The organism is Plantactinospora solaniradicis, from assembly GCF_042658085.1.
GTDB lineage: Bacteria > Actinomycetota > Actinomycetes > Mycobacteriales > Micromonosporaceae > Plantactinospora > Plantactinospora solaniradicis.
This window is the reverse complement of the sequence record NZ_JBHSPR010000021.1, coordinates 1-55,683: the sequence shown is the minus strand read 5'-3', so window position 1 is coordinate 55,683 and position 55,683 is coordinate 1. Positions and strand designations below refer to the sequence as shown.

Genomic DNA, 55,683 nt, shown 5'->3' with positions numbered 1-55,683 from the left:
TACGCTGGCCCCGGCCGCATAAACTCCGTGTCCAAGATCCGGGGGTAAGCCCCCATCTCGCCCTGGATCCGCCGGCAGCCCCAGGTCGGATTCTCCTCGGCCAGCCGTAGTATCAGCCTGCGCACCTCCCCTCGAGTTGATGGGCGGCCCGGACGCCTCGGGTAGGTCCACCTCCGGGCGACCAGGTCGCGGTGCCACCGCAACAGCGTGGCCGGGGTGACGAAGAAACTCGCCCACCGCGGTCGGGGCAGCAGACGCGACAACACCGACAACACTGCCCGGTCCGTTGGCTCGAGATCCGGACGGCTGACCTGCCGAAGCAGGACCGCAACCTGGTGACGCAGCACAAGGATCTCGACCTCTTTGGACCGATCGCCGCGCAACGCAAGCACGATCAACTGCATGATCTGACACAGAAACAGGTACCCACGCGACAGGATCATGGACGTCAGCATGGCCATCAACACACGCCCGACGTCACACAAAACCGCACTTCACAGGCCATGACCGAGTTTCCGAACGGTACAAGGTCAAGGCCCTGGTGTACGTCGACGCGTACATCCCGGACCAGCACGACACCGTGTACTCGCTGACCTCGGCCGTGCCGGGCTCGGTCTTCGCGGCCGAACCGTCCACCGTCTTCGACCAGGTCGCGATCCCCGGCGCCGACGAGGGAGTTGCCAACTTCTACGTGAAGCCGTCGATCTTCGGCAAGGCGTTCGCCGACAAGACCATTCCTGCCAAGGACGTGGCGGTGCTGGCCGCCCGGCAGCGCCCCCTGGCGTCGAACGCCCTGTTCGAGGAGTCCGGCGAGCCGGCCTGGCGCACCATTCCCTCGTGGTCGGTAATTGGCAAGCAGGACGACGTCATCCCTGCCGCCGAGCAGATCGCCATGTCCGAGAGGGCCAAGGCACACACCATCGAGATCAACGCCCCCCACCTGTCAATGATCACCGACACGGGCGCGGTCACCAACCAGATCGAGGCCGCCGCCAAGGCGACCAACTGACACGACAACCGGCCGTGGCATCGCTCACCGCGATGCCACGGCCGGCCCTTTCTTTCTGTACCGGACCCCGAGGTGAACGGCGTACCGACCGGGTTTTCAGGTATCGCGGTCACCGTGGCCGCGCGGGGCCGGTTCGGCCCACACGGCCACGGCTGCTGCCGATGTCACGAGGTACCGTCAGACGGTCGCCCGGACCGCCTCCAGGATGACCTCGGTGACCTCGTCGGGATGCGAGATCAGTCCCAGGTGAGAGGCGTCGATCCGGGTAATCTTGGCCCCCGCTCGCTCCATCATCGCCTCCTGGCTGGCCGGCGGGATAACCCGATCCTCGGTACCGATCACTGCCCATGAGGGGATCGTCTTCCACGCCGGCTCGGTGGCCGGCTCAGTCAGGGCATTCGTGGCCAGGGCGCTTTGGGATACGGCGAGCACCGCCGCCTGCGGCCGAGGCAGATCGTTGGCGAAGCCGGTGATGAACACCTCCGGCAGGACGTACGCGTCGACCGCACCTTCCGGGGCACCAGGGAACGGCACGAGCTTGAAAACGCTCGTGGGATCGGTCAAGGCCGGCTCAAGCACCGAGCCGGAGCCGGCGGTGAGTTCTGCCACGGTCTCCCCTTCGTCTGGGGCGAAGGCGTCGACGAACACGAGTGCCTTGACGTTGCTGTTGCCGGTCGCGGCATCGCTTGCCACAAAGCCGCCGTACGAGTGGGCCGCGAGCACGATGGGACCCTCGATGGTGGACAGGAAGTCCTTCAGGTAGCCGCTGTCGATCGTCGGCCCTCGGTTGGGTTGCGGCGCAACCTGAACCTCGTAACCGCGTGCCTGGAGATTGCGGACCTCCCCACTCCAGCTCGAGCCGTCGGCCCAGGCGCCATGCACCAGGACGATGGTCGGCCTGGTGTCATGCACCTCGTTGGGGGTTGATCGCGGACCGCCGTCCGCGAACACCTGTGGGGTGGCTGAGCCGAGCACCGTAATGAACGTTGCGGCGACGAGCGTCGCGGCGATGATCTTCGGCCGACGTAGCGAGATACCGAGCATGTGTTTCTCCCTCGTTGGTCAGTGGTTTCCGAAGGCGCAGATGTGCGTGGCTGCCAACCGCGACCCGGCCCGAAGCCGCAACCGGTCGGAAGCGCCGCCGAGCGGCGCGTGGACCGATGGCGGCCGGGCTCCGTTGCCGCAGTGAATTGTTTGATCGCCCGAACCTCACGGTAGTCACGGTCAGCGGAAATCTCAGACAGGAAAGGAAAATCGCTCAGGTTTCACCTTGCCGGAGGACACACCACCAAACGGGCTTCCCTCAACCGACCGGTAGGCGCGACGTTCGGTCCACGGCGAGAAGGCCCGCGGGAAGCTTCATGATCACAAAGGTGTGGTCCGACACAATCGCACATCCGCCACTCGTCACCGTCAACGACTTCGAGCTGGTTCAGATCCAAGGGCGGCCAGGCCCCCACGCCCTGGATGCCAACCCTGGAACGCTGCCGCTACGTCGCCGAACGGACCGCGGTCAAAACCCGGTGGCGGCTCACCGTCGACACCGCCGAGAAGAACGCCCTGACCAGCTACGCCAACTCGTGCTCGAACGTCACCGTCACCGTCACCCACGCCTTCTGACGACACCCTCACAGGCACCCTGCTAGCGGACAGGCCGTGGGGTAGACCGATCTGAGCAAGAGCCCGAGCACGTCCACGACAACTAGGTAATCTCCACCCAGATTTCGCCCCACCGACCGGTGCCGGCCGCCCGCGGGCCCAGCGCCTTGTTCCTGCCGAGAAATACGTTCGTACTGGTCAGCAGGCATCTCGATCTTCGGAGCAGATCTTGGTCGGCTCCTCCCCTGTCCCCTCATTTATCGTCGTTGGTGACTACGCGATGATGCCGCTTCATGCTGTTGCGACTGGCGTACCTGGGTATCACCAACGCGTTCGCGTTGCTGCGGCTGCTGCCGGGCAGCGGCCGGGACAAGGACGCGGAGATCCTCGCCCTGCGCCACCAGCTCGCGGTGCTGCAACGCCGGCTCGACGGGCAGCGAGTCCGGTTCGATCCAGCCGACCGGGCCTGGCTGGCCGCGCTGTTGCACCGCCTTCCGAGACCCACCCTGCACAGCCTGCGGTTATTGGTGCGGCCCGACACGATCCTGCGCTGGCACCGTGACCTGCAGGCTCGCCAGCCACCACGCGGCCACGTCGCGGCCTCGCCGACGGGGCCGGCCACGCACCATCCGCTCGATCCGCGCACTGGTGCTGCGCCTGGTGGAGGAGAACCCGTCGTGGGGCTATCGGAGAGTACACGGGGAACTACTCACCCTCGGGGTCACGGTCGCCGCCTCCACGGTCTGGGAGATCCTGCGCGCCGCCGGGATCGACCCCGCCCCGGACCGGGTCGCCACCACCTGGGCGCAGTTCCTGCGCTCGCAGGCCGACGCGCTGGTGGCGGCGGACTTCATCGAGACCATCACGCTGACCGGCACCAGGTTGTACATCCTCGCCGTAATCGAGCACGCCAGCCGCCGTGTCCGTGTCCTCGGCGCGACCGCGCACCCGACCGCCGCGTGGGTGGCCCAGACCGCCCGCAACCTCGTCATGGACCTCGAGGACGCGGGATGCCAGGTGAGGTACTTCATCCGGGATCGGGACGGCAGGTACCCGGCCCTGTTCGACGCCGTCCTCGCCGACGCCGGGATCACGCTCGTGCGCAGCGGTGTCCGCGTTCCCCGGATGAATGTCGTGATGGAACGCTGGGTGCGGACATGCCGGCACGAGCTGCTCGACCGGACGCTGATCTTCAACCAGCGACATCTGCTGCACGCGCTACGCGAGTTCGAGATCTTCTACAACGGACACAGGCCGCATCAAGGCATCGCGAACGCCCGGCCACTCGCGCCGCTGCCCGAACCGATCACCGATCCGTACCGAATTGCCCATCTGAACATCCGCCGACGTGACCGCCTCGGCGGCATCCTCCACGAGTACGAGCATGCCGCCTGACCTGCGCGGACGGCATTTCGGCAGCTACACGGTCGACCTGCCGCAGCGTATGACCCTCATGCCCGGCCTGCCCACCCCGCTGACCGACCCGACCGCTTCCGCAGCGACCTGGGCGCCGGCTTGTCCAACCCCTCCGACGACGGCGGCTTCGACGAGTTCCGCGGATTCTGCCCCAACCGGCGCCGCAACTCCGCGTTTCTCCGCTACCAACGTCTCGATCCGCGCATCCCGCTCCGCAAGCGCCGCCTCCAACACCGCAAGCCGCTCAAGCAGTTCCACAATGGATCGATGGACAGGCACCCGCCCATCCTCATGACCAGAATCCCACGATCAAGCCGCCACTCCGACGAGAACCTGTGTCCTGCCCAACCAGACCGCCTTATCCGGGATCGGCGAAACCGTGGTGCCAGTCAGGCGCCGCACCGACGTCGATAAGCCAAGGACGTTACCCGTGGACGCAACAATCTACAGTTACCGTCATGGGCGTACACACTCTGCAGACTTTCGGGCCGGTACAGGCATGGGCGTCGCTTCGGACCGAGCTGTCGAACCGGCTAGCCGGTGACACACTGGCCGCCCTGGACAACGCGGTGGCCTTCGCGGCCGAACGCCACGGTGACCAGACCCGGCCGGCCGGCGAACCCTACCTTGAGCACCTGCTGGAGACGGTCGCGGTGCTAACCACCGGGGCAGCGATGACCGACACCGACCTGTTGGTCGCCGCCGTCCTGCACGACGTAGTCGAAGACACCGACACTGAGCTGGACGAGGTACGCGAGCGATTCGGAACCCGCGTCGCCGCACTCGTCGCCTGGGTAACCAAGCCGAACCCCGAACCCGGCCACGACCCAGCCACCGCGCGGGCCCGCTACCTCGCCCGACTGTCCAAAGCGCCCGACGACGCGATATATCTAAAGCTGGCCGACCGACTGAGCAACGTTCAGCGCCTCGACACCCACCCCCGACCAGCCAAACGCGCCTCGTACTACCGGGAAACGGTCACCACGATCCTACCGCTGGCCGACCGGCACCCATGGTTCGCGGCCTGGTACGCCAACTGGCGCCAAACCTTTGCACACCTCAACGACGCAGCCCGCCCGTGACCAGCGCACGACCGACGTTCGTGCCACGCACACGTGCAACCTGATCAGTTACCGAGGGCGAAGCCGACACCCTCACCGTGGCGCCCAAAAAAGCCGACCTGACACCCGTCGAACAGCAGTTCAACAAGGCCCACAACGGTCTGCGGGCCATCGGTGAACGCGCCAACGCCATGCTGAAGATGACCTTCAGGGCACTGCGCAACGTCTGCCTGAATCCATGGCGTATCGGGAAGATCGTCGCCGCGGCAGTCGTACTCCTACACATCTCGACCACGACCGCGCCAGATGATGACGTTCAGTCACCAAGCCGACGCGCATGTGGCGCTGATCGAGGTCGAGCTGAGACTGGGAGTCATCTTCTTGCGATCTGGGGAGCGGGCACTTCGGCAGTCGTCCCGGCCGGGCGACTCAGGCGCGTGCCGCGACCGGAGACCGCGGGACACCGCGTCCTTCCGGTCACGTCCCTGTCCGCCCGCACTCACCCGGGGTCGAACGCCGTGGCGAGCCGCCGCGCCTCGGTGACCAGCCGGCTCGAGCCACGACGCGCGGCCACCTCGGCCAGGCCCGGAACCTCGATCCGGGCCCCGGTCACGGTCGCCGTTTCGACGGCCAGGGTGAGCAGGTCCGGGGTGCCCCGGGGTGGCGTCGGTGCGGTCAGCAGCGCGGGCAGCGCGGCGGCGAGCAGTCGCCAGGTGGTGAGTGGGGCACCGGCCGCCGCCGCGTCCCGCAACGGTTCGACGGCCCGGGTCAGGACGAGCATCCCGGCCGCGCCGAGCGTACCGAGCTGCCGACCGACCGCTTCGGCGTCGAGGTCCCCGGCGGCGGCGAGGATCAGCAGGGCGTCGAGCGCGGCGGCCCGGTCGGACCGGTGCCGGGCCCCCAGCCCGTACGTCAGGGCGAGGTCCAGCGCGACGCCGCCGTGGCCGGCGCTCTCGGCGAGCAGCGGCAGCACCGCCGCGGCGCCCCGGGTCTCCTGGTCGGCGGCGCTGGCGATGTCGGGCAGGGCGTACGTGGCGACCAGGCCCCGGTAGCCCGGGAGCAACGCCGGCCAGAGTGTCGACCAGATGGCGCAGGGACTGTCGAACCGTGCCTGCCAGCCGGAGAGCAGCCGCAACGGATCCTCGAACCGCTCACCCTCCGGGCTCTCCGGAGGTTTGATCTCGACCACCGTGCGCCGCGTCGACCCACCGGGGATGCCGAAGAAGGACACCGCCCGGGAGTTGAAGAACACGGTGACCGGCCGGGCGAGGGGTTCCGGAACGCCGGGGGTACGCAGCCAGACGGCGAGCCGGTCGCCAGCCGGGGTACCCAGCGCCGCCGCCCGCGCGGCCGACGCCTCGTCGACAACGGGCGGTAGCCGCAGCAGGGCCTGGGTGAGGTCCCAGTGCCCCGGCTCCCGGTCACCGAGCGCGGCGACCCGCTCATACAGCACCCCGGGGTCGAGGGAGCCGTTGGCGGCGGTCGGCGCGGCGAGCAGGCCGACACCCGCCGGCGACCGGCCGAGCTGCGTGCCGAGTTCGGCGAGGCGCAGCCGGAGCAGCCAGTGCGGCGGCGCCACCCGCGGATCCGGCGGTCCCGCCTGGCGGAGTGCGGCGAGCAGGCCGGCCCAGCGGGCCCGCAGCGCGGCGGCGTCGGGGGCGTCGACCGCCGCCCGCAGCAACCCGGCCACCTGACCGTGCACACAGCACGGATCCCAGGGGTGCTCCAAGCTTCGGTCCGGGAGCCGGTCCACCACCGCTCTCAGGCTCCGGGCGAGTCGGGGCTGGTCAGCACCGACCAGCCGGGCCAGGCCGTCGAGCACCCGCTCCAACGGCAGTATGGCCGACTCGCCGCCGAGCAGGACGGCGGCCTCCTCGACCAACTCGTCCGGGTCGATGATCGGCGAAGGCGCGGCGGCCAGGACCGGCGGTGCCGGCAGCTCGTCGCCCCGGTGCTCAACCGCCGTCGGTGCCGGGGCCGGTGCCGCCCCGTGCTTGGTCGCCAGCGTCGCGGCCCGGTCCCGTAGGTCGGACGCGGGATGCCCGGCGCCCTCTCCGAGTACCGTGGCGATCTCCGCGGCGCGGTCCGGCCGTTGCCGGGCGAGCTGGTCGAGCCAGTTGAGTTGGGCACGGACCAGCCCTTTATCCGGCCGGGCCAGCACCGCCCGGGACGCGTCGAGCAGGGCCTCCACCTCGACCTCCGGCAGTCCGCGCAACGCCCGCTGCGCCATCGACGCCACCGGACCCGGGCCGTCGGCGAGCAGTCGCAGGTAGTCGGCGACGTGTTCGGCGCACTCGGCCGGGGTCGGCGCGAGCAGGTCGTGCAGGGCGACGAACGGGCGCAACGCGGCGGCCCGGTCGCCCCGGACCAACCGGTCGAAGCAGCTCCGCAGCAGCACCGTCCGGTCCAGCCGGCCCTCGGCGACGAGCCGGGCAAGCGCGGACGGCAGAGCGAGGCTCTCCCCGGCCTTGAAGTCGTCGAACGCCAGCCGGGTGCCGAGGCCGTCCACCTCGAACAGCCGGGGCAGCAGCGTGTCGAGGAACGGATCGGTGCGGAGCCGGTCGAGCAGCGGAACATCGCGCTCCCGTCGCGGCGGCCACGACAACATGCCGGCCCAGCCCGTGACGAACCGCTCGTCGGTGGGGGGCGCGGCCTGGTCCGCCACGAGCAGGTGGGCGATGAAACGCGTGGCGAACCACGGATCCGTCCGGGGCAGCCGGTCTGCCAGCCGGTGAGCAAGCTCGGGCAGCCAGTCGACGCCCCGGTGCCGCGCCATCCGGACCACCGGTGGCCCGTCCTCCTCGTCGAGCGAGACCGACTGCCGGCCGAGCAGCTCGGCCACCTTCGCCGCGCTCGGCAGAGCGCCGACCGCGGCGACGGCCAGCGCAGTCGCCTCCCGGCCGGCCCACCGGTTGTCCCGGAGCTTGCGGACGTACGCCACCAGTTCGATGCCGATCTGGCGCCGTCGCGACTCGTCGAGGCCGGTGAGCGCCACCGTGATCTCGTCGACCCCGCCCCTGTGGATGAGGTCGAACAGTTCCGTGGTCACGCCGGGACCTCCGCCCCGCCCACGAGCATCGAGACCGCGAGGGCGTGTTTGCAGGGACTGCGCTGCCCATGGTGTCCGGTCCACCAGGGGCAGGAGCAGCTGTGCTGACCGTCGGGGTGGATCCGGACCCGGTAGCTCTCGTCGCCGCCGCGTACCGTGGCCACCGCGCCGTCGATCTCCACCGCCTTCGCCTCGATTAGCGCCCGTGCCCCGACCAGCCGCGGATTGTCCCGCTCGGCACGGCCGGCGTCGTACGGCTGCACCCGGCGAAAGTAGGCCGCCTCCGACACGTCGTAGCCGACCCGACCGGCGGTGCCGAGCTGCGCCAGGGCGGCCCGGACCCGGCCCGAATCGATCCCGGTCGCGGTGGCGAGTCCGGCCACGTCGATGATCGGATCCCAGGAGAGGAGGGCACCGACCAGGTCAGCGTCGTCGACGACATGGTCGCTCGCGAGCGCGGTCAAGGTCGCGCCCTCGCCGGAGAACCCGCGGTACAGTTCCGGCGACAGCATGGGCGAGAGCCGCAGCTCATCGGTGTCCAGCTCCCGGGTGCCGGGCGTCGGCAGCGAATCGGCGGCGACGGGCGGGCCGTACACCCGGAGGGTCTTCGCGAAGCGGCGCATCCCGCGGAGCGCGGTGAGCCGACCGGCGCCGGCGAGACAGACCGCGCCGGGCGTCGGCCGGGTGGTCAGCCGCAGCGTACGGCCGGCCGGCACCGACCGGTCAGGGCCGGCCGGAAGCCGACGCAGGAAGACTGCGGCGTCAGCAGCGGTGATCTCGGCCCGCGGTGCGAAGTCGGCGGCGAGCACGTGCACCTCGGTGAAGCCGCGCAGCCCGCGTGGCGGCAGCGGAACCTTCTTCTCCGCCACGCTGTCGTCCATCGTGGAGACGGTGAGGTCGTCGGGGCCGGCCGACAGGCGCAGCGGGTCGACGCCGCCGCCCCGGGCCAGGGCCTGCCGCAGCGGCGGGTTGACGACGACATTGGTGGTGGTGCCATGCGCGACGATCTCGCCGTCGATCCCGGTCGACAGCACGTCGAGCCGGGCATAGACGCCGCAGGATCCGGAGAAGGACTCGAAACGCAACCGGTCGCGGCTGCCGGTCACCACCGGGTCCAAGCCGGGCGGGTCGACGGGCCGGTGGTGGCGGGTGCGGGCGCCCTCGGCGACCGCGAGCAGGCCACCAGCGGCGGCCCGGGGCGTGGTGAGGAAACCGGCGGAGAACCGAGGGTAAGCCAGCGGACCGCCACTGGTCTGCAGGGCGAGCCCGTCGGGACGCAGGACGGCAGACCCGAGATACCGGTACGTGGCAACGGCGGTCATGACGCCGGATGTTATCCGCCACGACCGACACGCGAGCACGGTCCCCGGCGCCACCGCCACCATCGCCGGTACCTGCCCGGTGCTGGACGAGATCCTGGCCCTGGTCTCCGGTCTGCCGCCCGGAAGTCGCGAAGACGGAGTTGCACCGGACCTACTGTTCCTGCGCGTCCCGGAGGCAGAAGGCTGGCAAGAATCGCCTGCCCCTCGATCTGCGACCGCGTGACCAGGCTGCTGAGGTGGCCCGGCTGGAGGAACTCGGTGCGCGGCGCGTGGACGTTGGGTAAGGTTCGGACGCCAGTTGGGTGGTGATGGCGGATCCGGACGGCAACGAATTCTGCCTGCTGCGGCCGCTTACGCCCGAGCAACTCGCCGCCGACTGATCGCGGCAAAACAGCTCCGTAACGACGCGGTGTGCGCTTCTTCGCCATCGACGTCGGATGCATCGACTACCTGACCGCAACCAACCAACTGCTCGCGGGCCAACGGCGCGCCGAAACCCGAGGCATCCGGTTCTGCCACAAATCCGCGCAAGTTGCGGGCACACCTGTCACTCCCAGTAGTCGTCAACCTGGCGGGCCGGATGCGGGGACGTCCACTCTTGCCGAAACGGGGCATCGCCTACAGCCTGGGACATCAGCGGGGTGTGCATCCGGCTCATTCAAGGTCAGAACACCGTAACGACGCGGAACCGCTCCAGCACAACCGGTGTGTCATCGTCCACGGTGAAGTCCGAGTCCCCCAGCCAGCCGCGATAGTCCGGTCCGTGCCAGTAGCCCTCGTGCCCGGCTCGCCAGGAGGCAACCGAGTTGTCTCCCTCGCCCTCGTCGCGGGCGTGGTCAACGTCGACATCGCCAAGCCGACTGACGCGCACGTTGGTCACCTCGATCACCGCGACCCGGCCCCCGAAGGAGTCCACCACGGCCGCTCGGGTGCCCACGGTCGGAAGCGGTTCGCCGTCGATCTCGTAGTCCTGGAGCAGCCCGGTAGTAGCGGTCTTGGTACCAGCGAGCACGGCGGCGACCAGCTTGTCGCGCAACGGGCCGGGAAAGGCGAACTCGAATGTGGGCAGTTCGGTAGTCACCGGGTGACGCTACCGTCTGCTCCAGTCAGGACGTCTGGCGTAGATCGTTGGACCTGCCGAACACCCGTCGCCCGTCGGGATGTCGTGCAGGCTGGAGACGACTTCGAGCAGGCTTGACATGACCACGATCTTAAGGTCCGTGGTCATGAGCCGAGGTGAGCGTGCGCTGTTCTGCCGCCGACCGTGTGCGCAGGCCGGGCTCTGCCCATCACTGTCCGTGGGCTCGGCTCCATTTGTAAACCGCGCCGCCGCGTGCACGGTCGTGCCGAGATCAGTGCATCAGGTCCTCCCTCACAGGACTTCCGTTGCACCCACCGAAACACAGTGACGTGGTCGACCTCGACACCACGCTCCACCAGAAGTTCTCCCACGTCTCGACAGGACTGAGATCCTCATCGATGAGCAGATCCTGCGACCGGTCCCGCATCAACATCGCCGGTGTGCCCTTCGGGCTCGCCGCCCACGCCACCCGCGCCGTCTCCCCCGGAACAGCCAACGGCGTGGGCCCTCCGGCGAGCGCCAGCCGTTCACCGCGTACGCGTGGACGCTATGTCCCTGGGCAGAGGCGGAAGCGCGCTCATCTCGGGTCAGGGCACGTATGCCGTGTGTTGCCTGCGGCGGAGGAGGCGGACAGCGACCTGATACACGGCGACGAACACCACCACCGGCACGAAGCCGATCGCTTGGAACAACCATGGGATCTCGTCGTTTTCCCACTCTGACCTGGTGTTAAGGACAAGTCCGGACACCACCATCGCGAGGAACGAACCAACTGTCAGGAAAATCGCCCATACAATCGCGGATTCCCGCGCCCAGGCGCGGTACTGGGCCGCCAGCACGGTGGCTTCAGCCGGCGGCGTCCAACCCCCGCCACGGGATCGCTCCCATATGTTTTTGATGGCTCGCACCTCGCGAGCTTGTGCCCCAACGCCCCCTGGCAAAGCGAACAGCCGGCCCTCGCGGTCGAGCAGCATCATCCTGGACGAAGCCGGGTTGTTCTCCATCTCGATGCTCAACACGTCGGACCACACCGTCCTGCGGGTCCGAAACAGCTGCCGTACTGCGATGTGATCCGGATAGACGATGGTCGCCGCCCGCCAGAACCAGATGATGGCGAGATACACCGTGCTGATCAGCACGAGCATTCCCGCCTTGAAAGTCAGGGGCAGGTCGTCCTCCGGCACGATCCAGCGCGCCAACGAGATGCCCGGCAACCCGAGAAAGAGGGTGATGAACACCAACGGTGCCAGTCGTAGCCGGTACTTGCGGATCACCCGACCGTCGGTCCCCGTCTCCACCTGCTCCTCCAGTCGGAGAGTCGCGATGCGCAGCTTCGACGGTGACCCGAAGTCTCGTGGCGGACGCGCCGCTCCGGTCCGGCCGCCGCCACCGGTACACCGACAACGAGCACCAGGAGCAGCGTACCGACGGCGAAGGTGAAAAACAGGCCCAGTAGCCCGGCCAAGGCGATCGGGACGTCCGTCATTCCGTAGAGCAACTCACCGAACCGCCGCCTGAACACCGCGCCCAGACGCCGCCCCCTAGACCTCACCCCGTACGGCCTCTTCCGGCGACCGGCCACCGTCTCCGGAACCGCCGGGCAGCAGATTATCTGGTCTGGTCCCGTCTGCGCGGTCGCGTCTGATCCTGCGGCCAACCGACTCCCGACCCCGACGCCGGCCGTAGCTGGCGGCGATTCCCACTCACCGCACGACCGACGGGGCCGATCCAGGTACGACGGCCGGCGCTGGCGGCCCGGGTACGACAGTTCTGGTTACCCACAGTTGGCTTGCTCTTCAGCGCTAATGGGCCGAGCGGTTCATCCGGCCAAACAGGATGAGATCATGATCTTCTACACCTCCTCCGTACCCAAACTTCGGCGGTTCGGAGCTGTCGCGGCCGTCGCGGCCGTCGTGACCGGCCTCGGCTTCGCCCCCGTGGCGCACGCCGCGCCCAGCGGTGCGACTCTGCCGCTGGGCGATGCCGGCCTCGCGGAGAGCCGGAGCAGCCAGACGTTGACCCGCGGCGTTACGTTGACCCGGATCGTCCGCGGAACCGACCCGGCTCCAGCCGACCAGATCAATACCACGACCCGTGGGCCGTGGGTCGTCAACGTGCTGACCATCGACCCGACGGCGACCCGCGGACACCTGGCGGCGACGTACGGTCCCGACCTGGCGAAGGTGGAGAAGACCACCGATCTGGTCCGTTCCGCCGGCGCTCTCGCGGGGGTCAACGCCTCCTTCTTCACCTTCACCGCAAGCGCGCAGTACCCGGGCGATCCGGTGGGCTTGGGCGTGTTCGGCGGAAAGCTGCTCAGTGAGCCGACCGGCGACCCGGCCGAGGCCAACCTGGTGGTGGATGCCAGAAGCAACAAGGTCCTGGTGGGCCAGTTGCGCTGGACCGGCACGGTCCAGAACACGCGGACGAAGGTCACGCTGCCGCTGGATTTCATCAACCACCCGCCGGTGGTTCCGGCCGGCTGCGACGGCCTTGCCCAGCCGACGCAGTGCACGCTGCCGGGTGACGTGGTGCGGTTCACCCCGGAGTTCGCCGAGGCCACGCCATCCGGGGCCGGCGTCGAGGTGGTCCTCGACGCGCGGGGCTGCGTGGTACGGACCTCGACGACCCGTGGCACGACGCTGAGTCAGGGCCAGACGTCCCTGCAGGCGACCGGCCGGGACAGTGTGGCGATGCTCGCCGTGGCGAAGGGGTGCGTCAAGCAAACCGACGCCCTGCTGGACGAGACGGGTAAAAAGCTCCGACTGCACGCGGGGTCGTTCGGGGTGAACGGCCGCTACCGGCTGCTCGCCGGCGGACGGATTGCGGTGCCGGCCGGTTCGGACAGCTTTTTCGCGCGCAATCCGCGTACCATCGCGGGCACGACCGCCGACGGCAAGATCGTACTTGCGACGATCGACGGCCGCATGACGACCAGCGTCGGCACCACGATGGACGAGACCGCCGCCGTCGCCGCCGCGCTCGGCCTGTTCGACGCCATCAACCTCGACGGTGGTGGCTCCACCGCGATGTCGGTCGAGGGCTCGCTGGTCAACCAGCCGAGTGGCGGCGCCGAGCGGGCCGTCGGCGACGCTCTCGTCTTCGTGGACAGCCGGTTCACCGGCCGCTGACCCCATCACGCCACGACCGTGTGGGTGCCGATTACTACGATCGAACGCGTGAGCTGCTGACTCTTCCCGACCACGCCCGGACCGTTTAATCCCTCGTTGATCCGAACATGGCGCTGACACTCGTCTACCTGATCTGTCGGCAACTCCTCGGCTGGATAGCTCTACTGAGCCGCAGCGCGAAGACAAGGAACGCCGAGATCCTGCTACTACGCCACGAGAACGCCGTCCTACGCCGCCAGGTCAAACGACCACGACACACCTGGGCCGACCGAGCACTCATCACCGCTCTGGCCCAACTACTACCCAAGGCCCGCCGGGCCCGACTGTTCATCACACCGACGACCCTGCTCCGCTGGCACCGAGCCCTGATCAAACGGCACTGGAGCCACCCGCGCCGCCAACCCGGACGGCCAAACACCCGCGCCGAGGTCCGCCGACTAGTACTCGACATGGCCAGAGACAACCCCACCTGGGGCTACCGGCGCATCCACGGCGAACTCGCCCAACTCGGACACAAGATAGCCGCGAGCATTGTCTGGCGGATCCTCGAGCAAGCACACACCGACCCAGCACCACAACGATCGGGGCCGACCTGGCGCCAGTTTCTCGCCGCTCAAGCCGAAACGATCCTGGCCACCGACTTCTGCCACGTCGACACCCTGCTGTTCACCAGACTCCACGTCCTGTTCGTCATCGAACTCCACACCCGCCGAGTGCACCTGCTCGGCATCACCACACGCCCCACCGGACGCTGGGTCACCCAACAAGCACGCAACCTACTCATGGACCTCGACGACCGGATCCCCACCGTCAAATTCCTGATCAGAGACCGGGACAGCAAATTCACCCAGACGTTCGACGCCGTCTTCGCCGGTGAAGACATCCAGGTCCTGCGGACGCCACCACAGGCACCCCGAGCCAACGCGTTCGCCGAACGGTGGATCGGCACCCTACGACGCGAACTACTCGGCCGCATGCTGATCATCAACCAGCGGCAGCTACAGGCCGCCCTGACGGAGTATGTCGATCACTACAACACCCACCGACCACACCGATCGCTGGGCCAGGCAGCACCGCTGAAACCGCTACCCACCACCACCCCAGCCGACAACATCCATACCCTCCGACGAGACCGACTCGGCGGACTCATCCACGAGTATTCCCAGGCCGCATGACGTGGCCGCAATTATCGGCACCCACAAGGGCGATGGTCTGTTCGACGACCCATCGTCGGGCGCCGAGGCCTGAGCCGTGAGCGGTGCCGCGTCGGGCGATGACTGGGGTGATGCCCTTGGCTCGTAACTCACGGCGGTACTTGTCGAAGTCGTAGCCGCGGTCGGCGTAGATCCGCTCGGGTCGTTGTCGCGGTCGGCCTCGGACGCCCTTGATCGGTGGGATCTTGTCGACCAGGGGCAGGAGTTGGGTGACGTCGTGGCGGTTGCCGCCGGTCAGTGTGACGGCGAGGGGAATGCCGCCCGCGTCGGTGATGACGTGGTGTTTCGAGCCTGGCTTGCGGCGGTCGACCGGGCTCGGACCGGTTTTGAGCCACCCTTGAGCGCCCGGATGTGCGTGCCGTCGATCACCGCCCGGGACATGTCCAGTTGGTCGGCGGCTCTCAGCTTGCCGAGCAGGACTTCGTGCAGGCGTTGCCACACGTCGGCGTCGTTCCAGTCCCGCAACCGGCGCCAGCAGGTCATCCCCGACCCAAACCCGAGTTCTTGTGGTAAGTACTCCCACGGGATCGCGGTGTAGAGCACGAACAGGATTCCGCACAGCACCTTGCGGTCGTCGAGGGGCTTGCGGCCGGGGAACCGTTGCCGGCGAGGCGGTCGAGGTGGCAGCAGCGGTTCGATCTCGGCCCACAAGTCGTCCGAGACGATCCACGGCGGTTGCTCACCCCTCCTCACGTTCAGACAGAACGACCTTCACGTCCCAGAGTTACGCCCAACATCATTTCGTTAGGAGTTGTTAGCCCGCCACTCGCCCGCCAGGGCCGTCTTCACCACGTCGACCGGCTGGCCCTGGTACCGGTCGAACAACGAGTCGAGAACCGGCTGCATCTGGCGGTTGAAACCGTCGACCGCCTGGCGACCGATCTGCTCCAGCGCGCTCGGGTTGAACTTGAACTTCGCCACTCAACATTCCTCTCACTGGCCGGGGCAATCGCCCCATAGAGAGCAACTCTGCACGTTCGGGGCACATTCCCGATCGCGGAAACGGTGCCAGCAGCGAAGGGCCTCAGGTCGCCAAAAAGACACGAGCGCGGCCCGATGGTACGTGGATACCGACCGAACGCGTCACTGACCTTACAGGATGGGACCGTATGCTTGAGTGTGCGGAGAGGCTGAGGCTCGGGGCGCCGTCCACACCATCCGGCGGGGTCGCGGCATCCTTCAGCCGGTTATCGTCTTCCTTGTCGTCTTCGGTGCACTCACCCTCAGGGATGATCGGCACGTCTTGCGATCGGGGTGGGTAGTCGAGCCCTTTGGACAGTGGCCGTCAAGATAGCAGGGTGACCAAGCTCTTGGACTGGATCGCCCACCGACTGATCCCATGGATGACAGCCAGCGCGGTTCTAGCTCTGACTTCCGTGGTGTGGATCCTTACTGTAGCGCCGGGCACGTCCATGACCATCAGCCGTATCAGCCGAGTGGCGGGGCCGGGTGCCATTGTGGATCCGTCGATCGCACCCGGCCCCGACGGCTTTCCAACCTCAGCAAACCGTCCTGAGGGCGTTGGCCGTGGACTGAAATGCCTTGCCTTGGAGTAGAAGACTAACAGGCTCGGACATACCAGACCTCGGTCCAGTTTGGGTTATTGGGAACGCTGCACCTAGCCGCACATGTCGGGTTTCCGATCTGCTCTCCATACTCGTCGTGGAACGTTGCCCGCGTGCCGGGCGTCTGATTGTTGTAATAGGAGCCCAGGCCGCGCCAGTTCAGGGGAACCAGGTTCAGTTCGCCGCACTTCCAATAGGCCCTCATGTCGTCACCACCGTACGGATCACCGGTGGCGCTCGTGCCGGTGTAGATGCAGAAGTACTCGTAGGGGCAATTGTTGAGGAGCCGTGAGCTGTCGGCGGCCCTTGCGAGACCGCGCGTCCGGGCTTCCCTGGACTCACCAAACCGGTTGTCCGCACGAGCCTGGAGAACAGAGCCCGCCTCCCGACTCAGCCCCACCGCCTGACCCCGCTCTCCGAAACCCCCGGCCCGCTCACCAGGCGCCGCGGCGGCGGGGGCCGTCCCGGTCACCATAGCCAGCACGAGAAAAGCCGTACAGGTTCCGATCCTGACACCAACAGTCTTCGCGTTCACGCTTCTTCCTCTCCGTCTGTCCGACCAACGTCCCGGGCCGCATCTGTTCGTTGCGGGATCCTTGTGACGGAGCACATCCGGCCACCTGCCTCATACCTCCCTCTCTCGCAGGTGTCGCCCGAGCTCTGAAGCTCCGTCCATCTCCCCGCTCGACCTGCAACCCCAGCTCGGCCCGGCATGCGTGAATGATCGTCCCGACATGCCGCCTCCGGGCGCCTTGGGTCGACGAGCCCGAGTGGATTTGGTCCTTTGTATCCGCTTCCGGGTTGTCTGGCCCCTGAACCCGGCCGTCAATCAATCAACGCCGGACAATGGGCACACGCCACCCGAATTGAGGTGCGGAGCGCGACGACTCGGCGGGCGATCGGCCGTGCGCGTGCGGTGCCGATCCGGCACTGTGGGGCGCGCTCACGATGGTCAGGTCGAAGTCAAATCAAGTGGTGGATCGTGGCCTTGGATTCGGCTTGGCACGTTAGGTGGGATTTGATCCTTCGAGGAAGTTGCGCCGCTCCTCTGGCGTAAGTTCCTGGGGGACTCGTTCTTTGGTCGTTGCCAGTACATCGTCGATGGATCCACACGCTGAACATTCGGTTGTCCGGACGGTTCCGTCCTGGTGTGTGGTGACGAGGCGGTGCCGAGCGCGCATGGATCAACCCCGCCCGGTGGTGCGGCACCATAGCGACGCCCATACGACGAGGCAGTCTCGTCACTGCCTCCGCACGCTCACCACAGCCGCTACACCAAACAACCTCATCTGCCGCAATCAGCGCGCGTCCGGAACTCCGCGGTCCGTCACCCCTGGTTTCGAACCGTTGGACCAGATGTGCCAGTCGCGGCCGTACGCCGACGTGCGCAGCGATGACCTCGCTGATCCAGCGCGACGACACGTGCAGGATCCGTACCGCATCATCGACGGCGATACGACGTGGCGCCGGTGCCCGACGGCGCGGTGGGCGATGTTCCTGGTCCGGACTGCAACACCGCCGTCGGCGCTCACGTGCGCCGCCGTTGGGACCGGGTGTTCCGGGTCAACCGCGACGGCAGCCGGTATCAGCCGGTGACACTGCCCGGCCACCCGGCCGACCTGGCGCAACTGGGCGCGATCACACCAGCGCACCAGGCGGCCGGCCGCCACCTGTGGTTTTCAGACCAGCGTCGCTACCTCGCGGACGACGGCTGAAGATGGTGGCGGGTGCCCGGCGCCGTAACCCGATCCGGTGCCGAGTGCCCGGGTCCGGGCGTTGCGGATGTGCCGACGATGCGGTGCGCCGCCACGAGTGCTCGCTCCCGGGCCGCACGCAACGACGTCACCGCCGTCGCGGCGGCGGGCGGCGTCGCACCCTCGGCGGCCCGCTGGGCGGTGGTGACGGCTTCCCAGAGACCGCTGTCGCGCTGGCAGTCGGCGTCCGCGGTGGCCGTCTCGTGCTCAAGCCGCAGTGCGGCCGAGAAGGCGGCCCGGTCGCCGGGAGCAACCCGCGACAGCGCCTGGTCGATCGTGCCGCGCGGCTCGGCCGGGCTGGCAAAGTCACGGCCCTTCCCGGTCATGCAGTCGGACCAGCGTTCGACTGCGGCGGTCACCGCCAAGGCGCGCCAGACCCGTTGCGTCACGGTGTTCACCGCGACCTGCGCGGTCAACTGGAGCCGGTCCCAGTCCTCCCCGAACAGCTCCTGGCGGGCGAGCGTCACGCACCCGTCCGGCCGGTACGTGAACACGGTGCCCTCGACCTCGATCTGGACCTCCCGGCCCGGTGTGCCCAGCAACGCCACGTCCCAGGCCCGGCGCCGCTCGTCCGTCATCGCCGCCCGCGCCACATCGTTCGCACCCGGCGGTGCCGCCGGCGCCACATCGTTCGCACCCGGCGGTGCCGCCGGCGCACCCTGCCCGGTCGTGGCGTCGGCGGAGGCTCCGGGCGCGGAGGATGTGTGCAGCAGCCGTTCACCCATCCCGTACCCGTGGAGGCGGGCCTCCCGCGGCTCGATCAGGCTGTAAATCGCGGCCCCGTCCTCGGGCACGCCGGCGTCCGGGCCGGACCGCTCCGGCAGGTACGGCATACCGCGCCTAGTCATGCAGGTCGCCACCAGTTCCTCCTCGGCCGCGGTGAGCAACCTCCGGTCCATCGCCGGCACGTGCACCGCACCGCCGAACGGAAGTGGCACGTCGGGGCGCGCGTGGCCGGAGGCGTCGCCGCATCCGGCCACCAGCGCGGCCGACACCGCCAGGACGAGCGTCGTCGTCAGGCTGGAAGGTGCGCCGTGTCTGCTCACCTCATCAGCACCACTGGTTCGAGGCGATGTTCCGATAGAACGGCGGGTTCTGGGTACTCAGGTTTCCGTAGCCCGTACCCCGCGGCAGGTAGACGCTCGTGCCGGTGCGGTTGAGTCCGTTCCAGATCGTGACCCCACACGACATGCCGTTGTTGAAGACCGACACGGCGTTGTTGAACGACGGGTACTGGAGCAGGTTGCTGTTGTTCCCCTCCACCCGCCCGGGCACCGCATTGTAGTTCGTCGCCTGGAAGGCGCACAGGTAGCGGGGACCGCAGTCGCTCAGCGCCGCGCCGGCCGGACCGGCCGGGACACCAACCAGGCCGCCGGTCGCAGCCGCCGCGGCCACCACCAGGGTCAGCACCTTCGTTCCGCGAAGCCTCATCGCTCACTCCCTCCTCGGCCGCGCCGGTCGGCGCCGCCTCGATGGCCCAGACGCTAGTGAGGCTCGTGGCTACCGCGACCCCATCGCGAACCCGCCGCGATGACCGGAGACGCGGCCCGGCCACACCGCAGCTGACCTGCGTCTTCCGGGCCGCGCCGGGCCGGGAACGGCAACCGCGGCGGCAGCGGTACGGCAGCAGGCGGCAGCTTCACCCGGCCGGCCGGTCAACTCCGGGGCCACCGCACGGGTACCGCCGCGGACGCCGATCGTCGGCGACGGTCCGGGCGACCGGCCGGACCGGGCCAGGCCAGCACGGTTCGGCCGTGATCCCGCCCGCGGCGCCGGGTCGGTCGCGAGCACCGGACGGCCGACCCCAGCGCGACTCCAGCCGCTCCGCACGCCCACCTGGTGACGGCGTGGCCGCCCCACCCACCGGAGCCACCCAGGTCGGACCGGCACACCGTCCGGGTACCGCGGCGCCACGGCGGCAGAATCGGCGGCAGAATCGGCGGCAGATTGGTATCGGCCGATATAGTCGGGTGGTCCGCTCAGGGCTACAGGAGGCGACCGTGCCGAGACACACGAGCACGCCGACACGAATCGGGCAGGATCCCGAAAGTGCGCCACGTACGCGGCTTAGCGGCCATCGGTGACCAGCTCCGGAGCCACCGGATCCGCGCCGGACTGACGCAGCGCGAGGTCGCCGTGCGCAGCGGGATCAGTGTCCGGGCGTTGCGCGACATCGAACACAACCGGGTCGGCGCGCCCCGGCCGGCTGCCCTCGGCCGGCTCGCCACGACGCTCGGGCTCTCGGACGCCGAGACCGCCGCCCTGCTCGCCGGGCTCCGGGCATCGGGGTCGCGGCCGGGTCCGGGCGCCGCGCGGCCCTGGGTCGGGGTGCTCGGCCCGCTCGCCGTGCAGCGTGGTGGCGCGCCGGTCGAGGTCAGCTCGCGGATGCAGGGCGACCTGCTGGGCCTGGTCGCGATCCAGCCCGGCCGGGTCGTGTCGACCGACGAGATCGTCGACGTGCTGTGGGGCGAGAAGCCGCCACGGTCGTGCCGGCGGTTGGTGCATACCTACGTCGCACAGGTGCGGGACATTCTGGAGCCCGGACGGCACCCCCGGGTCCAGACACGGAGCCTGTGCCGCGTCCGGTCCGGCTACCGGCTGGACCTCGACGGCGACGAACTCGACCTCGGCGCCTTCACCCGGCTCACGGAGCGGGCGGCACAGGCCCGGGCCGCGGGTGACGTCGAGACCGCGACCGGGCAGTTCGGTGACGCGCTCGACCTCTGGCGGGGTCCGGTGCTGGCGGGTGCCGGTGAACGGTTGCGACAGCACCCGCCGACCGTGGCGGTCGCCCGCCAGCGGCTGGCCGCCGCGCTCTCCTACGGCGAGCTCGCGATCGGGGCCGGCCGCCACGACGAGGCCGTCGACCGGCTCGGTGCCGTGCTCGACGGCGAACCCCTGCACGAGGGGCTGGCCGCTCGGCTGATCCTCGCGCTCGCCGGGTCCGGCGGCCAGGCGGCCGCGCTGGCGCGCTTCGCCGAGGTACGCGACCGGCTCGCCAGCGAACTCGGCATCGAGCCGGGCGCCGAGCTGCACCAGGCCCACCTCCGGGTGCTCCGCGGCCAGGTGCCTGCCCCGGTCGAGCATCGCCCGCCGGCGCCAGCCATGCCGGCACCGGAGCCGCCGCGGGTACGGCATCCGCCGGGATCCTCCGGCGACGACGTACCCGCTCCGCCGTTGCCCCGGGCGGGTCCGGAGGGTCCGGCTCCGGCGGCCCTCCCCGCGCCGCCCCCGGCACAGCTCCGGGCGCCGGTCACACCGCGCCAGCTGCCGGCGGCGATCCGGCACTTCGCAGGCCGGGCGCGTGAGATGGCACAGCTCGACGAGCTGGCCGACGAGGCCGTAACGGGACGGCGGGTGGTGGTCGCGGCGGTGGACGGTCCCGGCGGGGTGGGAAAGACGACGCTGGTCACCCAGTGGGCACACGGCGCCGCAGAGCGCTTTCCAGACGGCCAGCTCTTCGTCAACCTGCGCGGCTTCTCGCCGGCCGGTGCGCCGGTGACCACGAGCGAGGCGGTCCGTGGCTTCCTGGACGCGCTCGGCGTCGCACAGCAACGGGTTCCGGCCGACGCGGACGCACAGGTCGGGCTGTTCCGAAGCGTACTGGCCGACAGGCGGGTCCTCATCGTCCTCGACAACGCCCGCGATGCCGAGCAGGTGCGTCCGCTGATCCCCGGCAGCGGGACCGCGCTGGTCGTGGTGACCAGCCGGCGCCGGCTGACCCTGCTGGTCGCGGTCGAGGACGCGCATCCGCTGCCGCTCGGGCTGCTCACCGACGCCGAGGCCCGGGACATGGTCGACCGCCGGCTGGGCGCGGCCCGGACGACGGCCCGGCGGGGCACGGTCGACGACCTCGTGCGGCGCTGCGCCGGCCTGCCGCTCGCGCTCTGCATCGTCTGCGCGCACGTGAGCCGCCGCTCGCTGCCCCGCCGGTCGGGCACCGAGTGGCGGGGCGAGCTCGACTCGCTGTCCGGGATCGATGCCTCGACGGACGTGCGGGCGGTCGTCTCGTGGTCCTACCGGGGTCTGGGTGCAGGTGCGGGCCGGCTCTTCCGGCTGCTCGGCCTCCACCCGGGCGCCGATGTCGGGACCGCCGCCGTCGCGAGTCTGCTCGGCGAGCCGGTGGCGACGACGCGGGCACGGGTGGCGGAGCTGGTCGACACCCATCTGGTGGAGGAGCTCGCGCCGGGCCGGTTCACCGTCCACGACCTGCTACGGTCGTACGCGGCGGACCTCGCGCACGAGGTCGACAGCGAGGCGGACCGGGCCGCTGCCCGGCACCGGATGTTCGACCACTACCTGCACAGCGCCCACGCGGCGAACACGCTGATCCTCGAACCGCACCTGGAGCCGATCCGGCTGGAGGAGCCGCCGCCGGGCCTCGCCCTGGAACGGCCGCCGAACCGGGCGGCGGCCACCGCCTGGTTCGCGGTCGAGCGCCAGGTGCTGCTCTCCACTGTGGACGAGGCGGCGGCGACCGGGTTCGACGGGCACGCCTGGCGTATCGCGTGGTCGCTCATCACGTTCCTCAACCGCCGGGGGCTGTTCGCGGAGCAGCTCCGGGTCCAGCGTACGGCGCTGGCGGCGGCGGACCGGGTGCGCGACCCGGTCGGCCGGGCGCATGCCCTGCGGGCCATCGGCGGTGCGCGGACACACCTCGGCCACCACCGCGAGGCGCGGGAAGATCTGTTGGCAGCGCTGCGCGAGTTCGAGGCGCTCGCTGACATCAACGGCCAGACGAGCGTCCACTTCGGGCTCAGCTTCCTCAACACCCTCCGGGGTGAACACCGTACGGCGATGCGGCATAGTGGCGCGGCGCTGGACCTGTGCCGGATGGTCAATCACCTGGCCGGACAGGCCAGCGCGCTCAACTCGACTGGCTGGCACCACGCCCGCCTCGGAGAGTTCGACGAGGCGGTGGAGTTCTGCTCAGCGGCGCTGGAAATCCACCGTGAGGTCGGCGACGTGCTGGGCGAGGCCCACACGCTGGACAGTCTCGGCGTGGTCCACCAGGGCAGCGGGGAGCACGAGACCGCGCTGGACCACTTCCGGCAGGCGTTCGCCCTGTTCGACGAGTTCGGCGACACATACCTGATGGCGACCGTGCTGGACCACATCGGCGACTCGGAGCAGGCTCTGGGCCGTTCGGCAGCGGCTCGGGCCGCCTGGCGGCGGTCGCTGGAGCTACTCGACGGGGCTGGCCACCCGGACGCCGACCAGGTCCGTACGAAGCTCACCGGCGGTTCGTGACGGTCGGGGCCGCGAGCTGTCATCGACGCTGCCGGTGCCGAAAACCTCGTCCGTCCTGGCCAGGACCTTCTTGATCACTGAGATCAGAACTCAGCTGCAGCGTTGGGCCCGCTCGGCCCGGACGCGGCGTGTGACCGACGTTGAGCGGTACGCGAGGATGGCCTGATGTGCTGCTGCGACTGGCCTACCTCAGTGTGACCAACGCTCTCGCGCTGCTGCGGCTGCTGCCGATGAGCGACCGGGACAAAGACGCCGAGATCCTCGCGCTGCGTCACCAGATCACCATTCTGCAACGGCAATTGCACGGCGATCGGGCGCGGTTCGCCCCAGCTGACCGAGCGTGGCTTGCTGCTCTTCTCCACCGGCTACCCCGCGACGTGCTACGCAACCTACGGCTGCTGGTCCGCCCGGAGACCGTGCTGCGCTGGCACCGTGACCTGATCGCCAGCCGGCACGCCAGAATCTCCCGACCCCGACGGGCCGGACGGCCACGAACCGTGCGGTCAATCCGCCGGCTGGTGCTGCGCCTGGCCCGCGAGAACACGACGTGGGGGTACCGCCGCATCCACGGCGAACTCCTCGTCCTGGGTGTGAAGGTCGCGGCTTCCACTGTCTGGAAAATCCTGCAGCAGGCCGGGATCGACCCGGCACCCCAGCGCACCGCCACCACCTGGCAACATTCCTGCGCTCCCAGGCTCAGGCCATCATCGCCGCCGACTTCTTCGAAACCACCACGCTGACCGGCGCCCGCCTCTACGTCCTTGCGGTCATCGAACACGCCACCCGTCGCGTCCGCATCCTCGGCGCCACCGCCCACCCGACCGCCAGCCGGGTGACCCAGGCCGCCCGGAACCCGGTGATGGACCTCGAAAATGCCGGATGCCAGGTGAAATACCTGATCCGGGATCGGGACGGCAAGTACCCCGCCCTGTTCGACGCCATCCTCGCCGACGCCGGGATCACGGTCGTGCGCAGCGGCGTCGAATGCCACGCATGAACTCGATCATGGAACGCTGGATCCAAGCCTGCCGGCAAGAACTGCTCGACCGGACACTGATCTGGAACCACGTCCACCTGATACACGCACTCCGCGAGTACGAACACCACCACAACCAACATCGGCCTCACCGCGGCATCGCCAACGCTCGACCGCTGCGCCCGCTACCCGAACCGATCACCGGCCCCGCAACCCTGACACGCCTGCACGTCCACCGACACGACCGACTCAGCGGGCTTCTACATGAATACAAGAACACCGCCTGAACAGCGCGGATGAGGTTTTCGGCACCCGCAACGCCAGGATAGTGCTGACCGAGTACGTCCGACACTTCAATGACCATCGGCCGCACCAAGGGCGCGGGCAGGTATCGCCTAACCGTGAGCCGGGCATCGTGATGCCGGTCGACGGCGTTGTCCGACGCCGACGACGACTCGGCGGGGTCATCAACGAGTACTACCGGGCCGCTTAGACGGATCTACGAATCCGCAGGTCAGCGACCGGAACCTCGTTTTGGCACCCTACAAGCCGGCGGCAGCCAGGAGTTTTCGGGGGGTAAACCGGGGGCCGGCGTTCCCTGCGAGTGGTTGCCGGCATAGGGGTTCGTGTCGGTGTGCGAACTGAACCCCAACTACATGTCACGCTGACGGCTGACCTGCGGGTTGGTCTGACAATCAATGGCCAACAGGCCGATGTGGTACCAGCCGTCGACGCCGGTCGGACGTACGATCTGGGTCAGGAGGTAGAGACATGGCTAGCGACAAGGGCGCACCGCCTGGGTCACGGTACGTGGACCAGCGGCACTTCATGGTCGCCGCCTCCCTGTCCGACCTGCGCGGTCCGGTTCGCGGTGTGGTGACACTCGATCGGTGGCTGGACTGGTCTGGCGACAGCAGCTACGACCTGGACGACGCCGGCGATCTGCAGCTGATGTACCAGACGGTCCTAAACCAGGCCAATTCAGTCACAGACCTGTACCGATGGCTGCACGGCCCGACATTGCGCCGCTTGTGGCCAAGCTTGTGGCTCCCGGCCCGGCTGCGGGCACTGTGGCAGGCCCGCTTTCCCGAGCTGACCACGCCACCCCAGGCGCTGGCCGGGTAGAGGTGGATCAAGTTCACCTCCGCCTCGCGGAGATCGGACTGCGGTTCGCCGCCCGCTACGGATTCGCCTTGGCCGGCGGCTACGCCGTCCAAGCCCACGGCATCCTGGACCGACCAAGCGAGGACGTCGACCTGTTCACCGCGTGGGAGCGACGTGGCGAGTTCGCCGCAGCAGTGGACACCGTCGTCGACGGCTACCGCGCCGGCGGGTATTCCGTCGAGGTAACACAGCAGTTCGACACCTTTGCCCGGCTCGCAGTCACCGATTCCGCTCGACCCGACCACCCCTACAAGGTCGAACTGGCGGCCAACTGGCGCGCATTACCGCCGGTGATGATGGACGTCGGGCCGGTGCTGCACGTCGACGATGTCGTCGCGGGCAAGATGTCCGCCCTGTACACGCGCGCCGAGCCTCGAGACTTTCTCGACATCGACGCGGCGCTCATGACCGGTCGCTATAACCGGGCGCGGCTGTGCGAGCTGGCGGAACAATCCGACGCGGGGTTCGATCGGCGCATCCTGGCGGACCTGTTCGGAATGCTGGAGCGCTACCCGGACCGGCGTTTCGCCGCCTACGATGCCAGTCCCGCCCATATCAGCGAGATGCGCAAACGCTTCGCGCAGTGGCGCGAAGAACTCACCGCCAATCTGCCCTAGCTAATTAGAGCAGGCGTGTCTGGCCCGGCGGGTGCCGAAACCTCGTCCGTTCTGGTCACGACCTTCTTGACCACTGAGATCGGAGCTCACCTGCAGCCGTGATCCCGCCCGGCCCGGGGCGGCGGGTGGTCGACGTTGAACGGCGCGCGAGGATGGCCTGTTGTGCTGTTTCGACTGGCCTTGTGAGTGCCGAAAACCTCATCTGTCCTGGTCGCAGCCATCTAAATCATCGAGGTGGAAGGCTCCGCTGAAGACGTGAACCTCTCGGCTGGATCGCGACGGTTGTCTACATCGAGTACGGCGCGACGATGGGGTGTGCTGTTTCGACTGGCCTACCTCGGCGTGACCAACACCCTCGCCCTGCTACGACTGCTACTCGTCCTGCGCCTGGCCTCGGAGAACACCACCTGGGGATACCGCCGCATCCACGGCGAACCGCTCGTCCTGGGCGTCAAGGTCGCCGCCTCCACCGTCTGGGAGATCCTGAAGGATGCCGGAATCGATCCGGCACCTCAGTGCACCAGCAGCACGTGGGCGGTGTTCCTACGATCCCAGGCGCAGGCCGTCATCGCCGCCGACTTCTTCGAAACGAGCACCCTGACCGGCGCCCGCCTCTACGTCCCGGCGGTCATCGAACACGCCACCCGCCGCATCCGGATCCTCAGCGCCACCGCACATCCCACCGCAGCCTGGGTGTTCCAGATCGCCCGAAATCTGGTCATGGACCTCGAAGACGCGGGACGCCCGGTGAAATACCTGATCCGCGACCGGGACAGCAAATACCCTGCCCTGTTCGACCGGGTGCTCGCCGACGCCGGCATCACCGTGGTGCACACAGGCGTCCGGATACCCCGGATGAACGCGATCATGGAACGCTGGGTACGGACCTGCCGACGTGAACTCCTCGACCGGACACTGATCCTCAACCAGCGACATCTACTACACGCGCTCCGCGAGTACGAGGTCTTCTACAACGAACACAGGCCTCATCAGGGCGTCGCCAACGCCCGGCCACTCGCCCCGCTACCCGAACCGATCACCGCCCCGGACCGGATCGCCCGCTTGAACATCCACCGACGTGACCGCCTCGCCGGCATCATCCACGAGTACGAACATGCCGCCTGACCTGCCTGGTGACATTTTCGGCAGGTACAGGGCCTGCTGCCGGGTGGCCATCGCCTGCTCGCCGCCCGCCTTTGCGGAGCGGGCGTCGGCCAGCAGCCACAACGTCGAGGCATTCATGTGCTGTCGTGTCCTTCCTCGCTGGCGGCGGCCGCGGCCGGTAGAACATGCTGGACACCTGGGCTGACGTGGACGGCGGCGGCGAGCAGCAGCGTATTGCCGAGCACGGTGAAGACGAGTTCAGTCACGGGTGAGACGGTCCAGGCCGGTGAGGCGGGCGACGGCGGCGAAGCCGTCGTCGGTGCCGGGCCAGTGCCCCCGGACGGCTTCAATACCGGCGCGGCGGACCACGCTGCGGAGCACGACGGTGACGATGATGGCGTCGTCGGCGTAGCCCAGGATCGGGATGAAGTCGGGGATCAGGTCGATCGGGATGGCGAGGTAGGCCAGTAGCAGGCCCAGCCGGACGCGGACCCCACGCGGCAGCGTCTTGTCCGCAGCCAGCCGATGCACCAGCCGTAACACGTCGGGTAACACCCGCAGCGCCTCGCGCAACAGCCCACCGCGCGGGCGGGCGACGAGCAGCACGATGACCAGGGCGAGCCAGGCCAGCAGCAACGCGGCGGCGATGCTGATGATCAGGTCCCACCAGAACGAGCCAGTCATGGTTAGTTCACCGCCCGCAGTCGCGGCGTCGACTCGCCGGTCGCGTTGAATTCGGGTGCTTCGGCGTGCAGGGCCGCTTCTTCGAACGCGGCCAGCTCGGTGGCGGCTTGGTCGACGGCGTCGCGGGCTGCCTGGCCACCGGGGGCGGCGAAGTAGTCGCGGGCGGAGATCTTGGCCAGCCAGGTACGGAACCGATCCAGGTCGGCCTCGGACTCCTCGACCTCGGCGTAGGTGGCGTTGCCGCGTGCATGTTCGTTGGCCAGTTCCTGCCGCAGTTCCGGAAGTCGTTCAAGCAGTTCGGCGTATTCGGCGTCGCGGGCGGTGTTGAACTCGGCGATCACCGCCTGTTCCTCGGCGGGGTCGGTGAGGGCCATCCGCAGCACGCGAGCGGTACCCCCATGGTGATGGACCCGGTCGACCAGTCGTCGTACCTCTCGCACTACTTCGGACCGTGCCGGCAGCAGGCAGACCGACTGCTGAAGGTAGTGCGCTCCCAGCGAGCGCAGTTTGCGCCATACCTGCACCCGCAACGATCCGGCGGCCCCGGCGGTCGACACGCTGATGACCAACCACTCGCGTTCCTCTGTATCGTTCGCCACATGCGGATGATATACCCGTAACACGTGGCGGATACAAGTGTCGGAGTACTCCTTGGAGTACAGAGTTAGGTACGCCTGATCTTGCAGAGGTCAAGCCGGTCGCCAAGAGCAGAACTCCGCCCCGACCGGCCGGTACCGCCGATGGCCGGTACCGCCGCGGTCGGGGCGGTTGTGCAGCTGCTGGCCACCGCCGTCGAGGAGGGCGGTGCCGACCGCCGATGCGCGGCGTGCCGGCGGCGCCGCCTACCGCCTGCTGCTGGCCTGGCGGCGGGGCCGCGGCTAGCGCAGATGCCGGGCGAAGAACCCGGCCGCGTCCTCCCCTGCGAACTGCGGGACACCGGTGTGTCCGCCCATGTTGGCGTGCAGCGATTTCTCCTTGGAGCCGAAGGCGTCGAACAGGTCCAGGGCCGCCTGCCGGTCGTTCCCTTCGTCATCCCACTGCAGCAGGACATGCAGCGGAATGGTGACCTGTCGGGCCTCCTCGAACATGGCGCGAGGCACGAAACTCCCGGCGAAGAAGCCGGCGGCCACGATGCGCGGCTCGACCACCGCCAGCCGAATGCCGACGGAGATCACTCCCCCCGAGTACCCGACCGGGCCGCCGATCTCGGGCAGCGACAGGAGGGCGTCCAGGGCGGCCTGCGATTCCGGGACCGCCTTGTCGACGAGCGGGAGGATGAGGGCGTCGATGATCTCGGCGCTGACCGGCTCGCCGGCCTCCATGGCCCGGCGCAGGTCGGCGCGGGCCTGCTCGGCGGCGGCCCAACGGGGCCGGTCACCGCTGCCGGGGAGCTCGATGGTGGCCGCGGCGAAGCCATCCGCCGCGGCGTGCCGGGCCCGCGCCGCCAGACGGGGGTACATCTTGTGCAGTCCGAGCGGGGGGTGGCCGAGCAGGATCAGCGGGACCGGTGCGGATGCGGATGCGGGCGTCCACAGGATGCCGGGGATCTCGCCGAGGGTGAATTCGCGTTCGAGGACGCCGTCATCGAGGCGCTGCTCAGTAGTGAATCGCATGGTCGTGCCTTTCAGGAGTGCTCGTGAAACGGCGCTCCCGGACGACCTATCGCCCGACCGTGACCCGGGAGGGGAGCACCCATGCCGAAACGTTCACGGGTACCACCTCCTCGGTCTCTCGCACGGCCTCCGGAAAACTAGCAGCGGCCGCCGTGATCCGCCAAACGTGTTTTCTGCGGAGGCTCCGTGGCCGGATGCCACGGACAGGCCGCATGCGGTTAGTTGCGATGTGAGCTCACCGATCGCGTCCAACGACGTGGCCCTGGTGTTCCCTTCCTGAGTCCCGCCCTGCCCTGACCGGCGGAGGCGGAACCTCAATGGTTCGGCCAGTGCTTGCTCTGCAAGATCAGTCGTACGCGGCTCTGCACAACAACCAGTACGCCGACAACAAGGGGTGCGTGACCGTTGCAGGTTGGCCGCCCGGCGGGTGCCAGCCGGCATGCCCGGTGCGGTGGGCCTGGATAAGGCTTCGCAACCCGAACGCCAGTACCAGCCAGGCCAGGTAGACGGCCAGAGCAGCGACCGCGATCACCGCGGGCTCCCACCCTCGGTGATGCAGCAGGCGTCGGTGCAGCCCGGACCGCACCCGCACCCGTCGGCCTGCTGGCCGGGACTGGTGGGGATGGCGCAGTCTTCGCACTGCTCGCCGCGCCACGCTTCGACACCCTCGCGGACGGCGACGGCGGCGATGACCAGGCCCGCGATCGGGTCAGCCCACGACCAGCCCAGCAGCGCGTTGAGGACTAGGCCGACGAGCAGGATTCCGGACAGGTAGGTACACAACATGGTCTGCATCGAGTCGGCGACGACGGTGGCCGAACCGAGTTCCCGGCCGGTGCGGCGCTTGGCCCAGACCAGCAGCGGCATCACCATCACCGACACGGCGGCGATCCCGATCCCCACCGGGGACGGCTCGGCCTCACCCGGGCCGAGCAGGGACCGGACGGCGTCGACACTGATCCAGGCGGCGAGGGCGAAGAACGACAGCGCGATCAGCCGCAGCGCCAGTCGTTCCCGGGCCTCGGGGACGCGGGAGCGGAACTGCCAGATAACCACCAGAGCGGAGGACACCTCGATGAACGAGTCCAGGCCGAAGCCGAGCAGCGCGGTCGACGAGGCAGCCGCGCCGGCCGCCACGGCGACGACGCCTTCCAGGAGGTTGTAGCCGGCGGTGGCGTAGGCCAAGTGCAGGCTGCGCCGGTTGAGCTGCGCCCGACGCCGCGGGGTCAAAATCGACATCGCGGTGCTCACCGGGTCACCGCCCGAACTGTGACAGTGCCATAGGTCGGGCAGAGCGCCACCGCCGAACCGGTCGCCGCCAGCACACCTTCGGCGGCCTGGAGTAGGTCCATCAACTCGGGCCGGGTCAGCGCGTAGAACGACTGCCGTCCTTCGACCCGGTAGTCGATCAGGCCGCAGTCGCGCAGGCAGGCGAGATGCTTGGACACCGTCGACTGGGCCAGACCCAGCTCGCCGGTCAGGTCCACCACCCGCGCCTCACCGGCCGCAAGCCGCTGCACTATTCGCAACCGGGTCTCGTCGGCCAGCGATCGGAACAGGGCCACGGCCGCAGTCATCCCGGCCGCGATGTTCGCGGTGACACACTCTCCGCCATTCATCGCCATAGCACGATGATAGCCGTGCCCGGCGATGATTTGACTAATGCTGGCGGTTGACCGGCACGTACCGGCCACCGGTGGCCTCGGCGTTGGCGACCTGACGGGCGTGTGTTCTTGCACCTCAACGCCGCGGGACGCCGACTCGCGGGCCCGGAGTTCCCTAAACTCTGGGATACTCTCCCCATACTTGGGGCAGAGCACCCCAGAGTTCAGTCGGAATCACCGATCAGATTCCTCCAACTCGAAGCCTGTAACACACAGCCGCGCTGAGGCGAGCGCGTCGGTGTCCATCACCCGGCGCATGCCGAGGCCATCGGTGCCGAGTGGCAGGGTGCTCGTCCAGCCCTGCATCTGCCGCCACGTTGCTGGCTGGGTGTCCAGCAGCACCGAGGCGGCGGTGGCCCGTACGTGCGCGATCGCTTCGTCGAGTTCGTCGAGGGTGGTGGCGTGCACGCACAGGTACAGGCCGACGCGGAAGAGTTTGCTGTGGCCGCGGGCGATTCGGTCGGCGAGTTCTGCGGCGTCGTCGGCGGCGGCCTCGGTGATCGGGTCGATCAGGCGGCCCTTCTCCGTGTCGGTGCGCCGGTTGGATTCCAGCCGGGCGCGCTGCTTGCGTAGCCGGGCGGCGGCGATCTGCGGGGCTAGGGGGTTCGATCTGGACGGCGACGTCGAGGCGGCCCGGCCAGGCCAGCAGCGGGTCCAGCCAGGCGGGGCCGACCTCGGCGGGGTATCCGGTTACGGTCAGCGTTGCCGCGTAGCCGTCGCCGAGGCGCAGGTTCCTCGACTCCATCACCGAGCAACAGATCACCATCGCGCTGGCCGCCAGCGACGAGGTCACCGACCGCCGAGTGCGCAACCACCGGGCCGCCGAACTGGCCGTACAACGCGCCCGCTACGAAGCCGACCGCGCCGAACGCGCCTTCACCAACGTCGACCCGGACAACCGGCTGGTCGCCCGCAGCCTGGAGAGCCGCGGGGAGACCAAGCTGGCCCAGCTCGCCGACGCCGAAGCCGCGTTGGCCACCGCACAAGTCACCACCGCACCCGCGCCAGAGCAGAACGCCTTGCGCGCCTTGGCCGCTGACCTGCCACGGTTGCGGGACAGCCCCACCACCAGCCACCGCGACCGCAAACGACTGCTGCGCAGCCTGATCGCCGACATCACCCTGCTGCCCGCTGTCGACGACGACAGCGTCCGGATCGGTGTCCGCTGGCACACCGGCGCCACCGACGAACTCACCGCCCTGCGGCACGGGCCCGGCCGCACCCCCGCCGGAGCTTTGGAACTGGTCCGCCGCTACGGCGCCACACACACCAGCGAACAACTCGCCGAACGGCTCAACGCCACCGGCTTGCTCGCCGGCAAAGGCAAACCCTTCACCGCCGGCGCGGTCGCCCGCGTCCGAGACGCCTACAAAATCTGGGCGCCGCGCACCGTGGCCATCCAAGACGGCGAGGTCAGCGTCAAACACACCGCCGCACAGCTCGGTATTCCCGCCAGCGCCGTCTACAACTGGCTGGTCAAAGGACAGGTTTCGGCCCGCCGCGCCCCGGGCGGACGGTGGTGCATCCCTGGGACCCCGCAACGCAGGAGATCTACCGGGACAAAGTCGCCAAGTCGTTCCGCCTCAAGCCGACCAACCTCACTGCCAACCGGGACCCCGGATCGGACGCGACTCACCATGACAATTACGGCCGATAGGGTGATGACATGGTGAGCGCGGCGCCCGCCGTCTACCGCTGCGGACTGACCGACAGCAGCCGCTGGCGGGAGTTCCAGCTGCGGCCGGACGACATCGTGATCAGCGTGCCGTCGAAATGCGGTACGACCTGGATGCAGATGATCTGTGCTCTGCTGATCTTCCAGACCCCCGACCTGCCCGCCGCGCTGACCACCGTCTCGCCCTGGCTCGACATGTTCCTGCGACCAATCGCGGACGTCACCCGGACCTTGGACGCCCAGCAACACCGCCGGTTCATCAAGACCCACACCCCGCTCGACGGTCTGCCCCAGCTGCCCGGCGTCACGTATGTCGTTGTCGGACGCGATCCCCGTGACGTCGCCGTGTCGATGGCTTACCACCGGCCCAATCTCGACGACAAGGTCATCTATCGCCTCATGGCCTCCGGCGACCAGGCACCCACCGGCCCGCCAACCAAACCGGTGCGTCCGGCAAGCAGGCGTGAACGTGTACTGCGGTGGATCGATGACCCGCGGCCGGCGACGGAGAACCTGGACTCGCTGCGCACCGTGGTCCACCATTTGGGCCAGGCGTGGGAACGCCGCAACGAACCGGCGGTGATCCTGCTGCACCATGCCGATCTCTCTCGAGACCTCGCGGGGCAGATGCGGCGACTCGCCGACCGGCTGGGCATTCGCGTGCCGCGGAACCAATGGCCGGCCTTGGTCGAGGCGGCCACCTTCACCTCCATGCGCGCGAAGGCCCACCATCTGGCCCCTAACGAGCGGCTCGGACTGTTCATCAGCAACAGTGCCTTCTTCCGCTCCGGCAAGCCCGGCCAGTGGAGCGAAGTCTTCAATGACGCCGACCTCGCCGCCTACGACAGCTTGATCCGGTCGTTGGCCAATCCAGACTTCGTCGACTGGGTCGAAAACGGCACACACGGCGGTTGAACGACACCAGCAACATGCGCCCACGCCTGCACCGAGCAGCAGAGCATCGAGCTCCAACAAACCCCAACAACAATCGCAGACAGGGCAGTACGAAGCGCCCGTCGGGATTCGGCCGTGCGGGGTGACGTCATCACTCGGGCGCATCGTCGCCTCCGACCGCTCGCGCAGCAGCGGCGCGGGCTTTCATCGCCCGGGTGTAGACGTCGACGCCTTCGGCGATCTCCTCCCGGGTGTAGGCGTAGATCGGACGTCGCGTCGGCCAGGCGATCGCGACGATGTCGGCGCCGTCGGTCGCGAAGTTGAGGGGTGGCGGCTCGGTCATCGCTTCGTCAGTGGTGTCCTGTGGCGCTGTCATCTGGTTTCCCTTCCGAGTTGGGTCGGTAGGTGCTGCCCGTCACTGCGCCGGTGGGGATGTCCCCGCGTTGGACGAGAGGTTCTTTGGGTGGCGAGGTGATGGTGCAGGTCAGCGTGTGTGGTTGGGTCGGTGCCATTCGTCTCTGACCGGTGGGCGTACCGGCCGGGTACGAGGCATCGCGGTCGCCGGGGTGACCCCGGGCGGGACCGATCGTGGGGGTCCTGACCGCGGTGGATCCGGGACGACGCCAGCGGCCCGGATCGGTGGCCGTGTCGAGCGGGGAGCCGTTGACGCGGCGCGTTTCGGCACGGTTTGCGTGTAGGGGTCGACGCCGCCGGCGATTTCGCCGCGGGTGTAGGGGCGCACGGTGCGGCCGGTCGGGTAGGCGGTGCCGGTGCGGCCGGGGCCCGCACCCGAGGGTGGTGGCAGTGGTCGGGGCGCGGAACCGCCAGAGCGAGATTGGCCACCGGCTCCGCCACCCGATTGCACCGGCCACGGCCGGTTCGCTCCGCCGGCGCCGGCCGCGCGGCCGCTGGCGTGGCCGGCGGCCCGTGCGGCGCTCCGGCTGCCGCTGAACGCACGGGAGATTCCGCGGGTCAGTTGCTGCACGGGCACGACGCGCAGGATCATGCCCATCGGGTTCGGCGGGATGCGGGTGACGTAGCGGCTTATCAGTTTGGGGATCTTGACGATGCCCCACAGCAGGCACACGACGATGAGCAGGTTCATGATCGCGGCCGGGTCGCCGGTGGGTATCGGCAGGCCGAGCACGGCCAGGTTGCTGTCGGGAGTGAGGAAGACCTTCAGCGTGGTGTGTAGGGCGACCGCCTGCAGGACCACGATGCCGTTCGTGCCGAGGATCGCGCGCCACCACAGCTTGGCGCCGCCTTCGGTCTGTTCGGTTCCGTGCAGCGCCAGGGCGATCGGTGAGATGCCGACGGCGATGACGAGGAACCCGAGCCGGACGATCCACTGCACGAGGAGGGTGCCGGTGAGCACGGCGATCAGCAGGCCGATGAGCAGCAGCAGGAAGCTGCCCGCGGTCGCCCCGGTCTGGCCGCTCAACGCGCCGACTGCGGTGTCACGCAGCTGCTGCATCGAGCCGGGCGCGGTGATGTCCTGGTCGGTCAACGCGGCGGTCAACGCGTTGGACAGGTCGATGATGGTGGAACAGATCGGGATGGCGAAGTTGGCGGCAATCAGGCCGATGACCAGGCGAGGGATCAGCTCGCCTGGCCCGACCCGGGATTGGATGGTGTCGCGGCCCATCACCAGGATGGCCGCCCACAGAATCGCCAGCACGTAGCAGACGTTCACGATGCCCAGCGATGTGCTGGCGAACGTGGTGACCTGCGGCAAGGTGGTGACGAACGCGGTGACCGACAGCAGTTCCCACAGGGCGTTCAGCGCGCCGATCACCGTTTCGGCGAACCACTGGAGGATGGGGCCGATGAGCTGACCGGTGAACCAGTCACCCACTACTTCGCCCCGATCCAGCCCTGCACGATCGCGAGCAGGATCGGCGCGAGGACTGCCAGCGCGTAGCCGAGGAGGGCGTTCTTGAACGCGGAGTTGGACTTCTCGATCTCGGTCGGGTCGCCTCCGGCGGCCACACGACGCAGGCCACCAATGGTCAGGAACAAGGTCGCGACCGCGACCAGCAGCCCGACGGTCCAGGCCGTGATGCGGCCGATGATCACCGGTAGCGGGTAGGGGGCGGCCAAGATCTGCGGCTCGGCCGCGAACGCCGGGGCCGAGCCGATCACGGCCGCCAGGACCGGGACCGTGATCGTGATCGTGAGGATGCGGTAGACATTGCGGCGGAACATGGCAGGCACCTCCCGCCCCGCGTGCGGGGCTGAATGGGGTTGAGGTGCGCCACCGGGAATCGGGGCAGGGGCCGTGGGAGCGTCGCTCCTTCCAGCCATGGGTGATCGGGTGCGATCACGGCCGTCGGGAGATCAAGGTGAAAGCGGGATGACTGAACACACGACGAGCCCACCGGATCGACACCCGAAGATCATCACTCACGCCGGATCGACGCCACCGACCGTCCTATTGCGCACGAGCTCGTAATAGCTCTCGAACGATCCGCCGCAGCACGGGATGCCTAACACGTTTCCGGTGTGATGACGCCTCCGGTAAGACGGGCGCCGCAGTGGGCGGTGGGCTGTTCTCGGTGCCTTGCCTCGATCACCTGAGTCCCCTCCGGACATGCAGTCCTCGCTCAAGACCGGGAGGGGCAAGGCACCGAACAAGCCTTGTTGACGGACAGATCGGATGTCGTCCGTCTGGTCGATGGGTCTATGTCTTGTCGTGGTTCGAGCCCGCCAGCACGACGTACTCCTCGCTGATTGAGAGCCGCCGAGCTCTGCACGAAGACCGGGGACGCGCTGGTCGCTGGGATCGCGACACGGCTAATCGGAGGGTAGGCCATGAGCCTCGCTATCAGGGCGCCGCGCGTTCCCGCCACGGGCACTGAACTGGGAGAACATAACCTCGGACACGCGGGAGAAGACTTTGGGCAAGGTGTTCTGCGGCATCGACCGGGCCGAACGGCACCACGACGTCGCTCTGGTCGACGAGCACGGCAAGCTCGTCGCGAAGAAAAGAATCCACGAAACGCTGGAGGGCTGACAGCAGCTCCTCGACATGCTCGCCGCCGCCGGCGACAGTGCCCACGCGCCAATTCCGGTAGCGATCGAGACACCCCGCGGTTTGCTGGTCGCGGCGCTGCGTGCCACCGGCCGACCGGTCTATGCCATCAACCCGATGGCGGTGGCCCGCTACCGCGACCGGCACACCGTCGCGCGCAGCAAGTCCGACCACGCCGACGCGGTCGTGCTGGCCAACATCCTGCGCACCGATGCCCACATCCACCGCACCCTGCCCGCCGACACCGACCTCGCCCGCGCCATCGCTGTGCTGGCGCGCGCACATCAGGACGCCACCTGGCGGCGCACCAAGGCATCCAACGAACTGCGTTCGCTGCTGCGCGAGTACTACCCGGCGTTCCTCGACGCCTTCCGCCAAGCGCAAGGACTTCCTGGTCAGCGCGGATGCCCGCGCGGTGCTGGCGATCGCGCTGACCCCGGCCGCAGCCACGAAACTGACCAAGACACGAATCGCGGCCGCTCTGCGCCGCGGCGGCCGCAAACGCGGCGTTGACGAGCTCAGCAACGAGCTGCACGTCGCGCTGCGGGTGCCGCATCTGCGCCAGCAGCCACTCGTCGAGGGCGCTATGGGCGCTGCCGCCCTGGCCCTGCTCGCAGCGCTCGACACCGCCTGCACCAATGTCGGCCAGCTCGGTGAAGCCTGCGCCGAAGCGTTTGCACAGCACCCGGACTACGAGATCATCACCAGCTTCCCCGGTCTCGGTGACCTCACCGGCGCCCGCGTACTTGCCGAGCTCGGCGACGACCGCAGCCGCTTCGCCGACGCCCGCGCGGTCAAGGCCTACGCCGGCTCGGCGCCGGTCACCCGGGCGTCTGGCCGGAGTATTTCGATCACCCACCGCCGGATCAAGAACGACCGGCTCGCTGCCGCCGGGTTCGTCTGGGCCTTCGTCGCCGCCACTCACGCCGAACCGGCCAAACTCCACTATCACCACCGCCGGGACCGCGGCGACCGGCATCCCGCAGCGCTACGGCATCTGTTCAACCGGCTGCTTGGCTGCCTTCACCACTGCCTGGCAACGGGTCAGCTCTACCAACCCGATAAGGCCTTCCCGACGAGCGCCACGCCCGCGCCAGCCGCTGCGAGATGAGACTGGCAGGCTTACCGCACATGAACGACGGCAAGGATTGGTACGCCTGGCACAACCCTTACACCAAACCCAGCTCCCCGCTGGCACGCCGCACCCGACGACGTGCTGTTCTCCGTCGGCGTTCACCGGTTCACCGGCATGCCGCAGCCGCTCGCCGCCAACGGCAAAATTTTCGAGTTCGTCGCACGACGGACGACCCACTACTTGACGCTTCTGGAGATCGGAGGTCTCGAGCCTCTCACCGCTGCGGTGACCGCCGGGACGCACGCCAGACGAGAGCCACACCAACCTGCGGTGGGCAGCCGCGATGAGAGCGACCCCACCGGTCACCTCGACCAAGCCTGGCCGGGCTGCGGTCGTACCACCAGTCAACAGGTAGCCGCGATGTGCGCGCGAGAACAGAGGTGTAGCCGTCACAGGGCGTAGCGGTCCGCGAAGATCGCAGGCATCCGGACATGCCGATGTGCGCTCACCTGATCCGTCGGAGGTGGTCGCATCGAGACAGTCGTGTCGCCGATCACCGTCGGACCCCAGCCTGCCCCAGCGCGACGCCAACAACCGGTACCACCGGATGAACGGCGGCCGCGAGCCAGTAGCCGACGTGCGCGCTCTTCGGGACGTTGCGATAGCGGCGTTGCCCGGCGGTGCAGTGGCCGTTCGTGCTTCCTCCGGCCACCGGAGGGTGCTCGTGTGGCTTGTTCGGGTCTGCCGTCCTCGTCGCGTGGCTCGGGACTGCAAGCGGGCGATGTAAGCGCCCCGGCCGGCGCGGCACCAGCGCCGTTGCACCATAGTCAGATAATCTTTATATTGGCGGTCATGTCGAAGGCCATGCGAGAACCGACGTTCTGGATCCTGACCGCGCTGGTCGATCAACCACGGCACGGGTACGGCGTGATCCAGACGGCCGAGGCACTCTCCGAAGGCCAGGTCAGGTTGCAGGCCGGCACCCTCTACGCGGCGCTGGACCGGTTAGCCGCCCAAGGACTGGTCGCGATCGACAGAGAGGAAACCGTTGAAGGGCGTCCTCGGCGCTACTACCGCCTCACCGACGGCGGCGCGGCGGCACTCGCTGAGGAGACAGCGCGGCTGGCCCGCAACGCTAGCACCGCATCGCGGCTGCTGAACGCCTCGCGGCCTGGCCCGGCGTTCGCATGAGCCGCCGCCTCGCCACCCCATATCGCCTGCTGCTGCGCGTCTACCCGAAGGGCTCACGTCGCGGAGAACTGGCAGACACGCTGCTCATGGCCGCCGAGGCCGGACACGTCCGGCCTGGCCCTATTGAGACGCTCAACCTGCTTCGGCAAGGCATGCGGGCCCGACTCGGTCGCCCACTCAGCAGGGGCGTGGTCGTGCTGGCAATCTTCGCCTCAATCTTCTCCGGCTTTCTGAGCGCGTCGCTGGCGAACCGTATTGGTTGGGAGGCGGCGCCGGCGCTCCCAACCGGCGCAGCGTGGACTCAGCTCGCCGAGATGCTCACCCCAGGCTTATCGGCACAGTGGTACGAAAGGTCGGACGACCCTTTCCGCAACAACGGTGGTGAGACCGATGCGGCGTCGGTCAGCTACAGCACCGATCGAACGCCTGCGACCGAGGACGTCGACGCCTATCTAGCCGGCCTGCAGCAACGCTTGGAGGCGGCCGGCTGGACCGTCACCGACACCTACTCGACCAGCCCGACCGACATCGAAACCGGCGCCCGGCAAAACAACTCGCAGGCGTTGATCGCACGCAACGACGCACTCGTGCTGCGGTTCGAGGACTACTTCGACGCAGCGTACGCCGAAGGCGGGCTCAGGGTCTCGATCTACCGGGCGGAACCACGCTGGCTCACCGGTTCGACGCTCGCCGTCGGCCTGCTCGGCATGCTGGCTGGATGGCTGCTAGCCGGCTGGGCCAGCCGCCGTCTCGAGCACCGTCCGTTGGCAGCCTTTCTCGCTGCCACCACCGCCATCGGCGGTCTCGTCTTGCTGATCCCCGCCTGGCTGCTCGGTAGTCTGCAATACCTGGGCACACTGTCCGACACGGCCGTGCCTGACTCGCCGTTCTGGCATGGCCTGGTGCCCACCGACGATTTTGGCGGCATGGCCTACCCCGCCGGGGCGGCGATAACAGCAGCCATCGCCGTGGCCGTGCTCTGCCCGCCCCGGCCCGCACCCGCCACCGACCCCGGCTCAGCCAGTTATCTGACTCATGAGGCCAACCTCGACCAAGATCAGAAGTAGCCGCCGAACGGGCGCGGCGTCGCGCCAGGACGCCGATCACCATCTGCAGCGGCCTCCCTGCCGGTGGGCACATCCGGCTTTGCCGCGTCGGCTACGGCATACAGCTGGACGCGGACGAATACCGGCCAGGCGAGCTGCTCGTATCAGCGCGTGAGCCCGGACCGCACTGGCGGGATCCCGCCGTGCCACCGCTGGCCGGGTCGGCCGGCTACTCTCCAGGCGTGCAGGTGCGGCTGCTCACCGGAGAGTTCGCCGGTGCCGTGACCACCGTCGTCAGTAGCACGTACGGGTTGTCGGTGCCGGGGCCGCTTCGGCGGTACCGCGTCAAGCACCCCAACGGCGAAGGCGACCTGGACGTCGCACCAGAGGATGTCACGTTAGCCGAGGATGACACGTAACTCGGTATACGAGGCCGCAGGCTCGTGGGCTGTGGGTCCGTCAAACGTCCGGATCTGCCGCCGACCGCGCGCCGAACAGTGGCGGCCCGTTACTCTCCGTACGCCGTCATTCAGCTCGTCAGACGCACGCCCGTAGCCGATGAGCGGACGTTGAGGGCTACTCGCCAGACCGTCAACCGCCGCCGGTTTCGGGCGGGCGAACGCCTAGGTTTGCAGGCGGCTGCGAAGGCGGCAGCTGAATCTTGGGATCGCGGGGCGGTCGGCCTCGGATCACAGCCCGATGCAGCTCCAATTCGAAGGCTTCAACGGATCTAAAGTACCTCGATATGGCCTTGTCCCAGTCATCTTGCGGCACGTTATGCGCCGCCCTGAGTCCTCGATGGGCACCTACGATCTGGTCCACCTGTGCACGCAAAGCCCAACTGCCGGGGTTTGCATAGAACCGGCTATACACCTGCAGCCGCTCCGACCGGCCAGCGTCGGGATTCGATACTGCCGCCCCAGTTTCCCGGGCCTCAGCAAGATCGCCTACGGTACGGTGCAGCATCACTACGAGGTCGGTCCCGCTGGTGACCAGGCTCTTGACGAGTTCGCGCTGCCACTCAACCCGGCGGCGAATGAAGTCGCCAACCAGTACCAAGAGGCCGCCAAGAACAACTCCAACGAGTGGGCCGATTGCATCCATAGCTCAATGGTCGATGAGCTTGGCAAGCCTCACCGAACGTGCGCGCACATGCCGCAGTGCACGCGCGGCGGCCGGCTGCGCACGGGCCACAGAGCGTGGCGGCGTACGGCTGGCACGCGGCGTCCGATCATGCCGATGAAAGCGCTAACGGCCACGACGCGGGGCCATATAGACCTTAAATCGCCTTCCTGAGAGAACCCGATCGAACCATAGGGCTCGCGGTGAGTGCCGATCAAGCACGGAACGCTCGAATCGCGAGCGCGGCGAAGCGGCTGGAGGCAGCGACTCGGGCGTTTGTCGATGTGCCATACAGGCCGCCGTTGGCCATCAGCATGAGCATGAGGTCGTCCAGGACGAAATCGGGCCGCAGGTGGCCCGTGTCCTTGGCGCGGCGCGCGAGCTCGGCGAGCGAGGTGAGCGCCTGTGCGCGTATCGCGGCGAGATCCAGTGCGTGCGGGAAGGCCGAGGTGAACGCGGTGGTGAACCCCCGGCTTCGGGCGTGCAGCTCGAAGAGTTTCTCGATCACGAGGCACAAGCCGTGCCACGGATCAGGGTCGGCGAGCCCTTCCTCGACGACGGCGTGGCACGCGTACATCTGCTCTGCGAGGGCCTCGGTGGCCAGCGCCTGCTTAGTGGGGAAGTGGCGGTAGAGGGTCGCGGGGCCGACCCCGGCGTGCCGGGCTATCTCGCGCATCGGCACGTCCAGGCCTTCAGCGGCGAACACCGCCCGAGCCGCAGTGAGGATGCGCTCACGATTGTCTAGCGCGTCCGAGCGCAGGTTCTGAGGCAAACGATCGAGCACTCTCTCATTTTAGCTAACCGGACGCCGGCGTCCGCTAACGTCCGGAGCAGCCAGGGGTCGCTTTACGGCGGCTTTGACTTAGCTCACGAAGAGGAATGAAAGTGAAGGCAGTCGCGATCAACGAGTTCGGCGGTCCCGAAGGGCTGGCAGTCATCGACATCCGCGGCCCGGTTCCCGCTCAGGGACAGGTACTGATCGCCAGTGAGGCGATTGGCGTCGGAGGCGTCGACATCATGATCCGAAGCGGTGCTCTCGCTGCCTACGGCTACCGAAAGGGTCATATTCCGGGCGGCGAGGTCGCGGGGACGGTGACCGCGGTGGGCGAGGGCGTCGACCCCGCATGGGTCGGGCAGCGCGTGTGGGCGTTCACCGGCACGGGCGGCGGCTATGTCGAGCAGGCGATCGCGCCGATCGGAGAAGTCGTGCCCCTCCCGGCGGGCCTCTCTGCCATCGACGCCGTGACGCTCGGAAGCGCCGGAGTCGTGGCCCACTTCGGTCTCTCCCACGCTCACTTCTCGTCGGGCGAGGCCGTGCTGGTGCGCGGCGCGGCCGGCAGCATCGGGATCATGACGGTCCAACTCGCGGCTCTTGGCGGTGCCAGCGCTGTGGCAGTCACCACCTCCTCCCCTGAGCGTGGTCGTCGATTGCACGACCTCGGTGCGACCCACGTGCTGGACCGCTTCGGCGAAGGAGGCCCGGACGATCCCACGGTCTACGACGTCATCATCGACGTGGTAGCAGGTGCAGGCATGCCTTCGTTCTTTGACAGGCTTAAACCTGAGGGTCGACTTGTGGTTGTCGGCGCCGTCGGGGGCCAGCCGCCGGCGGACTTCGGCACGAGGTTGATGGCCTCCTTCCAGAAGTCGATGTCCTTCGCCACCTTCAGTGCCGCGACGGTAGCCGAGCCCGCTCGACGTGCGGTGAGGATGGAGCAGTTCGCTGCCGCGGGTCGCGGCCAGCTCCAGACGGTGGTGCACGACGTGCTGCCGCTGGAGCACGCCGCGCTGGCGCACCAGAAGATGGAGGCTGGTGAGGTCTTCGGAAGAATTGTGCTGACCCCGTAATCGCATGATCATCAAAGATGACGACTGGCTCGCGCGGCACGACGTCCCGCGGGCTTGTCGTCCAAGCGCACGCATCTGCCGCCGTCAGGGCGTGGTAGGACTCATCGTCCATCACTGTCGGTAGCTGTCGATCGCGAATTGACAAGGTGCGACGACGTCCGGACGTGCCGAAGAGCGCGCACCCGAACATCCTTTGATTTACTGGGAATGGCATCGCGAGCCAGGTGGGCAGCGCTGACACGGGCCGGGCGCGAGGAGGACATGTGGAGCGCGGCGAGGTTTGGTGGGCTCAGATCGACGAGAAGCGACCCGTCGTGCTGCTTTCGGGAGGTGCAGGGCCGGAGTTCCTGGCCATGCAGATCGTCGAGCCGGCCACCTCGGCGCAGAAGCTCGGGTTCGTCCTGATGTCCGGCGAGCAGGCGGTCGACGTCGACGAGCGGCGCCGAATCCTCGAGGAGGCCGGGCCGGACCCACTAGCCGTCGGCATCGAGATCTTCTTCGGAGCCGAGGAGGGCCTGGCGGAGAGCGGCGTGGTCCGAGTGGCACTGCCCAAGGCCGGGAAGATCTTTTGCACCTGGGGCACGACTGTCGGCGAGGAGTCGCTGCTCAAGCGGATTGGCACCCTATCTCCAGCCAAGCAGCACGAGCTGGACGTCGCCCTGGCACTCGCCGGCCGGGAGTGACCACGCCTCAGCTCAGGGCTGCGCAGCCGGCCTCGATCGCCTCGACGATCCAAGTGGGGTGCCCGGATTTGCCGCTGAGCGGCGCATTGGACCGCGGCGCCCCCTCACTCTCCGTGCGCCATCGTTTATTTGCCGAACGCACGCTCGTGCCGATTTGAGTGCACTCGGCTACGCCGAAGACGGTACGCCAGTCGGCCGGCCACGGGTCATCGCTGACCGTTTGGTTCCGATGCGTCCCTGCCGGACGGGAGTGTGGAAATCTGGGCGAGCACTGCGATCCCGGGGAAGACCAGGGCAGTAAGCGTGTTCCAGGCCAATTGCGTCGCCGACACCCGCGCCCAGTCCTCGGCCGACCCGGCGGCGCCGCCGGCCGCGTATAGGGCGACGACGACGCAGGCGACATAGGCGTACGCGGTGGCGGTGACGAAGCGGTTGGCGATCCGGCGGTGGACGATGTCGCGCGAGCGGTGGACGGCCAACATTAGGGCGATGAGCAGGATGCAGCCGAGCAGGAGCCAACCGTAGGCGCGGGCAACGCCAGCCAGCCACGTCGGGGTGTCGCTGTAGGCGGCAACGCTTTCGAGGTACTCCACTGCGGTCGCGCCGACGTGGTAGGTGACGATGATCGCGATGACGTACGTGGTGATGACGTAGAACCTTGTCATGCGGCCGGCAGTGGTGTCGCTGGTGTCGATGAGCCAGCAGATGCCGGCGAAGATCCCGAGTGCGCCGAGCCCGAGCAGGCCGGCGGCGTGCATCGTCTCCGTCCAAGCGCGGGCGCATATGCGTTCGCCCGCGATGACACCGAACAGGAATGCGTCGAACGCGAGCACTAGGAAGGAACTGCCGAAGATGACCAGGGCATTCGTCCTGCGCACCTGATCGCTGCGCACGCTCAGCAGCAGCACGATGCCGGCGAAGACGAGGCCCGCGAGGACGCCCGCGAACGCGGAGTGCACCGGCGCTGAGGCGATGGGACTCCAGTCGAGCCCGTCGCAGTCCTGATCCACGGGAGAAGCATGGCAGGATACTCAGCGTGATCACGACTAGCTGATCAGACCGGCCACACCGGACGAGCGGCGTCACCTATTGTACGTCTTGATCGAGTGCACGGATCTGCCGCCGACCGTGCGCGCCACCCTCAGCCGGAGCCGTCACTGCTCGTGACCCGCGTGAGTGGCGGTGGGAGTCCGGAACTGCCGATGAGCGGATGTCCGCGACGTCCTCGCCGATGGCTCGTTCGGCACGACTTGTTGGCTGTCCTGAAGGCGCTCGCTGGCCAGCTTCACTATCGGCGTCGGTGCGCAGCTCGGGCACCGATTGGCCGTCCGACCTTGACGGCCCTCGCCCGTCCCAGCATCTCCATCACGGCTGCACCCGGTCTTCACGGTTGGTCGTTACCGTTTCGGGGTGCCCTTGACCCTCCCGTCACACCCCGCCGCCGCGCTGCCGCTGAAGCTGTGGCGGCCACGCTGGTTCGACGGTGTCGCGCTCGTGGTCGGATCGATGGCGCCGGACCTGGCATACCTGTTCGACGGCTCCGGCCTGCCGGTTTGGCCGTTCTCCCACCAACTGCCGGGACTCGTTGGATGGTGCCTGCCAGTCACGCTGGTCGGAACCTGGCTTATCCGTCGCGCGGCGCCGATAATCGCGAGCCAACTTCCGGCCGCAGGCCCACTCGCCCTTCCCGACTACGGCTCGCTCGGGAAGAGTCAACATCGGTGGCCGATCACCGTGTATTCGGCGCTGCTCGGCGCCGCCAGCCACCTCGTCCTGGACCGGGGTCGAGGTCGGCCTTCCCACGACCGAGTACGTCATGCACGTACTGGGCGGCGCTGGTTTGCTGGCCATCGCCGTGCAGATCGGCCGGCGGCGGCTGCTGCGCCAGTACTACGGCGAGCTGCCGTCGCGGCGGACGCGGCCCGTCCTGTTCTGGGGCGTCGCTGGCGGCGTCACACTGCCGGCGGCGACCCCCTTCCTGCCAGCGGCGTCGCTGGCGCACACCACCGGGGTACGCCTGCTGTGCGCGGTCGGTGCCGGCCTACTCGTCGCGTCGCTGGCCGTCGCGGCGAGCCGTGGCCCCCTGGTCACCCGATTGCCGCAGAGATGACCGATGAGCCGGAAGAAGGTGGCGGTGGCGCCGGGTAGGCGCCGACGGCGGAGACCAAGATCGGGAACGAGACGGTGACCGTACCGGTTCAGCTGACCACAACGATCATGCAGCTGATCGAACATGCCTCGTCCAAGGCAACAGACCCCTCTCAGATGTTCCGCGTCATCTCGACGGGTTTCGCCGCAGCACTCGCCGACGCGTCCGGGTAATCCGTGGAACGGCTGACTTCGGCCCACTGCCGGGCCTCCGCGAGCCGTTCCTCGCCCGACTCCAGCGCGAGCCCCAGGGCGTCGCCACCGAGCAGCAGCCGACGCGGCGGCTCCTTGGAGTCCACGACATCGATGATCGCCCGTGCGTCGCCGACCCGGCCCCGACCCACACATGCGACCGGAGAGCCGGAAGAAGCACCAAGGGCTCCCCGACCGCTCGGTCCGGCCGGGGACACCGGGCGGCGGGTCAGCGGATGAACGAGACGAGATCCGAGTACTCGGGGGAGGGGCCGGTCAGGAGCCGCTGCGGTTGACGCTTGAGGTGCTGGGCGAAGAACGCGGCCAGGTAATCGTTCTGGCCATTGACGATGCGCGTTGGGTCGACCGTCCCGATCGCGGTGGTGGTGTCGATGCCGAGCGGGCCGGCGAGCTGTGGCAGGAACCACTGCCCGTCGGTGAACGTGTAGTGCTGCCCGTTCGGCACGTTCAGGTCGAGCTTCCAGCCGGTGGAGTTGTCCCAGAAGACCCGCCACAGCGGCTCGGTCAGGTGCGTGCGGACCTCGCCGTGCAGCACGGGGTCCTGGGGATGCGATCGAGCGCCCAGTAGCAGGAACGGTCGGTCCGACCCCCGTTCCGGGTGGTTGTCGCCGAACTGGAACCAGCCGTCCATGTTCACCCCGGCGTCGATGCGCCGGTCGGCGTACATGGCCCGCGCCGTGGCGAGGCCACCGGCGGAGTGACCGAACATGCCAACGTTCGAGAGATCCATCGCGCGGCCAAGCCCGCGAGGCAACGCGCGCCGCTCGGCATCCGGATTGCCGCCCGCCGCGAGCACTTCGAGCTGATCGAGGACGAATAGAAGATCGGCCTCCCGGGCGGCCATGAACCGCTCCTTGACCCTCTCGATCTCGGCGGGGTCGGTAATGTCGAAGGGTACCTGCGTGCGCCGGATCCGGTTTCCGGGGAACTCGACCGCGGCCTCCCCGGGATGGTCGACGGTGACCACGACAAAGCCCCGGCTGGCCAGGTCCTGGGCCCCGACCGTACCCAATGCCCGGGAATTGAGTCCACCGGGTGAGTACAGCACCACCGGATGGCCACCCGGTCGAGCGAGCACCGGCGCGGCGACTCGGGCATGTGTCCGCGTGCCGCGCCAGTCGATACGGCCGGTCGGAAGCGCGAGGGGCGCCACACCGGCTTCGGTCTCGTACAGCTCGGCCAGAGCGGATGGAAGGTAGGGCGCGCGGGGATACCTGGGGTCCGGCACCGCCGGATACCACAGGCTGACCATGAGTTCCCTGGTGATTTCCGGTGCCCATGGATCCGGCCGGCCCGGCTGGACCAGGTGGAGTTCGGTGGTACCGATCGGATACGGTCCCGATGGCTCCGGCACCGTGAGTTCAATTTTCGCTGGCGTGGCCGCTGCCAGTGCGGCTCGAATCGGCACGGCCGACGCGGCAACCGCCACGAGGCCGCCGACGAGGATTGAGCGACGCTTGATGCTCATGCCGCCAGCGTCGCACCGGGAGCCGGACGGCACATCAACCCCAGCTCCGAGGTGTCCACAGCGGAGTCGTACCAGGGGATGACATACGGGAGCGGAAGGTTGGGCCCAACGAAATCGATCGGGCCCAACCTTCCAGCTCACAACGGATCAGCCGTTGATGGTACGGATCGCGAACGTGCCGAAGCTGTCGAGGACGATGATGGCGAGCAGGTCGGCGAGTTCGCCGGCCTGCTCGCACTTAGTTGGCGGGACCACTGACATTTACCGGCACGCAACATCGAGGCCGAGCCTCGCCGTGCTGGTCGCCGGCGTCGTTGCGCTCGTCTTCTCCGCTTGGCTGCTGCCCTGAGTACGTCGGCCACCCTGGGACCGCTGTCCCGGGGTGGCCGGCATGACCGGTCAGGTCGGTAGTTCGTCCAGGCGGGACCGCATCTCCTCGGCCTCGGGAACCCCGAGTTCGGTGTAGATGCCCAGGGCCCGCTGCCAGTGGGTCCGGGCGCTCTCCGGGTCACGGGCGCGCAGCGGGCGCCCCATTCCCCGGTGCGCGTGGTCCTCCTGGTGCCGTTGCCGGACGAAGGCTCGACGGCCCAGGGTTACCGCAGGCGGGCGTTGTGCGCGAACACGGTGATGGAGGTGCGGGCGCGGGTGTTGCTCGCCCACCGGAAGTAGACCCCGTGGACGTACTCGTCGCAATCGGCTGGCTGCATCCGTATCCTGTCAGCGTGGACGATCCTGTCGATTACGGACGGTTTGCCGATCGGTTGCGTCAGGCCGCAGCGCGGGGCCGAGCGTCCATGTGGGAACTGCTCCGCGACTTCCAGCGGGAATGGGGCTATGACGAGCCGGGTGGGGAGCCCGAGTGGGCGCGTGAGCGGCAGGACGAGCACCGGGCGGCCTTCACGGCGGAGCCGCACGGCGAGGCAGACCCGGAGGGCCCTCTGCCCGGGGTTGACGAGTCGCTGCCCGTGCCCGCAGCGCTGGACGAGTGGTGGCAACTTCCGTTCAACTCTTTCGTCCACCGGCCGCGGCTGTACTTCACCAATCCGGTATGGCCGCCCACGGTGCGGCCCGATCCATCCGGGTACGGCCCCTCCGATGGACTGCCGGAGGAGAACCCTTTCGTCGGTCCCGGCGCCGACCTGCGGGTCTGCGTCTTCAAGACGGAGTACCAGGTCTGCAACGAGTGGGGCTACCTCGCCGCCGAGGCGACGCGGCGCGACCCCCGGGTGCTGGTCAGCACCGAGGACGGCTGGCAGCTCCAATCCCGGTCGATCTCGGAGTTCTTTCTCCAGTTGGCTGTGGAACGGCTTCCCGGGCACTACGGCTGGACCGTGCGGCTCTACCAGGATGATCTCGACAAGGACCCGGAGATCATCGCTCGGCTCCGGGCCGCGTACCCGGAAATGGGCCTGCTGCCGTGGCGGGAGTTGGGGATCGACGGCCTCGCCTACGGTGGACCGGACGCGATCATCGACCACTCACAGTCGGGTGAGGCTGACTTCCCACTGGTGATCCGGGCCCGCACCCACGCGGCGGCGGTCCGGGTGGCCACCACCCTCGGGGTGAACCTGCGCGAGAGCATGATCGAATCGCCGCGCGGAGGCCCCGCCATGGGACAGACCCGCGACGTCGGACCGGTCACCCTTGCCGAACGTGACGCCGATGCCCGCGGGCGCTGGGAGGTGGTGTCGGTCCAACCGGCTACTTCCGCCGAGCCAGCCAGCCAGGCGGCGCCGTCCGGGCAGACCTTCCCCGAGGACATACCCGGGTCGACCGTGCTGGCGTTCGACCAGTCCGGGTCGACCGCCGTCGTTGGCGACGCGTCCGGACGGGTCCATGTCCGGATGGACGGGACGGAGCCGCGCAGCCGTGCCATCCATGACGCCCCGGTGACCGCGGCCGCCTGTCTTCGACTCGACAACGGCAGGACGGTGGTGGTGTCCGGCGACGCCAGCGGCACCGTCCGGATGTGGGCCCCGGACATCGAACCGCTCGAGGTCCCGTACGCCGCCCGCGAGGGCTCCGCGGTCAGCGCGCTGAGCGCGGCGCCACTGCTGACCGGCCCGGGGATAGCCGTGGCCTGGACCAACGGCCTGGTCCAGGTCCGGGACGCGCGTTCCGGGCTGACATCGGACGATCTGTGGCTCGGTACCGGGATCACCGCCCTGTCCCTCCGGCCGGATGCTTCACTCTGGCTGACCACGAGGGACGCGACGGCGACGCTGCGGCTGGACCTGGCACGGCTGTGGCCACAGCGGGATCTGCGACTGCGCATGGACGAGATCGACTGGGAGTCCCTGGTGACGGCACGCGGCAGCGCCGAAGCCCTTCCCGACCTGATCCTCCAAGCAGCCTCGTCCGATACCACCACGGCTAGGAGCGCGGCGGAAGAACTCCGTCAGAACCTGCACCACCAGAGACGTGTGCCTCCGGCCGCGGCGGTCGCAGTGCCGTTCCTGGTCGAGTTGGCGGCCGACCCCGCCAACCGGGTACGGGACCGGATCATCCCCCTGCTCTCCTCGATCGCCTGGGCACCCGACAACATCACGGACGCGGGCGACGAGGAACTACGGTGGGCGCGCGAGGGGCGCGCGGCGGTCGAGGCCGCAATCCCGACCCTGCTTGAACTGCTCGACCACCCGGACCCCGAGATCCGCGTTGGCGCGGCCTGGATACTGGCTGACTACCCCGAGCGCGTACCGGAACTCGACCCGGCGATGCGGGCTCGGTACGCGGCGGAGCCCGACCCCGGTACGGCCGCGGCGCTGGTCCTCACCATCGGCCACCTTTGGCGGTCAAGGGACAACGCGCCGATTCGCTGGCTGCGCGGCGTGCTCGCCGAGGGGCAAAGTCGGGAGGTACGGGCCGCCGCAGCGACGGCACTCCTGTGGTGCGGAGTCGTGAATCTGCCGGACGGGCTCCTCTCGGCCTTGCAGGAGGAACTGAACGCGCGGAGGTCGGGGCTCGACAACACATTCTGGACACTCGACACCGACCGGGCCGACCTGCTGACCGGCGCCCTGGAGAGTCACCCCGCCGCGCTGATCGAGCTGACGGCCACGACCCTGTTGACCGCTGATCAAGCCGACCAGGGGCCACCCGCCCGCCGAGCGGGCACCGTCATGCGGACCTGGCGGGCGGCACCAGTACGGCTGCTGCCCGCGCTAGCCGGGTTGTTCCCCGTCCGGGACAGCGGAATCCGGCAGGTGGTCGTCGACGAGATCGCCCGAGGTGGCCCCGCCGTCGCGGAACTGCCCGAGGTGGGCGAGGCGCTGCTGCCGCTACTCGACGACGACAGCCCGTGGACCGCGGGGCGCGCGCTGGAGGCCCTGGCGCGGGCCGGCGACGCCCGCTGCCTGCCCGCCCTCACGACGGCGCTGGCGCAGCCGCTGGCCGATCCGACCAGGTGCCTGGCCGGCATGGCGCGACACGCGGCGGAGTTGGTCGAGCCACTGCACGCGCACCTCGCCAGCATGGAGCGCAGGACGCTGGACGGCGTGCTCGCTGGGATCCGAACCTGGGGCACGCGGGCGGAACCACTGATCCCTGACCTGATCGGGTTGCTGGAGCGGCGTACATCCGTATCCGAGGTTGCGTTGACCCTCGGCGCTCTCGGTGCCGCCGACAAGCATGGACCGGACGGCAGCCCCGCGACCGCCGCGGTACCGCTGCTGCGCGACCACCTCGGCACGGGAGAGGGCCAGGTTCGTACGAGCGCGGCCTGGGCGTTGTGGCAGATCACCGGGGAGGCACTCCCGGTTCTGGCGGCCACCTTCGTGCCGGTACTGACCGAGGATGTCGCCCGACGCCTCTTCGCGCTCGGACCGGCGGCGCTACCGGCCGTCCCGTATCTGGAGCCACTGCTCGACACCCGTCACTCCGCGGCCGCGGCCGCCTGTGTGATCTACCGGGTGACCGGAGACCCGGCGCTGCTCCCCCGCGTGGTCGACGCTGTCTCCGCCACCGAGCTGGGCATGTTGGCGGTACGGGCGCTGGGTGGCCCGGCCGCCGGCGCCGCGACGATTCGGCTGACGGAGATCGTGAACTCGGAACGGGTCCTCGCGGAGGCCGACGACGAGGACGTCATCGCCGTCGACCGGGCCTACCGCGATCTCGCCGCCGATGCCCTAGCCCGGATCGGTGCGCCAGCCGGGAGCCCGTGAACCCCCGGAAAAGCCGTTGTCCCGTCCCCCGCCTACGTCCAGGGCTGGTAAGGCGGCGGAGCTTGTCGAACCGCGCCATGATCCAGGTGCATTGCCGGTGAGCCAGGCGCAGGTTGCCGAGGCATCCGCCGGAGCTTGCGCCGGCCCTGTCCGGCGGCGGCAATCGGCACGGCGGCGCAGAGGAGGCAGATGAGCACGACTTCCTTGAGGAGTCGGGGGACCTCGATCGTCTCGGTGATCGCCGGTGCTGATCGACCACTGGGATCGTAGGTGACCTCCGCGCTCTCGCCTTCGCGGAGTCTCGGCCCGCCCGCCAGCCGGTAGGTCCCTTCAGGACAGGCCATGGAATACCAGTCCGTGTAACTTGTCGTCTTCTTCGAACCGATGCCCGACGTACTCGTGGTGCTCTCCACCCCGGCAACCTGGCACGTCACGGTTTTACCCACGGCGGAGAGCCGGAAATCGTCACCCACCCGGACCAGTGCCAGGAAGCTCAGCACGCCGAGGATGATGCCGGTGGGAATCACCCACAGTGCCCTGCCGGCGTCCAGGAACCAGCATCCCGTCGTCAGGCACCCCACGGCCACCAGCGCGACGACCGCGGCGGCAACGAAGCCGCCGGCAACCAGTACGCTCACCATGCCCGACGTGAGGAGAAGCGACCAGGCTCCGGCGACGAGTATCCAACCCCGCCCCGGGGATGGAAGCCGGGTGAGAGCGCCATCGGCCGCCGCCCCACTGCTCGGATCGCGGTTCATCAGGTGATCGCTCCGATCAGGGACAGAATGGCGATGACCGCGAGCAAGGCCAGAAGGCCGGCGAGCCGCAGCATCTTGCGTTTGACCTCGCTCCGCGCCTCGTCGTAGCGGGCCTTTTCTTGCCTGTCCAGCCCGGGCCTTGCCTCGGGCATCCCCCAGTTCCGGAGATTGTGGAAAGGATTGCCGGAGCCGGGATGCGCGGCCGCTTCCGCCGCCTGCTGCGCCTGCCTCCGGTAGTGGTCCGCATGCACGTCGTCATATCCCGGATACAGCGCTCCGGCCTGCTGGTCAGGCTGTGGCGTCGGACCCTGCGGCGCTCTCCCGGGCCCTTGCGGATCTTGTGGCAAGGGGCTTTCCATACACTCTCCATCTCGTCGACGTCGATCGTGGTCGCCTAGATGATCACCTGCGGCTTGGCCACAGTCCGAGTGCCACGGGCGTGGCGATGACCAGCGTACGCAGTGGCTCCGGTAACTGATATTGGAGCTGCAGGGTGAATCTCGTGTTCGATGACGTGGACTCGTCGTCCAGCCGGGCGATGGAAACCCCATTCATGTCGGCGTACGTACAGTGACGACCTCCCACGGGACCTTCGAGGTTTCCTCCCACCTGGGTTTTTTCCCATGTCATGGCGCACAGTGGACGGTGGTGCCGATCAAACAACTGCTGGGACTGGACGAAGCTGCTTTGTCCTCCGAGGAAGTCGCTCCTACCATCAAGCCAGCTTTGGGCCCAAGCGCGCGTATCGTATTCAAATCTACCAATGATCTGCCCGTCCGGCGCCACGATGGCGCACGGAGGTGGAACGGGCAGTTGTTGCTGCCGCTCGGCCCGGTCGACGAAGAACAGCGGGGTCCCGTCCTGCCGAGCTACCCGTACGACGACCCGGGACGTGTACGGATCGGAACTGAACAGCCGTCCCAACCCACGTCTCGGCTCGGCGCCCACCACCTGCGAAACGGAGGCGAGAACCCGCTCCTTTGAGTCGGTGATCTGGTAAAGCAGGTCAGCGGAGGGCTGCTCAACCGTCAGCACCGGTGAATTGAACAGGTCGCTCATGGGCACAGATCACCAATCCCAGGGACGTATCCTTTCCGGACCCGGCAGTGTAGCGCCCCTCTGCACCTGAACTCGTCTCTCAACCGGGGCGATTGCGCCGATTGTCAAGCCGTGCAGGATTCGTTGGCGTCGGATCGAGGCGTTGATCGGGACAACGCTGGCCGGAGCGCCGGCAGGACCGAGGCCGCGGGTGTCCCGACCTACTGTGTCGTCGCCCCTGACGCTCTGCGAGTCGATGATCCGAGGCGCTGGGGTGGCGCGTTCGGGTGTGGGCTGGCGTCGGTCGCGGACGTATACGACGGTGGGTTTCCGTCGCCGGGCAGACGGCGGTCGACCTCGAACAGGCCGGTGGCGGAGACCAGGTCGGTGAGTTTGGCGTATCCGTAGGTGCGGGAGTCGAAGTCGGGTCGGCGCTGGGTCAGGAGGTGCCCGACGGCGGCGAGGTGGGCCCACCCGTCACCCGCCTCCACGACCCGCTCCTCACCCCGAACACGACTGCTACGCGATCTATCCCGCCCACGGGTCTTCGTCCAGATCCTGGCCGTCGCTGAACCACACCGTCGCAGCGGAGTCGGCAGCGCCCTGATCACCGCGCAGAGACCTGGGCACGCGATCACCGCGCCACAACGATCTCCCTCGACACCTACCTGCACAGCCCAACATCAGTGCCGTTCTAGAACGCATGAACTACCACCGCCGAGCCCTCATCTTCCGCAAGAACTCGAACAACACCCACAGCTGACCGGCCGGACGACGGACTCCGCCGACACCTACAAACTTCAGTGGCAGAAGCCCTCACAGAGACAAAGTTCGCTGGCGCGAGGGACAAACCTCGATGGCAAACTACAGGTGGTCCGCCCGATCGGATGCGGGCAGCCTTGAGATCAGAAGGCGAAGAACCGCAGCCACAGGTAGGGCACCGCCATCGCGCCTCGCTATTGCCGCCGAGGCGTTGACCAACTCGCCGACGATCGGGCTCATCGTCGCCACGTACGGGATGTTGTCCACGACCGCCGATAACGCAGCCGACGCCCCCAGCAGCAGAGGCTGGCGCATTGCAGGCGGAAGGCCAGCTTGAGCGTCCCGGTCAGGCACGCGGCAGCCGGGGCGGGCCCGGCCGGGGCGGCACCAGCTCGGACCGTTCGTGCGCCGCCCGAAGCCGGCGCGTAGATTGGTTGGCCCAGGTCCAGTCGTAGTCCTTAGCAGCCGATTCATGGAAGGTGCGCACTCGTGGCGTTGACCGACAACCAACCCCACGGCCTCGTGCGGATGCTGCTGCGCGCTCCGATCTGGCTCTACCGCGTCCGGCTCGGCTGGCTGGCCGGGCACCGACTGCTGTATCTGGTTCACCGTGGCCGCCGCACCGGCAAACGCCGGGAGGTCATCGTGGAAACCGTGCACTACGACCCCGCTGCACCTGAAGCCATCGTGGTCGCCGCCTGGGGCCGCAGCCCCGACTGGTATCAGAATCTTCTGGCCGCACCCGCCATCGAGGTGCGCGTCGGCTCGCACCGATGGCCGCGCCCAGACCACCGATTCCTCGCCCCCGCCGAGACATACCAAACTCTGCTGGCCTATCGACAGGCCCACCCTCGCGCCTGGAAACACATCGCGCCTCTGCTCGGCTTCCCCACCGACCCGGCCGACCGGCGCTGGCCGGAGATCGCCGCCACCGTACGCGCCATCGCCTTCACCCCTGTACCGTGCCACAACTCGTCGCACATGCTGTGAGCTGGGAGTTCTCGACCTGACTGATGATCGTCCGTATGGTCGTGCGGTTGCTGTACCTGGGGATTATCCGCCTGTTCAACGGTCTGGGGTTGTTGATCCGCGGCGACAGAGCGTTGCTGATCGAGGTCCTCGTGCTGAGGCATGAGGTACCGGTGCTCCGTCGGCGGGTTCGGGGCCGGCCGCGGCTGTCCTGGCCCGGTAGAACCCGCGATGGGGACACCGCCGAATCCAAGGCGAACTACAGTGACTCGGCCAACGGGTCGGGGCGGGCACGATCCGGCGGATCCTGGCTGGTCGACGTGCGG

Annotated in this window: 56 protein-coding genes and 7 pseudogenes (1 of these 63 only partly in view); 30 read left to right on the top strand and 33 right to left on the bottom strand. The window is 68.5% G+C overall.

Translation table 11 applies throughout. From position 1 onward, the window contains the following. A protein-coding gene (locus tag ACFP2T_RS27310) for an IS3 family transposase (RefSeq protein WP_377426376.1) crosses the window boundary here: on the top strand, positions 1-48 show its end. It extends 882 nt beyond the left edge of the window; the window shows 48 of its 930 coding nt (coding positions 883-930); its start codon lies beyond the left edge, outside the window; the stop codon is at positions 46-48. 490 nt (positions 49-538) lie between these two features. Beyond that, complete coding sequence (locus ACFP2T_RS27305) at positions 539-1,009, top strand: alpha/beta fold hydrolase (RefSeq protein ID WP_377426387.1); 471 nt, start codon at positions 539-541, stop codon at positions 1,007-1,009. 177 nt (positions 1,010-1,186) lie between these two features. On the opposite strand, the gene ACFP2T_RS27300 is transcribed toward ACFP2T_RS27305, so the two are convergent. Then, complete coding sequence (locus ACFP2T_RS27300) at positions 1,187-2,053, bottom strand: alpha/beta fold hydrolase (protein ID WP_377426373.1); 867 nt, start codon at positions 2,051-2,053, stop codon at positions 1,187-1,189. A 423-nt stretch (positions 2,054-2,476) separates the two neighbouring features. On the opposite strand from ACFP2T_RS27300, the gene ACFP2T_RS27295 reads away from it, so the two are divergent. After that, on the top strand, positions 2,477-2,629 hold the full coding sequence (locus ACFP2T_RS27295; RefSeq protein ID WP_377426371.1) for a hypothetical protein: 153 nt from the start codon (positions 2,477-2,479) through the stop codon (positions 2,627-2,629). Between the two features lie 537 nt (positions 2,630-3,166). Then, entirely contained in the window at positions 3,167-4,003 is an 837-nt protein-coding gene (locus tag ACFP2T_RS27290; protein WP_377426368.1) for an integrase core domain-containing protein, read from the top strand. 24 nt (positions 4,004-4,027) lie between these two features. Here the strand turns inward: ACFP2T_RS27290 and ACFP2T_RS48170 are convergent, their stop codons facing one another. After that, complete coding sequence (locus ACFP2T_RS48170) at positions 4,028-4,282, bottom strand: hypothetical protein (RefSeq protein ID WP_465264272.1); 255 nt, start codon at positions 4,280-4,282, stop codon at positions 4,028-4,030. A 200-nt stretch (positions 4,283-4,482) separates the two neighbouring features. Here ACFP2T_RS48170 and ACFP2T_RS27280 point away from each other — a divergent pair, with 200 nt between their 5' ends. Both ACFP2T_RS27280 and ACFP2T_RS27275 read left to right on the top strand, forming a co-directional pair. Further along, complete coding sequence (locus ACFP2T_RS27280) at positions 4,483-5,106, top strand: HD domain-containing protein (protein ID WP_377426364.1); 624 nt, start codon at positions 4,483-4,485, stop codon at positions 5,104-5,106. Positions 5,107-5,183: 77 nt separating this feature from the next. After that, a pseudogene (locus ACFP2T_RS27275) lies at positions 5,184-5,351 on the top strand (transposase family protein); the annotation flags it as partial. Between the two features lie 233 nt (positions 5,352-5,584). Here ACFP2T_RS27275 and ACFP2T_RS27270 read toward each other — a convergent pair. Both ACFP2T_RS27270 and ACFP2T_RS27265 read right to left on the bottom strand, forming a co-directional pair. Then, positions 5,585-8,134, bottom strand: coding sequence for a DUF6493 family protein (locus tag ACFP2T_RS27270; protein ID WP_377426363.1), 2,550 nt, complete (start codon positions 8,132-8,134; stop codon positions 5,585-5,587). Continuing rightward, entirely contained in the window at positions 8,131-9,456 is a 1,326-nt protein-coding gene (locus tag ACFP2T_RS27265) for an SWIM zinc finger family protein (RefSeq protein WP_377426360.1), read from the bottom strand. Before ACFP2T_RS27265 ends, ACFP2T_RS27270 begins: the two co-directional genes overlap by 4 nt. Positions 9,457-9,464: 8 nt before the next feature. On the opposite strand from ACFP2T_RS27265, the gene ACFP2T_RS27260 reads away from it, so the two are divergent. Continuing rightward, complete coding sequence (locus ACFP2T_RS27260) at positions 9,465-9,740, top strand: VOC family protein (protein WP_377426358.1); 276 nt, start codon at positions 9,465-9,467, stop codon at positions 9,738-9,740. A 380-nt stretch (positions 9,741-10,120) separates the two neighbouring features. On the opposite strand, the gene ACFP2T_RS27255 is transcribed toward ACFP2T_RS27260, so the two are convergent. The 3 genes and pseudogenes from ACFP2T_RS27255 to ACFP2T_RS27245 form a co-directional block, all read right to left on the bottom strand. Beyond that, entirely contained in the window at positions 10,121-10,537 is a 417-nt protein-coding gene (locus ACFP2T_RS27255) for an ASCH domain-containing protein (protein ID WP_377426356.1), read from the bottom strand. A 245-nt stretch (positions 10,538-10,782) separates the two neighbouring features. Further along, positions 10,783-10,920, bottom strand: a pseudogene (locus tag ACFP2T_RS27250) (IS6 family transposase); the annotation flags it as partial. Between the two features lie 204 nt (positions 10,921-11,124). Further along, positions 11,125-11,835 carry a PH domain-containing protein gene (locus tag ACFP2T_RS27245; protein WP_377426354.1) on the bottom strand — a complete coding sequence of 237 codons (711 nt, stop codon included), beginning with the start codon at positions 11,833-11,835 and terminating at the stop codon, positions 11,125-11,127. 546 nt (positions 11,836-12,381) lie between these two features. On the opposite strand from ACFP2T_RS27245, the gene ACFP2T_RS27240 reads away from it, so the two are divergent. Together ACFP2T_RS27240 and ACFP2T_RS27235 are read left to right on the top strand one after the other, a co-directional pair. Beyond that, positions 12,382-13,668: a phosphodiester glycosidase family protein gene (locus ACFP2T_RS27240; RefSeq protein WP_377426352.1), complete on the top strand. Its 1,287-nt coding sequence runs from the start codon at positions 12,382-12,384 to the stop codon at positions 13,666-13,668. 107 nt (positions 13,669-13,775) lie between these two features. Beyond that, positions 13,776-14,843 (top strand): integrase core domain-containing protein, encoded by a 1,068-nt coding sequence (locus ACFP2T_RS27235; RefSeq protein ID WP_377426350.1) that lies wholly within the window; start codon positions 13,776-13,778, stop codon positions 14,841-14,843. A gap of 28 nt (positions 14,844-14,871) precedes the next feature. On the opposite strand, the pseudogene ACFP2T_RS27230 reads toward ACFP2T_RS27235, so the two are convergent. The 3 genes and pseudogenes from ACFP2T_RS27230 to ACFP2T_RS27220 all read right to left on the bottom strand — a co-directional run. Continuing rightward, positions 14,872-15,548, bottom strand: a pseudogene (locus tag ACFP2T_RS27230) (IS5 family transposase); the annotation flags it as partial. A gap of 78 nt (positions 15,549-15,626) precedes the next feature. After that, complete coding sequence (locus ACFP2T_RS27225; protein WP_377426349.1) at positions 15,627-15,803, bottom strand: hypothetical protein; 177 nt, start codon at positions 15,801-15,803, stop codon at positions 15,627-15,629. 639 nt (positions 15,804-16,442) lie between these two features. Further along, positions 16,443-16,982 carry a hypothetical protein gene (locus tag ACFP2T_RS27220; RefSeq protein WP_377426347.1) on the bottom strand — a complete coding sequence of 180 codons (540 nt, stop codon included), beginning with the start codon at positions 16,980-16,982 and terminating at the stop codon, positions 16,443-16,445. Positions 16,983-17,916: 934 nt separating this feature from the next. Here ACFP2T_RS27220 and ACFP2T_RS27215 point away from each other — a divergent pair. After that, positions 17,917-18,162 (top strand): hypothetical protein, encoded by a 246-nt coding sequence (locus tag ACFP2T_RS27215; RefSeq protein WP_377426345.1) that lies wholly within the window; start codon positions 17,917-17,919, stop codon positions 18,160-18,162. Here the strand turns inward: ACFP2T_RS27215 and ACFP2T_RS27210 are convergent. Next, a complete protein-coding gene (locus ACFP2T_RS27210) occupies positions 18,141-19,247 on the bottom strand; it encodes a hypothetical protein (protein ID WP_377426343.1) in 1,107 nt (368 codons plus the stop codon). The genes ACFP2T_RS27215 and ACFP2T_RS27210 overlap by 22 nt on opposite strands. 4 nt (positions 19,248-19,251) lie before the next feature. Continuing rightward, entirely contained in the window at positions 19,252-19,632 is a 381-nt protein-coding gene (locus tag ACFP2T_RS27205) for a peptidase inhibitor family I36 protein (RefSeq protein ID WP_377426340.1), read from the bottom strand. A gap of 618 nt (positions 19,633-20,250) precedes the next feature. Here ACFP2T_RS27205 and ACFP2T_RS27200 point away from each other — a divergent pair. From ACFP2T_RS27200 to ACFP2T_RS27170, 7 genes are all read left to right on the top strand, one after another. Further along, complete coding sequence (locus tag ACFP2T_RS27200) at positions 20,251-23,451, top strand: BTAD domain-containing putative transcriptional regulator (protein WP_377426338.1); 3,201 nt, start codon at positions 20,251-20,253, stop codon at positions 23,449-23,451. A gap of 167 nt (positions 23,452-23,618) precedes the next feature. Then, on the top strand, positions 23,619-24,191 hold the full coding sequence (locus ACFP2T_RS27195) for a hypothetical protein (protein WP_377426336.1): 573 nt from the start codon (positions 23,619-23,621) through the stop codon (positions 24,189-24,191). A gap of 92 nt (positions 24,192-24,283) precedes the next feature. Further along, complete coding sequence (locus ACFP2T_RS27190) at positions 24,284-24,448, top strand: hypothetical protein (protein ID WP_377426333.1); 165 nt, start codon at positions 24,284-24,286, stop codon at positions 24,446-24,448. Continuing rightward, positions 24,445-24,714, top strand: a complete 270-nt coding sequence (locus ACFP2T_RS27185; protein ID WP_377426330.1) for an integrase core domain-containing protein — start codon at positions 24,445-24,447, stop codon at positions 24,712-24,714. Before ACFP2T_RS27190 ends, ACFP2T_RS27185 begins: the two co-directional genes overlap by 4 nt. A 484-nt stretch (positions 24,715-25,198) precedes the next feature. Beyond that, entirely contained in the window at positions 25,199-25,552 is a 354-nt protein-coding gene (locus ACFP2T_RS27180) for a hypothetical protein (protein ID WP_377426329.1), read from the top strand. A gap of 2 nt (positions 25,553-25,554) precedes the next feature. Next, a complete protein-coding gene (locus ACFP2T_RS27175) occupies positions 25,555-26,208 on the top strand; it encodes a nucleotidyl transferase AbiEii/AbiGii toxin family protein (RefSeq protein WP_377426327.1) in 654 nt (217 codons plus the stop codon). 315 nt (positions 26,209-26,523) lie between these two features. Further along, positions 26,524-27,333, top strand: coding sequence for an integrase core domain-containing protein (locus ACFP2T_RS27170; protein ID WP_377426325.1), 810 nt, complete (start codon positions 26,524-26,526; stop codon positions 27,331-27,333). 113 nt (positions 27,334-27,446) lie between these two features. Here the strand turns inward: ACFP2T_RS27170 and ACFP2T_RS27165 are convergent, their stop codons facing one another. From ACFP2T_RS27165 to ACFP2T_RS27130, 8 genes and pseudogenes are all read right to left on the bottom strand, one after another. Next, positions 27,447-27,578 (bottom strand): hypothetical protein, encoded by a 132-nt coding sequence (locus ACFP2T_RS27165; protein ID WP_377426323.1) that lies wholly within the window; start codon positions 27,576-27,578, stop codon positions 27,447-27,449. Beyond that, entirely contained in the window at positions 27,571-27,996 is a 426-nt protein-coding gene (locus tag ACFP2T_RS27160) for a YkvA family protein (protein WP_377426320.1), read from the bottom strand. The genes ACFP2T_RS27165 and ACFP2T_RS27160 overlap by 8 nt, the downstream gene beginning before the upstream one ends. A 2-nt stretch (positions 27,997-27,998) precedes the next feature. After that, the gene (locus tag ACFP2T_RS27155) at positions 27,999-28,595 is read right to left on the bottom strand and encodes a Chromate resistance protein ChrB (protein ID WP_377426319.1); all 597 of its coding nucleotides are present in this window, start codon (positions 28,593-28,595) and stop codon (positions 27,999-28,001) included. A gap of 279 nt (positions 28,596-28,874) precedes the next feature. Continuing rightward, positions 28,875-29,609, bottom strand: coding sequence for an alpha/beta hydrolase (locus ACFP2T_RS27150; protein WP_377426318.1), 735 nt, complete (start codon positions 29,607-29,609; stop codon positions 28,875-28,877). Between the two features lie 346 nt (positions 29,610-29,955). Beyond that, complete coding sequence (locus ACFP2T_RS27145) at positions 29,956-30,141, bottom strand: hypothetical protein (RefSeq protein WP_377426317.1); 186 nt, start codon at positions 30,139-30,141, stop codon at positions 29,956-29,958. After that, positions 30,138-30,848 (bottom strand): cation diffusion facilitator family transporter, encoded by a 711-nt coding sequence (locus ACFP2T_RS27140; protein ID WP_377426384.1) that lies wholly within the window; start codon positions 30,846-30,848, stop codon positions 30,138-30,140. Before ACFP2T_RS27140 ends, ACFP2T_RS27145 begins: the two co-directional genes overlap by 4 nt. A gap of 8 nt (positions 30,849-30,856) precedes the next feature. Further along, positions 30,857-31,234, bottom strand: coding sequence for an ArsR/SmtB family transcription factor (locus ACFP2T_RS27135; protein ID WP_377426315.1), 378 nt, complete (start codon positions 31,232-31,234; stop codon positions 30,857-30,859). Between the two features lie 258 nt (positions 31,235-31,492). Further along, a pseudogene (locus ACFP2T_RS27130) lies at positions 31,493-32,039 on the bottom strand (conjugal transfer protein TraC); the annotation flags it as partial. 37 nt (positions 32,040-32,076) lie between these two features. Between ACFP2T_RS27130 and ACFP2T_RS27125 the strand changes: the two are divergent. Both ACFP2T_RS27125 and ACFP2T_RS27120 read left to right on the top strand, forming a co-directional pair. Beyond that, a complete protein-coding gene (locus ACFP2T_RS27125; protein ID WP_377426313.1) occupies positions 32,077-32,946 on the top strand; it encodes a hypothetical protein in 870 nt (289 codons plus the stop codon). Beyond that, complete coding sequence (locus tag ACFP2T_RS27120) at positions 32,940-33,863, top strand: sulfotransferase domain-containing protein (RefSeq protein WP_377426311.1); 924 nt, start codon at positions 32,940-32,942, stop codon at positions 33,861-33,863. Before ACFP2T_RS27125 ends, ACFP2T_RS27120 begins: the two co-directional genes overlap by 7 nt. A gap of 130 nt (positions 33,864-33,993) precedes the next feature. Here ACFP2T_RS27120 and ACFP2T_RS27115 read toward each other — a convergent pair whose 3' ends face one another. From ACFP2T_RS27115 to ACFP2T_RS27105, 3 genes are all read right to left on the bottom strand, one after another. Beyond that, positions 33,994-34,218 carry a hypothetical protein gene (locus tag ACFP2T_RS27115; RefSeq protein ID WP_377426308.1) on the bottom strand — a complete coding sequence of 75 codons (225 nt, stop codon included), beginning with the start codon at positions 34,216-34,218 and terminating at the stop codon, positions 33,994-33,996. Positions 34,219-34,326: 108 nt separating this feature from the next. After that, positions 34,327-35,697, bottom strand: coding sequence for a hypothetical protein (locus tag ACFP2T_RS27110; protein WP_377426307.1), 1,371 nt, complete (start codon positions 35,695-35,697; stop codon positions 34,327-34,329). Further along, the gene (locus ACFP2T_RS27105) at positions 35,697-36,047 is read right to left on the bottom strand and encodes a hypothetical protein (RefSeq protein ID WP_377426304.1); all 351 of its coding nucleotides are present in this window, start codon (positions 36,045-36,047) and stop codon (positions 35,697-35,699) included. The genes ACFP2T_RS27110 and ACFP2T_RS27105 overlap by 1 nt, the downstream gene beginning before the upstream one ends. A 691-nt stretch (positions 36,048-36,738) precedes the next feature. Between ACFP2T_RS27105 and ACFP2T_RS27100 the strand changes: the two are divergent. The 4 genes and pseudogenes from ACFP2T_RS27100 (at position 36,739) to ACFP2T_RS27085 (ending at position 40,604) form a co-directional block, all read left to right on the top strand. Further along, positions 36,739-37,984 (top strand): annotated as a pseudogene (locus ACFP2T_RS27100) (IS110 family RNA-guided transposase). Between the two features lie 816 nt (positions 37,985-38,800). Then, a complete protein-coding gene (locus ACFP2T_RS27095) occupies positions 38,801-39,139 on the top strand; it encodes a PadR family transcriptional regulator (RefSeq protein ID WP_243707954.1) in 339 nt (112 codons plus the stop codon). Further along, positions 39,136-40,206, top strand: a complete 1,071-nt coding sequence (locus ACFP2T_RS27090; RefSeq protein WP_377426302.1) for a hypothetical protein — start codon at positions 39,136-39,138, stop codon at positions 40,204-40,206. The genes ACFP2T_RS27095 and ACFP2T_RS27090 overlap by 4 nt, the downstream gene beginning before the upstream one ends. 221 nt (positions 40,207-40,427) lie before the next feature. Continuing rightward, on the top strand, positions 40,428-40,604 hold the full coding sequence (locus ACFP2T_RS27085) for a hypothetical protein (protein ID WP_377426301.1): 177 nt from the start codon (positions 40,428-40,430) through the stop codon (positions 40,602-40,604). Between the two features lie 172 nt (positions 40,605-40,776). Here the strand turns inward: ACFP2T_RS27085 and ACFP2T_RS27080 are convergent, their stop codons facing one another. Together ACFP2T_RS27080 and ACFP2T_RS27075 are read right to left on the bottom strand one after the other, a co-directional pair. Beyond that, the gene (locus ACFP2T_RS27080; RefSeq protein ID WP_377426299.1) at positions 40,777-41,289 is read right to left on the bottom strand and encodes a hypothetical protein; all 513 of its coding nucleotides are present in this window, start codon (positions 41,287-41,289) and stop codon (positions 40,777-40,779) included. Between the two features lie 232 nt (positions 41,290-41,521). After that, positions 41,522-42,091, bottom strand: coding sequence for a TetR/AcrR family transcriptional regulator (locus ACFP2T_RS27075; protein ID WP_377426297.1), 570 nt, complete (start codon positions 42,089-42,091; stop codon positions 41,522-41,524). Between the two features lie 95 nt (positions 42,092-42,186). Here ACFP2T_RS27075 and ACFP2T_RS27070 point away from each other — a divergent pair, with 95 nt between their 5' ends. Both ACFP2T_RS27070 and ACFP2T_RS27065 read left to right on the top strand, forming a co-directional pair. Further along, the gene (locus tag ACFP2T_RS27070) at positions 42,187-43,155 is read left to right on the top strand and encodes a zinc-binding dehydrogenase (RefSeq protein ID WP_377426295.1); all 969 of its coding nucleotides are present in this window, start codon (positions 42,187-42,189) and stop codon (positions 43,153-43,155) included. 263 nt (positions 43,156-43,418) lie between these two features. Beyond that, positions 43,419-43,838, top strand: coding sequence for a hypothetical protein (locus ACFP2T_RS27065; RefSeq protein WP_377426293.1), 420 nt, complete (start codon positions 43,419-43,421; stop codon positions 43,836-43,838). A gap of 206 nt (positions 43,839-44,044) precedes the next feature. On the opposite strand, the gene ACFP2T_RS27060 is transcribed toward ACFP2T_RS27065, so the two are convergent. Continuing rightward, complete coding sequence (locus ACFP2T_RS27060; protein WP_377426291.1) at positions 44,045-44,848, bottom strand: hypothetical protein; 804 nt, start codon at positions 44,846-44,848, stop codon at positions 44,045-44,047. A 400-nt stretch (positions 44,849-45,248) separates the two neighbouring features. Here ACFP2T_RS27060 and ACFP2T_RS27055 point away from each other — a divergent pair. Together ACFP2T_RS27055 and ACFP2T_RS27050 are read left to right on the top strand one after the other, a co-directional pair. Next, positions 45,249-45,605 (top strand): annotated as a pseudogene (locus tag ACFP2T_RS27055) (DUF4184 family protein); the annotation flags it as partial. Between the two features lie 49 nt (positions 45,606-45,654). Next, positions 45,655-45,948 (top strand): hypothetical protein, encoded by a 294-nt coding sequence (locus ACFP2T_RS27050; protein WP_377426390.1) that lies wholly within the window; start codon positions 45,655-45,657, stop codon positions 45,946-45,948. Positions 45,949-46,099: 151 nt separating this feature from the next. Here ACFP2T_RS27050 and ACFP2T_RS27045 read toward each other — a convergent pair whose 3' ends face one another. From ACFP2T_RS27045 to ACFP2T_RS27035, 3 genes are all read right to left on the bottom strand, one after another. Beyond that, positions 46,100-46,285 carry a hypothetical protein gene (locus tag ACFP2T_RS27045; RefSeq protein WP_377426290.1) on the bottom strand — a complete coding sequence of 62 codons (186 nt, stop codon included), beginning with the start codon at positions 46,283-46,285 and terminating at the stop codon, positions 46,100-46,102. A 122-nt stretch (positions 46,286-46,407) separates the two neighbouring features. Further along, complete coding sequence (locus ACFP2T_RS27040; RefSeq protein ID WP_377426288.1) at positions 46,408-47,667, bottom strand: alpha/beta hydrolase family protein; 1,260 nt, start codon at positions 47,665-47,667, stop codon at positions 46,408-46,410. 399 nt (positions 47,668-48,066) lie between these two features. Further along, complete coding sequence (locus ACFP2T_RS27035; RefSeq protein WP_377426286.1) at positions 48,067-48,201, bottom strand: hypothetical protein; 135 nt, start codon at positions 48,199-48,201, stop codon at positions 48,067-48,069. 260 nt (positions 48,202-48,461) lie between these two features. Here ACFP2T_RS27035 and ACFP2T_RS27030 point away from each other — a divergent pair, with 260 nt between their 5' ends. Beyond that, on the top strand, positions 48,462-51,830 hold the full coding sequence (locus tag ACFP2T_RS27030; RefSeq protein WP_377426282.1) for a hypothetical protein: 3,369 nt from the start codon (positions 48,462-48,464) through the stop codon (positions 51,828-51,830). Positions 51,831-51,862: 32 nt separating this feature from the next. On the opposite strand, the gene ACFP2T_RS27025 is transcribed toward ACFP2T_RS27030, so the two are convergent. The 4 genes from ACFP2T_RS27025 to ACFP2T_RS27010 all read right to left on the bottom strand — a co-directional run bounded on the left by ACFP2T_RS27025 (position 51,863) and on the right by ACFP2T_RS27010 (position 54,117). After that, on the bottom strand, positions 51,863-52,471 hold the full coding sequence (locus ACFP2T_RS27025; RefSeq protein WP_377426280.1) for a hypothetical protein: 609 nt from the start codon (positions 52,469-52,471) through the stop codon (positions 51,863-51,865). Positions 52,472-52,587: 116 nt separating this feature from the next. After that, on the bottom strand, positions 52,588-52,947 hold the full coding sequence (locus ACFP2T_RS27020) for a hypothetical protein (RefSeq protein ID WP_377426277.1): 360 nt from the start codon (positions 52,945-52,947) through the stop codon (positions 52,588-52,590). Between the two features lie 43 nt (positions 52,948-52,990). After that, a complete protein-coding gene (locus ACFP2T_RS27015) occupies positions 52,991-53,647 on the bottom strand; it encodes a hypothetical protein (RefSeq protein WP_377426274.1) in 657 nt (218 codons plus the stop codon). A 200-nt stretch (positions 53,648-53,847) separates the two neighbouring features. Beyond that, positions 53,848-54,117 (bottom strand): OST-HTH/LOTUS domain-containing protein, encoded by a 270-nt coding sequence (locus ACFP2T_RS27010; protein ID WP_377426272.1) that lies wholly within the window; start codon positions 54,115-54,117, stop codon positions 53,848-53,850. Positions 54,118-54,877: 760 nt separating this feature from the next. Here ACFP2T_RS27010 and ACFP2T_RS27005 point away from each other — a divergent pair. Both ACFP2T_RS27005 and ACFP2T_RS27000 read left to right on the top strand, forming a co-directional pair. Next, positions 54,878-55,378: a nitroreductase family deazaflavin-dependent oxidoreductase gene (locus ACFP2T_RS27005; RefSeq protein WP_377426269.1), complete on the top strand. Its 501-nt coding sequence runs from the start codon at positions 54,878-54,880 to the stop codon at positions 55,376-55,378. A 35-nt stretch (positions 55,379-55,413) separates the two neighbouring features. Next, positions 55,414-55,683 (top strand): annotated as a pseudogene (locus ACFP2T_RS27000) (hypothetical protein); the annotation flags it as partial.

What these genes read in the sequence shown, in the direction of transcription:
- ACFP2T_RS27260 (WP_377426358.1), top strand. Translation starts at nt 9,465, where the DNA reads ATGTTATCCGCCACGACCGACACGCGAGCACGGTCCCCGGCGCCACCG.
- ACFP2T_RS27020 (WP_377426277.1), bottom strand. Translation starts at nt 52,947, where the DNA reads ATGGAAAGCCCCTTGCCACAAGATCCGCAAGGGCCCGGGAGAGCGCCG.
- ACFP2T_RS27160 (WP_377426320.1), bottom strand. Translation starts at nt 27,996, where the DNA reads ATGACTGGCTCGTTCTGGTGGGACCTGATCATCAGCATCGCCGCCGCG.
- ACFP2T_RS27035 (WP_377426286.1), bottom strand. Translation starts at nt 48,201, where the DNA reads ATGGGGCGCCCGCTGCGCGCCCGTGACCCGGAGAGCGCCCGGACCCAC.
- ACFP2T_RS27030 (WP_377426282.1), top strand. Translation starts at nt 48,462, where the DNA reads ATGTGGGAACTGCTCCGCGACTTCCAGCGGGAATGGGGCTATGACGAG.
- ACFP2T_RS27105 (WP_377426304.1), bottom strand. Translation starts at nt 36,047, where the DNA reads ATGTTCCGCCGCAATGTCTACCGCATCCTCACGATCACGATCACGGTC.
- ACFP2T_RS27120 (WP_377426311.1), top strand. Translation starts at nt 32,940, where the DNA reads ATGGTGAGCGCGGCGCCCGCCGTCTACCGCTGCGGACTGACCGACAGC.
- ACFP2T_RS27070 (WP_377426295.1), top strand. Translation starts at nt 42,187, where the DNA reads ATGAAAGTGAAGGCAGTCGCGATCAACGAGTTCGGCGGTCCCGAAGGG.
- ACFP2T_RS27300 (WP_377426373.1), bottom strand. Translation starts at nt 2,053, where the DNA reads ATGCTCGGTATCTCGCTACGTCGGCCGAAGATCATCGCCGCGACGCTC.
- ACFP2T_RS27040 (WP_377426288.1), bottom strand. Translation starts at nt 47,667, where the DNA reads ATGAGCATCAAGCGTCGCTCAATCCTCGTCGGCGGCCTCGTGGCGGTT.
- ACFP2T_RS27265 (WP_377426360.1), bottom strand. Translation starts at nt 9,456, where the DNA reads ATGACCGCCGTTGCCACGTACCGGTATCTCGGGTCTGCCGTCCTGCGT.
- ACFP2T_RS27180 (WP_377426329.1), top strand. Translation starts at nt 25,199, where the DNA reads ATGGCTAGCGACAAGGGCGCACCGCCTGGGTCACGGTACGTGGACCAG.
- ACFP2T_RS27280 (WP_377426364.1), top strand. Translation starts at nt 4,483, where the DNA reads ATGGGCGTACACACTCTGCAGACTTTCGGGCCGGTACAGGCATGGGCG.
- ACFP2T_RS27140 (WP_377426384.1), bottom strand. Translation starts at nt 30,848, where the DNA reads ATGTCGATTTTGACCCCGCGGCGTCGGGCGCAGCTCAACCGGCGCAGC.
- ACFP2T_RS27095 (WP_243707954.1), top strand. Translation starts at nt 38,801, where the DNA reads ATGTCGAAGGCCATGCGAGAACCGACGTTCTGGATCCTGACCGCGCTG.
- ACFP2T_RS27080 (WP_377426299.1), bottom strand. Translation starts at nt 41,289, where the DNA reads ATGGATGCAATCGGCCCACTCGTTGGAGTTGTTCTTGGCGGCCTCTTG.
- ACFP2T_RS27240 (WP_377426352.1), top strand. Translation starts at nt 12,382, where the DNA reads ATGATCTTCTACACCTCCTCCGTACCCAAACTTCGGCGGTTCGGAGCT.
- ACFP2T_RS27205 (WP_377426340.1), bottom strand. Translation starts at nt 19,632, where the DNA reads ATGAGGCTTCGCGGAACGAAGGTGCTGACCCTGGTGGTGGCCGCGGCG.
- ACFP2T_RS27115 (WP_377426308.1), bottom strand. Translation starts at nt 34,218, where the DNA reads ATGACAGCGCCACAGGACACCACTGACGAAGCGATGACCGAGCCGCCA.
- ACFP2T_RS27295 (WP_377426371.1), top strand. Translation starts at nt 2,477, where the DNA reads ATGCCAACCCTGGAACGCTGCCGCTACGTCGCCGAACGGACCGCGGTC.
- ACFP2T_RS27150 (WP_377426318.1), bottom strand. Translation starts at nt 29,609, where the DNA reads ATGCGATTCACTACTGAGCAGCGCCTCGATGACGGCGTCCTCGAACGC.
- ACFP2T_RS27050 (WP_377426390.1), top strand. Translation starts at nt 45,655, where the DNA reads ATGCACGTACTGGGCGGCGCTGGTTTGCTGGCCATCGCCGTGCAGATC.
- ACFP2T_RS27185 (WP_377426330.1), top strand. Translation starts at nt 24,445, where the DNA reads ATGAACTCGATCATGGAACGCTGGATCCAAGCCTGCCGGCAAGAACTG.
- ACFP2T_RS27090 (WP_377426302.1), top strand. Translation starts at nt 39,136, where the DNA reads ATGAGCCGCCGCCTCGCCACCCCATATCGCCTGCTGCTGCGCGTCTAC.
- ACFP2T_RS27025 (WP_377426280.1), bottom strand. Translation starts at nt 52,471, where the DNA reads ATGGTGAGCGTACTGGTTGCCGGCGGCTTCGTTGCCGCCGCGGTCGTC.
- ACFP2T_RS27135 (WP_377426315.1), bottom strand. Translation starts at nt 31,234, where the DNA reads ATGGCGATGAATGGCGGAGAGTGTGTCACCGCGAACATCGCGGCCGGG.
- ACFP2T_RS27015 (WP_377426274.1), bottom strand. Translation starts at nt 53,647, where the DNA reads ATGAGCGACCTGTTCAATTCACCGGTGCTGACGGTTGAGCAGCCCTCC.
- ACFP2T_RS27235 (WP_377426350.1), top strand. Translation starts at nt 13,776, where the DNA reads ATGGCGCTGACACTCGTCTACCTGATCTGTCGGCAACTCCTCGGCTGG.